The organism is Actinokineospora spheciospongiae (genome assembly GCF_000564855.1).
GTDB lineage: Bacteria > Actinomycetota > Actinomycetes > Mycobacteriales > Pseudonocardiaceae > Actinokineospora > Actinokineospora spheciospongiae.
The window spans coordinates 1-57,671 of the sequence record NZ_AYXG01000029.1 but is presented as its reverse complement, the minus strand read 5'-3'; the positions used below and the strand labels follow the sequence as shown (position 1 = coordinate 57,671).

At 74.2% G+C, this 57,671-nt stretch carries 30 protein-coding genes (1 of these 30 running past the window's edge); 25 read left to right on the top strand and 5 right to left on the bottom strand.

From position 1 onward, the window contains the following. The 6 genes from UO65_RS03965 to UO65_RS03940 all read left to right on the top strand — a co-directional run. On the top strand, positions 1–494 hold part of the coding region annotated (locus UO65_RS03965; RefSeq protein ID WP_035278807.1) for a condensation domain-containing protein (this coding region is incomplete at its 5' end). Its footprint begins 1,736 nt before the window's first position; 494 of 2,230 annotated nt are visible. Between the two features lie 18 nt (positions 495–512). Next, on the top strand, positions 513–12,836 hold the full coding sequence (locus UO65_RS03960; RefSeq protein WP_035278805.1) for a non-ribosomal peptide synthetase: 12,324 nt from the start codon (positions 513–515) through the stop codon (positions 12,834–12,836). After that, complete coding sequence (locus UO65_RS03955) at positions 12,833–14,074, top strand: MFS transporter (RefSeq protein WP_035278803.1); 1,242 nt, start codon at positions 12,833–12,835, stop codon at positions 14,072–14,074. Before UO65_RS03960 ends, UO65_RS03955 begins: the two co-directional genes overlap by 4 nt. Before the next feature lie 116 nt (positions 14,075–14,190). Further along, positions 14,191–15,309, top strand: coding sequence for an SdrD B-like domain-containing protein (locus tag UO65_RS32995; RefSeq protein ID WP_084175287.1), 1,119 nt, complete (start codon positions 14,191–14,193; stop codon positions 15,307–15,309). Between the two features lie 183 nt (positions 15,310–15,492). Further along, positions 15,493–16,668 (top strand): helix-turn-helix transcriptional regulator, encoded by a 1,176-nt coding sequence (locus UO65_RS03945; protein ID WP_035278800.1) that lies wholly within the window; start codon positions 15,493–15,495, stop codon positions 16,666–16,668. Between the two features lie 75 nt (positions 16,669–16,743). After that, the gene (locus UO65_RS03940) at positions 16,744–17,007 is read left to right on the top strand and encodes a hypothetical protein (RefSeq protein ID WP_035278799.1); all 264 of its coding nucleotides are present in this window, start codon (positions 16,744–16,746) and stop codon (positions 17,005–17,007) included. 10 nt (positions 17,008–17,017) lie between these two features. Here UO65_RS03940 and UO65_RS03935 read toward each other — a convergent pair whose 3' ends face one another. The 4 genes from UO65_RS03935 to UO65_RS03920 form a co-directional block, all read right to left on the bottom strand. Further along, the gene (locus UO65_RS03935) at positions 17,018–17,470 is read right to left on the bottom strand and encodes a hypothetical protein (protein WP_152551968.1); all 453 of its coding nucleotides are present in this window, start codon (positions 17,468–17,470) and stop codon (positions 17,018–17,020) included. Positions 17,471–17,564: 94 nt separating this feature from the next. After that, positions 17,565–18,560: a 3-oxoacyl-[acyl-carrier-protein] synthase III C-terminal domain-containing protein gene (locus tag UO65_RS03930; RefSeq protein WP_035278797.1), complete on the bottom strand. Its 996-nt coding sequence runs from the start codon at positions 18,558–18,560 to the stop codon at positions 17,565–17,567. Next, positions 18,557–23,908, bottom strand: coding sequence for a condensation domain-containing protein (locus UO65_RS03925; protein ID WP_035278796.1), 5,352 nt, complete (start codon positions 23,906–23,908; stop codon positions 18,557–18,559). Before UO65_RS03925 ends, UO65_RS03930 begins: the two co-directional genes overlap by 4 nt. A 14-nt stretch (positions 23,909–23,922) precedes the next feature. Next, positions 23,923–29,979 carry a non-ribosomal peptide synthetase gene (locus UO65_RS03920; RefSeq protein ID WP_233427432.1) on the bottom strand — a complete coding sequence of 2,019 codons (6,057 nt, stop codon included), beginning with the start codon at positions 29,977–29,979 and terminating at the stop codon, positions 23,923–23,925. Positions 29,980–30,192: 213 nt separating this feature from the next. Here UO65_RS03920 and UO65_RS03915 point away from each other — a divergent pair, with 213 nt between their 5' ends. The 6 genes from UO65_RS03915 (at position 30,193) to UO65_RS03890 (ending at position 34,920) form a co-directional block, all read left to right on the top strand. After that, positions 30,193–30,471, top strand: a complete 279-nt coding sequence (locus tag UO65_RS03915; RefSeq protein WP_035278795.1) for an acyl carrier protein — start codon at positions 30,193–30,195, stop codon at positions 30,469–30,471. Positions 30,472–30,475: 4 nt separating this feature from the next. After that, complete coding sequence (locus tag UO65_RS03910; RefSeq protein WP_035278794.1) at positions 30,476–31,570, top strand: acyl-CoA dehydrogenase family protein; 1,095 nt, start codon at positions 30,476–30,478, stop codon at positions 31,568–31,570. 216 nt (positions 31,571–31,786) lie between these two features. After that, positions 31,787–32,317, top strand: coding sequence for an EF-hand domain-containing protein (locus UO65_RS03905; protein ID WP_035278793.1), 531 nt, complete (start codon positions 31,787–31,789; stop codon positions 32,315–32,317). A 55-nt stretch (positions 32,318–32,372) separates the two neighbouring features. Continuing rightward, positions 32,373–33,449: an isocitrate/isopropylmalate family dehydrogenase gene (locus UO65_RS03900; RefSeq protein WP_035278792.1), complete on the top strand. Its 1,077-nt coding sequence runs from the start codon at positions 32,373–32,375 to the stop codon at positions 33,447–33,449. Further along, positions 33,446–34,081, top strand: coding sequence for a cysteine hydrolase family protein (locus tag UO65_RS03895; protein WP_052020645.1), 636 nt, complete (start codon positions 33,446–33,448; stop codon positions 34,079–34,081). The genes UO65_RS03900 and UO65_RS03895 overlap by 4 nt, the downstream gene beginning before the upstream one ends. Further along, positions 34,030–34,920, top strand: coding sequence for a class I SAM-dependent methyltransferase (locus tag UO65_RS03890; RefSeq protein WP_035278791.1), 891 nt, complete (start codon positions 34,030–34,032; stop codon positions 34,918–34,920). Before UO65_RS03895 ends, UO65_RS03890 begins: the two co-directional genes overlap by 52 nt. Before the next feature lie 26 nt (positions 34,921–34,946). Here the strand turns inward: UO65_RS03890 and UO65_RS03885 are convergent, their stop codons facing one another. Then, positions 34,947–35,975: a polysaccharide deacetylase family protein gene (locus tag UO65_RS03885; RefSeq protein ID WP_035278811.1), complete on the bottom strand. Its 1,029-nt coding sequence runs from the start codon at positions 35,973–35,975 to the stop codon at positions 34,947–34,949. 129 nt (positions 35,976–36,104) lie between these two features. Here UO65_RS03885 and UO65_RS03880 point away from each other — a divergent pair, with 129 nt between their 5' ends. The 13 genes from UO65_RS03880 (at position 36,105) to UO65_RS36555 (ending at position 57,577) form a co-directional block, all read left to right on the top strand. Then, positions 36,105–37,685, top strand: coding sequence for a putative glycoside hydrolase (locus tag UO65_RS03880; RefSeq protein WP_035278789.1), 1,581 nt, complete (start codon positions 36,105–36,107; stop codon positions 37,683–37,685). Positions 37,686–37,903: 218 nt separating this feature from the next. Further along, on the top strand, positions 37,904–38,644 hold the full coding sequence (gene dhbA / locus UO65_RS03875; protein WP_233427431.1) for a 2,3-dihydro-2,3-dihydroxybenzoate dehydrogenase: 741 nt from the start codon (positions 37,904–37,906) through the stop codon (positions 38,642–38,644). Between the two features lie 98 nt (positions 38,645–38,742). Next, entirely contained in the window at positions 38,743–39,939 is a 1,197-nt protein-coding gene (locus UO65_RS03870) for an isochorismate synthase (protein ID WP_035278786.1), read from the top strand. Next, a complete protein-coding gene (locus tag UO65_RS03865) occupies positions 39,936–41,570 on the top strand; it encodes a (2,3-dihydroxybenzoyl)adenylate synthase (protein ID WP_035278784.1) in 1,635 nt (544 codons plus the stop codon). Before UO65_RS03870 ends, UO65_RS03865 begins: the two co-directional genes overlap by 4 nt. 3 nt (positions 41,571–41,573) lie before the next feature. Further along, positions 41,574–42,242, top strand: a complete 669-nt coding sequence (locus UO65_RS03860) for an isochorismatase family protein (RefSeq protein WP_035278782.1) — start codon at positions 41,574–41,576, stop codon at positions 42,240–42,242. Continuing rightward, the gene (locus UO65_RS03855) at positions 42,239–42,487 is read left to right on the top strand and encodes a phosphopantetheine-binding protein (RefSeq protein WP_035278781.1); all 249 of its coding nucleotides are present in this window, start codon (positions 42,239–42,241) and stop codon (positions 42,485–42,487) included. The genes UO65_RS03860 and UO65_RS03855 overlap by 4 nt, the downstream gene beginning before the upstream one ends. Further along, positions 42,484–43,353, top strand: a complete 870-nt coding sequence (locus UO65_RS03850) for a siderophore-interacting protein (protein ID WP_035278780.1) — start codon at positions 42,484–42,486, stop codon at positions 43,351–43,353. The genes UO65_RS03855 and UO65_RS03850 overlap by 4 nt, the downstream gene beginning before the upstream one ends. A gap of 36 nt (positions 43,354–43,389) precedes the next feature. Beyond that, the gene (locus UO65_RS03845; RefSeq protein ID WP_035278778.1) at positions 43,390–44,385 is read left to right on the top strand and encodes an ABC transporter substrate-binding protein; all 996 of its coding nucleotides are present in this window, start codon (positions 43,390–43,392) and stop codon (positions 44,383–44,385) included. Positions 44,386–44,432: 47 nt separating this feature from the next. After that, positions 44,433–45,395: a FecCD family ABC transporter permease gene (locus tag UO65_RS03840; protein ID WP_035278777.1), complete on the top strand. Its 963-nt coding sequence runs from the start codon at positions 44,433–44,435 to the stop codon at positions 45,393–45,395. Next, complete coding sequence (locus UO65_RS03835; RefSeq protein WP_052020643.1) at positions 45,392–46,414, top strand: FecCD family ABC transporter permease; 1,023 nt, start codon at positions 45,392–45,394, stop codon at positions 46,412–46,414. The genes UO65_RS03840 and UO65_RS03835 overlap by 4 nt, the downstream gene beginning before the upstream one ends. Further along, positions 46,411–47,187, top strand: a complete 777-nt coding sequence (locus UO65_RS03830) for an ABC transporter ATP-binding protein (RefSeq protein WP_035278776.1) — start codon at positions 46,411–46,413, stop codon at positions 47,185–47,187. The genes UO65_RS03835 and UO65_RS03830 overlap by 4 nt, the downstream gene beginning before the upstream one ends. A 23-nt stretch (positions 47,188–47,210) precedes the next feature. After that, positions 47,211–57,407, top strand: coding sequence for a non-ribosomal peptide synthetase (locus UO65_RS03825; RefSeq protein WP_035278775.1), 10,197 nt, complete (start codon positions 47,211–47,213; stop codon positions 57,405–57,407). Beyond that, the gene (locus UO65_RS36555; RefSeq protein WP_161784426.1) at positions 57,404–57,577 is read left to right on the top strand and encodes a hypothetical protein; all 174 of its coding nucleotides are present in this window, start codon (positions 57,404–57,406) and stop codon (positions 57,575–57,577) included. The genes UO65_RS03825 and UO65_RS36555 overlap by 4 nt, the downstream gene beginning before the upstream one ends. Positions 57,578–57,671 lie beyond the last annotated feature (94 nt).

Sequence of the window (57,671 nt, the reverse complement as noted above, 5' to 3'; positions counted from 1 at the left end):
GGCTCACCTTCGCCTTCACCTACGACCCGGCCGTGTTCGACGCGGCCACCGTCGAGGAGATGGGCAGGCGCCTGGGTGTGCTGCTCGACGCCGCCGTGACCGACCCGTACCAGTCGCTGCGGACCCTGCTCGACTCCCTCGGCGAGCCGATGCGGCCCGCCACCGGCAACGGGGTGGCTGTCCTCGCGGACGAGCCGCAGGTGTCGGTGGCGCAGCACCAGGCGCCGCGGACGATCACCGAGACGCTGATCGCCGAGATCTGGGCCGAGGTGCTGGCGGTGGCGGAGGTCGGGGTCGACGACGAGTTCTTCGCCCTCGGCGGCGACTCGATCCTCAGCCTGCACGTCACCACCAAGGTGCGGGAGACCTTCGACGTCGACATCTCGCTGCGCGAGGTCATCGGCTGCCACACCGTCGCGGCCCTGGCCCGCGCGGTCGAGGAATCCATCCTGTCCGAACTCGAGTCCGCGGCCGCGGGCGACGAGCGCAACTGACCCAGGGAAGACGACGCCGTGACCACGCCCGACCCGGTGGACCGCATCGCGGCCCTGCCCGCCGCCCTGCAGGAACGCCTGCGCCGCAAGCTCAGCGGGCAGGCCCGCCGCACCACCGGGCAGATCGCCCCGGCGCCGCGGGACCGGCCGCTGCCGCTGTCCTCGGCGCAGCAGCGGCTGTGGTTCCTCGACCAGTTCACCCCCGGGTCGACCGAGTACACCAGCGCGCTCGCCCTGCGGCTGCGCGGCGAGCTGGACGTGCCCGCGCTGCGGCTCGCGCTGACCTGCCTGGTCGAGCGGCACGAGGTGCTGCGCACCACCTTCTCCGCCGAGGACGGGCGGGGCGTGCAGGTCGTGCACCCGCCCGCCGAGCCGCCGGTGTCGCTGCTGGACCTCGGCGGCGACCCGGGTGGGCTCGACGGCACGCTGCGCGCCGAGCTGGACCGGCCGTTCGACCTGCGCACCGGCCCGCTGTTCCGGGTGGTGCTGGCCCGCGTCTCCGCCGACGAGCACGTGCTGCTGCTCTGCGCGCACCACACCGTGGTCGACGGGTGGACGATGGGCGTGCTCACCGAGGAACTGGCCGTGTTCTACGCCGCGGCCCGCACCGCGCCGGACACCGCCCGCGCGGCGCTGCCCGCCCCGCAGTTGCAGTACGCCGACTTCGCGGTGTGGCAGCAGGAGCGGCTGACCGACGCGGCCGTGGCCGGGCACCTGGACTTCTGGGGCCGCGCGCTGGCGGGCCTGCGCCCGCTGGACCTGCCCACCGACCGACCCCGGCCCGCCGTGCGCGGCAGCGCCGGGGCCACCCGCGAGCGCGTGCTGCCCGCCGGGCTGGCCGCGGGCCTGCGCGCGCTGTGCGTGGGGCAGCGCGTCACGCTGTTCACCGCGCTGGTCGCCGCCACCCAGGCGCTGCTGGCCCGCTACACCCGCCAGGACGACATCGCCGTGGGCACGGTCACCGCCGGTCGCAACCAGCCCGAACTGGCCAAGCTCGCCGGGCTGTTCGTCAACACGGTCGTCCTGCGCTCCACAGTGGACTCACAGCGGTCCTTCCGGGACCTGCTCGGCGCGGTGCACGCCACGGTGCTCGACGCCTTCTCCCACGACGAGGTGCCGTTCGAACGCCTCATGGAGTACCTGAAGGTGCCCCGCGACGTCAGCCGGACCCCGCTGTTCGACGTGATGGTGGTGTTGCAGAACGCGGGCGCCGGTGCCCCCGCCCTGCCCGGGCTGGTTGCCGAACCGGTCGACCTGGCGCAGGAGAACGCGAACTTCGACCTGAGCCTGGAGTTCGAGGAGCAGGGCGACGGGCTGTGCATGCGCTTCAACCACAGCACCGACCTGTTCGACGCCGAGACCGTCGACGACATGGCCGCCCGGCTGGAACTGCTGCTGACCGCCGTCGTCACCGACCCGGACCGCCCGCTGCGCGACATCGCGCTGGTCACCGAGGCCGAGCAGGCCGCCCTGCTGACCGCGCCCCCGGCACCCGCGACGTCGGAGAGCACGCTGCCGGAGCTGTTCGCGGCCCAGGCGGCGCGCAGGCCCGATGCCACCGCCGTCGTGCTGGACGGGGAAACCACCACCTACGCCCAGCTCAACGAGCGCGCGAACCGGTTGGCGCACCTGCTGATCGAGCGCGGTGTGGGCGCGGAGCGGCTGGTCGCCCTGGCGCTGCCGCGGTCGGTCGAACTGGTCGTGGCCGTGCTGGCGGTGCTCAAGGCCGGTGGCGCGTACCTGCCCATCGACCCGGAGTACCCGGCCGAGCGGATCGCCTACCTGCTCGGCGACGCCGAACCCGCGCTCATGCTGTCCACCGGCAACCCCCTGTCCGGTGTGGACTCGGCGGTTCCCGTGGTGCGCCTCGACGACCCGGAGACCACCGACGCCCTGGGACGCTGCCCGGCCACCGACCCCGCGCCGAACCCGGCCGGACCGGACGCGGCGGCCTACGCCATCTACACCTCCGGCTCCACCGGCAAGCCCAAGGGCGTGGTGGTCCCGCACCGCAACGTCGTGCGGCTGCTGTCGGCCACCGACTCCTGGTTCGGCTTCGACGAGACCGACGTGTGGACGCTGTTCCACTCCTACGCCTTCGACTTCTCGGTCTGGGAGCTGTGGGGGCCGCTGCTCAACGGCGGCACCCTGGTCGTGGTCCCGCACGCGGTCACCCGGTCCCCGGCCGACTTCCTGCGGCTGCTGGCCACCGAGAAGGTCACCGTCCTCAACCAGACCCCGTCGGCGTTCTACCAGCTCGCCGCGGCCGACCGCGACCAGCCCGACGTCGGCGCGGACCTCGCGCTGCGGGTCGTCGTGTTCGGCGGGGAGGCGCTGGACCCGGCCCGGCTGCTGGACTGGAGCACCCGGCACCCGCTGGAGCGGACCCGGCTGGTCAACATGTACGGCATCACCGAGACCACGGTGCACACCACCTTCCACGAGCTGACCGGGGCCGACCTGGCCGCCCCGAGCGGCAGCCCGATCGGCGAGTCCATCCCCGACCTGCGGTTGCACCTGCTCGACCAGCACCTCAACCCGGTGCCGCCGGGCATGGTGGGGGAGCTGTACGTGGCCGGACCGGGCGTCGCCCGCGGGTACCTCGGCCGCCCCGGGCTGACCGCCCAGCGGTTCGTGGCCGACCCGTTCGGCCCGCCCGGGGCGCGGATGTACCGCAGCGGCGACCTCGCCCGCCGGGACCACCGCGGCGGGCTGGAGTACCGGGGCCGGGCCGACGACCAGGTCAAGGTCCGCGGCTTCCGGATCGAACTGGGCGAGATCGAGGCCGCGCTCGTCGCCCACCCCGAGGTGACCGGCGCCGCGGTCGTGGTGTCCGAGGGCGCGGGCGGGCACCAGCGGCTCGTCGGCTACGTCGTCGGCGCCCAGGCACCGGAACCGGCCGAACTGCGCACCTGGCTGCGCCGCGGCCTGCCCGAGCACATGGTGCCCGCGGTGTTCGTGGCGCTGGACCGGCTCCCGCTGACCCCGAACGGCAAGCTCGACCGCGCCGCGCTGCCCGCCGCGGAGGTCACCACCACCGCGACCGAGGACCGGGTGCCGCCACGCGGGCCGGTCGAGACCGCGCTCGTCGAGGTGTGGCGGGACGTGCTCGGCGTGGACGCGGTCGGCGTCACCGACAACTTCTTCGAGCTGGGCGGCGACTCGATCCTGAGCATCCAGGTGGTGTCCCGGGCCCGGCGCGAGGGCCTGCGGTTCACCACCCGGCAGATGTTCCTGCACCAGAGCATCGCCGAATTGGCCGCCGTGGTCGACACCGCCACCGCGCCCGCGGCCGTGGAGCGGGTGACCGGCCCGGCCCCGCTGACCCCGATCCAGCGCTGGTTCTTCAACGAGATCGGCAGCCGCGACCACTACGCCATGTCGGTCATGCTGAACCTGCGCGGCCCGGTCGACCCGGCCGCGCTGTCCGGGGCGCTCGACGCGCTCCTGGACCACCACGACACCCTCCGGCTGCGCTTCACCGAGGTGGACGGCCAGTGGTCGCAGGACGTCGTGGACGTCCCCCGGGGCACCACCCTGACCACAGTGGACCTGTCGGCCGTTCTGGAGCCGGACCGGGTGGCGGAGGTCGAGCGGCACGCCGTGGCCGCCCAGTCCGGGATGGACCCGAAGACCGGGCCGCTGCTGCGCGCGGTCCTGTTCACCGACGACACCGGCCCCGCGCGACTGCTCATCGCCGCGCACCACCTCGTGGTGGACGGCGTGTCCTGGCGCATCCTGCTCGCCGACCTGGAGACCGCCCACGGGCAGGTCGCCGCCGGAACCCCCGTGCAGCTCCCACCCACGACCACCGGGTACCGGGACTGGGCGCGGCGGCTGAGCGAGCACGTCGCCTCCGGCGGTTTCGCCGAGGAGGCCGCCTACTGGGCGACCGCCCTGGACGGCGTGCCCACCGACCTCCCGGTCGACCACGACGGCGACAACACCGTGGGCTCCACCCGCGTGGTGACCGCGCGGCTGGACCGGGCGACCACCGACGCCCTGCTGCGCCAGGCCCCGCCGGTCTACCGGACCCGCATCGACGACCTGCTGCTCAGCGCGCTGGGCCGGGTGCTGGCCGACTGGACCGGGCGCGACTCGGTGCTCATCGGCATGGAGGGCCACGGCCGCGAGGACCTGGTCGCCCCCGGCGGCGCCGACGCCCCCCAGTCCGATGTGGACCTGTCGGGCACGGTCGGCTGGTTCACCGCGAAGTACCCGCTCGTCCTGCGGCTGCCCGCCGGGCGCGGGCGGTGGGCGGAGACGATCAAGTCGGTCAAAGAGCAGATCCGTTCCGTGCCCGGCAAGGGCCTGGGCTACGAGGCGCTGCGCTACCTCGGCACCGGGGGAGCGGCGCTGGCCGCCGACCCGGTGCCGCAGGTGTGGTTCAACTACCACGGCCAGTGGGACGCGGGCTCGCCCGGCTCCGGGCTCCTCGGCACCCGCTGCGCCCCGGTCGGCAGCGACCACGCGCCCGCCGACACCCGTTCGCACCTGCTCGACGTCACCGGCATGGTCGAGGACGGCGAACTGGAGCTGAGCTGGCTCTACTCCGCCGAGGTCCACGACGAGCACACCGTGCGCGACCTCGCCGACGCGCTGGTGGCGGCGCTGCGCGAACTGGTGGCGCACTGCGCCGAGCCCGCCTCCGGTGGCGCCACTCCGTCGGACTTCCCGCTCGCCAAGCTCACGCAGGCCCAGGTCGACCTGATCGCCGCCGACGGCCGCGACGTCGAGGACGTCTACCCGGCCACCCCGATGCAGGCCGGGATGCTGTTCCACAGCCTGGTCGACACGGAGGTGGGTGCCTACTCCGACCAGGCGCGGCTGCGGCTGGCCGGGATGAGCGATCCGGCGCTGCTCGCCGAGGCGTGGCAGCGGGTCGTGGACCGCACCCCCGCCCTGCGCACCCACCTGGCCTGGGACGGGGTGGACGAACCGGTCCAGGTCGTGCGCAGGCGCGTCACCCTGCCGGTCACCCACCACGACTGGCGCGGGCGCCCCGACGTCGAGCGCGACCTGGCCGACCTGCTGGTCGCCGACCGCGGGGTGGGCTTCGACCTGGCCACCGCGCCGCTGACCCGGGTGTCGGTCGTGCGCCTGACCGACGACGAGGCCGTGCTGGTGTGGTCGTTCCACCACGTGCTGCTCGACGGCTGGAGCGTCGCGCAGGTCTTCGCCGAGGTCGCCGAGTGCTACACCGCCCTGCTGGAGGGCCGCGCGCCGGACCTGCCCACCCGCAGGCCGTTCCGCGAGTACGTCCGCTGGCTGGGCACCCTCCCGCCCGAGCAGGCGGAGAAGCACTGGGGCGCGGTGTTGGCGGGCTTCGGCAGGCCGACCCCGCTGCCCTACGACCGCACCCCGGGGCCCGCGCACCGCGGCGAGTCCTCCGCCGTCGTGCGGACCGTGGTCGACGTGGAGTGGTCGGCCCGGCTGGACGCGACCGCGCGGCGCAACGGCCTGACCGTCAACACCCTGGTCCAGGGCGCGTGGGCGCTGCTGCTCGCCCGGCACAGCGGTGAACGCGACGTGGTGTTCGGCACCACCGTCTCCGGCAGGCCCGCCGAGCTGGCGGGCGTGGAGTCGATGGTCGGCATGTTCGTCAACTCGGTGCCGACCAGGGCCGCGGTCGACGAGTCCGAGCCCGCGGTGTCCTGGCTGCGCCGGTTGCAGGCCGAGCAGACCGAGTCGCGCGCCCACGAGGCCACCTCGCTGGCCCGGCTGCGGTCGTTCACCGACCTGCCCGCCGGGGAGAACCTGTTCAACAGCATGGTCGTGTTCGAGAACTACCCGCTCAGCGACGCCGCCGAGGTCGGCGCGCTGCGGGTGGTCGACGTGCACGCGGTGGACACCACCACCTTCCCGCTGAGCCTGAGCGCGCACCTGCACGACCGGCTCAACCTGGCGCTGTCCTACGACCCGACGCTGTTCGACCACGACACCGTGCAGCGGTTGGTCGAGCAGTTGTGGTCGCTGCTCAACGGCATCGCCGTGGACCCGGAGCGCCCCCTGGGCGACCTGCCGTGGCTCTCGGCGGCGGACCGGCAGACCCTGCTCGTCGAGTGCAACGACACCGCCGCCGAGGTGCCGACCGCGCTGTTCACCGACGCCTTCGCCGCCAGGGCCGCCACCGACCCCGAGGCGACCGCGCTGGTGCACGGGGACACCCGGCTCAGCTTCGCCGAACTGGACTCCCGGGCCAACCGGCTCGCCCACCACCTCGTCTCGCTGGGCCTGCGCCAAGAGCAGGTCGTCGCCGTGGCGTTGCCGCGCGGCGCGGACGCGGTGCTGGCCCTGCTGGCGGTGCTCAAGGCGGGCGGGGTGTACCTGCCCGTCGACCCGAAGCTGCCCGCAGAACGGCTCGCGCTGATCACCGAGGACGCCACCCCGGCGCTGGTGATCACCACCGCGACCGACGCCGGTCCGCTCCCCGGCGTGCCGGAGGTGTTCGTCGACGACCCGGCCACCGCCGCGCTGCCGGAGACCGCCCCACCCGCCCCGCGCCCCGAAAACGCCGCCTACGTCATCTACACCTCCGGGTCGACCGGCCGCCCCAAGGGCGTCGTCGTCGACCACCGCGGCCTGGGCAACCTCTGCCACGACCGCGTCGCGGCCATGGCCGGGCACGGGCGGCTGCGGATGGCCATGACCTCCCCGTTCTCCTTCGACGCGTCGCTGGAGGAGGTCGTCCTGCTCGCGGGCGGCCACGAGCTGCACGTGGTCGACGAGTCGATCCGGCTCGACGCCGAAGCGCTGGTCGGCTACGTCACCGACGCCCGGCTGGACCTGCTCAACCTGACGCCGTCCTACCTGCGCCAGCTCATGCCCGCCGGGCTGCTCGACGGCCCAGGGCACCGCCCGTCCGTCCTGCTCATCGGTGGCGAGGCGTGCGGCGAGGTGCTGTGGCGCGAACTGGCCGCACTGCCCGACACCGCCTCCTACAACCTCTACGGCCCCACCGAGTGCACCGTGGACGCGCTCTCCGCGCCCGTCGCGGGGGACAAGCCCGTGCTGGGCGTGCCGCTGCGCAACGTCCGGGCGCACGTGCTCGACGCCCGGCTGCGGCCGGTGCCGGTCGGCGTCATCGGCGAGCTGTACCTGGCGGGCGACCAGCTCGCCCGCGGCTACCTGGGCAGGCCGGGCCTGACCGCGGGCCGGTTCGTCGCCGACCCGTTCGGCCCGCCCGGGAGCAGGCTCTACCGCACCGGCGACCTCGCCAGGTGGAACCCCGACCTGGTCCTGGAGTACCGGGGTCGGGCCGACGAGCAGGTCAAGGTCCGCGGGCACCGGATCGAGCCGGGCGAGGTCGAGACCGCGCTGCTGGCCCACCCCGGCATCACCGAGGTCGCCGTGGTGGCCCACGACGCGGGCGACGGTCACCGTCGGCTCGTCGCCTACCTCGTCCCCGGGGTCCCGGACGCCGCGCCCGGTGCCGCTGAGCTGACCGGCATGTTGCGGGCCACCCTGCCGGAGTACATGGTGCCGTCGGTGTTCATGCCGGTGCCCGCGCTCCCGCGCAACCGCAACGGCAAGCTCAACCGCCGGGCCCTGCCCGCCCCCGACCCCGTGGTGGCCGAGCGGGCGGGGCACCAGGAGCCGCGCACCGAGACCGAGCGGGTGATCGCGCGGATCTTCGGCGAGGTCCTGGGCGTCGACCGGGTCGGCGCCCGCGACGGGTTCTTCGACCTGGGCGGCGACTCCATCCTCAGCATCCGGGTCATCTCCCGGCTGCGCGCCGAACTCGACGTCGCCCTGTCCCCGCACGCCCTGTTCACCACCCCCGCCGTCGCCGACCTCGCCCAGGCCGTGCAGGCCCAGCGTGGCGTCGTCGCGGCCGCCCACGCGCCCATCCCGACGACGTCGGGCGAGCGCGCGCCGCTGTCCTTCGCCCAGCAGCGGCTGTGGTTCTTGCAGCAGTTCACCCCCGACAGCGTCGAGCACGTCGCCCCGGTGACGCTGCGGCTGCGCGGCGACCTGGTCGAAGACGCGCTGCGGACCGCGCTGACCGCACTGGTCGCCCGGCAATCCGCCCTGCGCACCACCTTCCCGGCCGTGGACGGCGTACCCACCCAGGTGGTGCACCCGCCCGCCCCGGTGGACCTGCCGGTGGTCGACGCCTCCGCGCACACCGACCCGCAGTCCGAAGTGGACCGGCTGCTCGCCGAGGACGCGCGCACCCGGTTCGACCTGGCCGAAGGCCCGCTGCTGCGGGCGCGGCTGCTGCGGGTGTCGGACCGGGAGCACGTGCTGAGCATCGTGCTGCACCACATCGTCACCGACGGCTGGTCCGCCGGGCTGATCGTCGACGAACTGGCCGAGGGCTACCGCGCGGCGCTGGCCGACCGGCCCGCCGACCTGCCGCCGCTGCCGGTGCACTACCCGGACTTCGCCGCGTGGCAACGCGAACGCCTGGCCGGGGAGGCGCTGCACACCGACCTGGACTACTGGCGCGGGCAACTGGCCGACTCGCTCCCGCTGGACCTGCCCACCGACCGGCCCCGGCCCGCGGTGCACACCACCAACGGCGCGCTGGTCGACTTCGAGCTGCCCGCCGAGCTGACCGGCAGGCTGCGCGGGCTCGGCCGGACCGGGGGCGGCACCCTGTTCACCACCCTCGTGGCCGCCTGCCAGGTCCTGCTGGGCCGCTGGGCGGGCCAGGACGACGTCACGGTGGGCACGGTCGTGTCCGGCCGCGACCGGGCCGACCTGACCGACCTGGTCGGCTGCTTCGTCAACACCCTCGTGCTGCGCGGCCACGTGCCCGACCAGGCGCCGTTCTCCGAGTTCGTGGCCACCACGAACAAGACCGTGCTCGCCGCGTTCGCCCACCAGGACGTGCCCTTCGAGCAACTGGTGGACCGGCTGGCGCCCGAGCGCGACCCCAGCCGCACGCCGCTGTTCCAGGCCGCCGTGGTGCTCCAGAACACGCCCCGGTCGCGGATCGCGCTGCCCGACCTCACCGTCGAGCAGGTGCCGCTGCCGGTGCGCACGGCCAGCTTCGACGTGCTGTTCCAGTTCGAGGAGGTCGGCGACCGGCTGCACGTGGCGCTGAACTACAACACCGACCTGTTCGACGAGACCACCGTGCAGCGCCTGGCCGGGCACCTGCGCACCCTGCTCGACGGCGTCGCCGCCGACCCGGGCCGCCCGGTCGCCGACCTGCCGATGGTCCCCGACGACGAACTGGCCCTGCTGACCGACCAGTGGAGCGGGCGGGGTGTTCCGGTCGTGTCCAGTGAGGACACCGTGGTGGGGGCGTTCGCCCGGATGTGCGAGAGCACGCCGAACGCGGTCGCCGTGGCCTCCGGTGCCGTGTCGCTGACCTACCGGGAACTCGACGCCAGGGCCAACCGGCTCGCGCACCGGCTGCTGGCCGAGGGCGTGCGCCGCGAGGACCGGGTGGGCATCCTGCTCGGCCGCTCCCCGGCGGTCGTGGTCGCGGTCCTCGGCGTGCTCAAGGCGGGGGCGGCGTACGTGCCGCTCGACCTGCGGGCACCCGTGGAGCGGCTGCGCGAGCTGCTGGCGGGGGTGGACGTCCGCGTGCTGGTCACCGATCAGGAGTGGGCGCCGACCGCATCGGCTGCGCACGTCGGCAACCACATCGTGGTGGACAGCGCCGTGGTGGGTGGTGCCGCGCAGGACGACCAGTGGCCGGACACCGCGCCGGACATCACCCCGCACCCCGACGACGTCGCCTACGTCATGCACACCTCCGGGTCCACCGGCAGGCCCAAGGGCGTGGCGATCAGCCACCGCGGCATCGTCGGCTTCGCCGCCGATGGCTGCTTCAGCGCCGACGGCGCGCGCCGGGTGCTCATGCACGCCACCCTGGCGTTCGACGCCTCCACCTACGAGCTGTGGGTGCCGCTGCTGCGCGGCGGGTCCGTCGTGGTCGCCCCGCCGGGGGAGCTGGACGTGGACACCCTGCGGGCGGTCATCGCCGAGCAGCGGGTCAGCGGGCTCCTGCTGACCTCCGGGCTGTTCCGCGTGGTGGCCACCGAGGCACCGGAGATCCTGACCGGCGTGTCCGAGGTGCTGGCGGGCGGTGACGTCGTCCCCGGCGGCGCCGTGCGCCGGGTGCTGGCGGCCTGCCCGGGCATCACCGTGGTCAACGCCTACGGGCCCACCGAGGTCACCGTCATGGCCAGCTCGCACCCGATGCGCGCGGCCGACGAGGTGAACGACGTCGCCCCGATCGGGCGCCCGCTGGACGCGACCAGGGTGTTCGTCCTCGACGCCCGCCTGCGCCCGGCGCCGGTCGGCGTCGCGGGGGAGCTGTACGTGGTCGGCACCGGCCTGGCCCGTGGCTACGTGGGGCAGCCCGGGGTCACCGCGGAGCGGTTCGTCGCCTGCCCGTTCGTCCCGGGTGCCCGCATGTACCGCACCGGCGACCTGGTGCGCTGGCGCGCGGACGGGCTGCTGGAGTTCGTCGGCCGCTCCGACGAGCAGGTCAAGATCCGCGGCTTCCGGGTGGAGCTGGGGGAGATCGAGTCGGCCCTGGTCGAGCACCCCGACATCGCCGAGGCCGTGGTCACCGCCCGCCGCCGCGACGGCCGCACCCGCCTGGCCGCGCACCTGCTGGCCGCCCCGGACCGCACGGTGCAGGTCGACACCCTGCCCGCGTACCTGCGCGGCACCCTGCCGGACTACATGGTTCCGTCGGCGTTCGCCGTGCTCGACCGGCTCCCGCTCAGCGCCAACGGCAAGGTCGACCGGCGCAAGCTGCCCGACCTGGAGGCGACCGAGCAGGCCGCGCCGGAACACGTGCCGCCGCGCACCCCGGTCGAGGCCGCGCTCGTCGAGGTGTGGGCGACCGTCCTGGACAACGACCGCATCGGGGTCACGGACAACTTCTTCGAGCTGGGCGGCGACTCGATCCTGAGCATCCAGGTCGCCGCCAGGGCCCGGTCCGCCGGCCTCGCGGTCACGTCCAAGGACATCTTCCTCAACCCCACCGTGGCCGCGCTCGCCGAGGTCACCGGGGCGATGGAGGAGCAGTCCGACGACCGAGCGCTGGTCGAGGGCGCGGTCGCGCTGACCCCGATCCAGCGCTGGTTCCTCGACCACCGCTCGGTCCCGCAGCACTTCGACCAGTCCGTGCTGGTGGAACTGGCCCCGGACGTGGACCGGGCCGCCCTGCGGTCGGCGCTGACCGCGCTGACCACCCAGCACGACGCGCTGCGGATGCGCTTCGAGCGGGTGGACGGCACCTGGCACCAGCACAACGCCGCCACCGAGCCCGCCGACCTCCTCACCACCCACGACCTGTCCGAACTGGACGGTGACGGGCTGCGCGCGGCGATGGCGGAGGTCGCCCAGCGGATGCAGTCCGGGGTCGACCTGGCCACCGGACCGCTGCTGCGCGCGGCCCTGTTCGACCTCGGACCGGACCGCGCCCCGCAGCTCTTCGTGGCGGTGCACCACCTGGTGGTGGACGCGGTGTCGTGGCAGACCCTGCTCGCCGACCTGGACACCGCCCACCGGCAGGCCGCCGCGGGCGAGCCGGTCGACCTCGGCCGCAAGACCACCTCGTTCCAGGCGTGGGCCGAACGCCTCACCGAGCACACCCGCGGCGGCGGCTTCGACGACGAACTGCCGCACTGGCAGGGCATCGACGGCGCCGACGCCGCCCTGCCCGAGCCGGACGCCCCGGCCGACGCCACCCCGGGCGCGGCCGTCGTCGAGTTCACCCTGGACCCCGAGGACACCGACGACCTGCTGCACCGGGTCCCCGCGGTCTACCGGACCCGGATCAACGAGGTGCTGCTCACCGCGCTGTCCTGGGCGGTGTCCCGGTGGACCGGGCGGCAGCGGGTCCTGCTCGACCTGGAGGGCCACGGCCGCGAGGAACTGTTCGACGACGTCGACCTGTCCCGCACGGTCGGCTGGTTCACCACCCTGTACCCGGTGGCGCTGGAGGTCCCGCCGGACCTGGCACCGGACTCGGTCGCCCTGGTCAAGTCGGTCCGCCGCGCCCTGCGCACGGTCCCCGGCAACGGCATCGGCCACGGCGCCCTGCGCCACCTCAGCGACGCCCCGCAGGTCGGCCCGAACACGGCGATGGTCTTCAACTACCTCGGCCAGTGGGACGGCCCCACGGCGACCGGCGGCGGCCTGTGCCGCGCCCTGCTGCCCACCTTCAACCACGACCACGACCCGAACGACCACGGCGCCCACGAACTGGAGGTCGTCGGCGGCATCCGCGACGGCAAGCTGGGCTTCTCCTGCCACTACAGAGGAGAGCGCTACCGCGAGGCCACCATCACCACCCTGATGGCCGACTTCGCAGACGCCCTGCGCCGCATCGCCGCGACCGCCGGTGGCAGGCAGGTCGCACCATGAGCACCCCCCTCCGCAAGAACCGCAACTACGGCATCCTCTGGGGCGCGCAGGTCGCCTCAGAGGTCGGCTTCAACGCCGTCACCATCGCCCTGCCGCTGCTGGTGCTCGTGGTCACCGGCTCCCCGGCGGCCTCGGGCCTGGCGGTCGGCGCCAGCGCGGCGGCCCAACTCGTCGCGGGCCTGCCCGCGGGCGCCCTGGTCGACCGCTGGGACCGCAAACGAGTCATGCTCCTGTGCGAAGCAGGCCAGATCCTCGCCGCGGCCAGCATCGCCGCCGCGCTGTGGTTCGACGTGCTCGGCCTGGCGCACATCATCGCCGCGGCGGCGCTGATGGGCCTGTGCCGGGCCTTCTTCGAACCCGCCGAGCACGCCACCCTGCCCCGGGTCGTGCCCGCCGAACAGGTGCACAGCGCGATCGCGGGCAACGCCGCCCGCGGCTACCTGGGCCAACTGTCCGGCACCGCCCTCGGCGGAGCCCTGTTCACGCTGGCCAGGGTCGTCCCGTTCGCGGTGGACATGGTCCTGCACGTGTTCTCGTTCATCGCCCTGCTGTTCCTGCGCGTCCCCGCGCAGGAACGGGCACGGGCCTCCCTGAGCAGACTGCTGCCCGAGATCGGGCACGGTCTGCGCTGGGTGTGGGGCCAGCGCTTCATCCGCGCCACGGCCGCCTGCCTGATCGGGGTGAACTTCTTCTTCACCGCGTTCTACATCGTCATCATCGTCCTGGCCCACCAACGCGGCCTCTCACCCGCCGAGATCGGCGTCATGGCGGCCATGTTCGGCATCGGCGGCCTCCTCGGCGCCCTCGCCGCCCCCACCCTGAACCGCCTGCTCACCCCGTACCTGTCCATCGTCGGCATTTTCGTCGCCCTCACCCTCCTCACCCCGGTGGCCGTGTTCATCCACAACGGCTACCTGATGGGCCTGCTGCTCGCGGGCATCGCCTTCCTCGCCCCCACGGCCAACGTCACCATCAGCACCTACCAACTCCTGCTCACCCCCGACGAGATGCGCGGCCGCTTCAGCAGCGTCATGGCCGTCCTCGGCGGCGCCTCCGCGGCGGCGGGTCCTGCGGTGGGCGGGCTGCTGGCCGGGCTGGCGGGCGGCACCCAGGTGATCCTGCTGTGCACGGCCGGGATCGCGGTGCTGACCATCCTGGCCCTGATCAGCCCCGCGCTGCGCGCCTTCCCCGACAAGAAGGACCTCCTCGAAGCCCAGAAGGAACCCGCCCACCACTGACGCCCCCGACTAACCCCAGCGGGTGGCCCGGGGAACCGGGAGGCCCCCCACACGCCTTCCTGTGTACCGGGATCACCGGGACACCGGAATTCTCAACTGGGGAGTCGAGAAATTTCATGCAGCTCAGAACATGCGGCACAGCCGTGCTCATCGCAGCCTTCATCGTCGGCACGGCAGGCACGGCCACCGCGGACCCGGCACCCACCGGCTCCATCGAGGGCAAGGTCTGGTTCGACCGCGACGCCGACGGCCGGATCAACGGGGTGGAGCCGGGGTTGTACCTCGGGTGGGTCACCCTGTCGGACCGGTACGGCAACTACATCACCGGCACGCAGACGGCCTGGGGCGGCACCTACAGCTTCCCGAACCTGGCACCGGGCGTCTACCAGGTCGACGGCAAGCAGTACAACTACGGCTTCAGCACCCCCACCACCCGCCGCGTCACCGTGACCGCGGACAAGCTGTCCACGGCGAACTTCGGCGCCCGCGGCGGCAAGATCACCGGCCGGTCGTGGAAGGACCTCAACGCCAACGGCATCAGGGAAGCCCGCGAACCGGGCTTCAGCGCGGGCATCGGTCTGACCGTGTACAACGGTGCCACCACCATGAACGCGGACGGCCGCTACACCATCGACGACGTCGCCCTGGGCGAAGCGACCCTCCAGTCGTCGGACGGCTACGAAGGCGGCCGGATGTACACCCAGTCCCCCGCCCACCAGGGCACAGACCCCACCCGGGACTCCGACTTCGAGCAGGGTACCGGCCGAGGCCCCACGTTCACCTTCCAGCTGGGCCCCAACGGTTCGGTGCGCCCCACCACCCCCGCCACCGCCGACGTCGGCTACTACGAGGCCCACAACACCGGCACCCTCACCCTCACCCCCGACCGCGACACCACCACCCTCCACGTCGGCGGCACGGTCACCTTCACCGGAACCGCCGCCTTCACCGGCAACGCCCTCGACACCCACGCCATCCACTCCACCGGCAGCCCCGCAGGCCTGATCTTCACCGAGGTCACCTCCACCCCCAGTTGGTCCCTCGAACTCTTCGGCTCCGACTACTTCAGCCTCCGCGACAGCTTCTTCCGCGTCCCCCCGCCCACCGTCACCTTCACGGTGAAGGTCGCCATCACCGCCCCGACCACCGGCAACCTCACCATCACGATCGGTGGCGGCATCTTCTTCGAGTCGGGCCCGGCAACCTCGGTCACGACCCCCATCAACGCCACCTGATCCACCGCTCCGGGGTGCCCACGGGCGCCCCGGAGCCAGGATCGCCGGCGCAACCGGGATCGCTGTGACCTCCAAGCCCACGAGCCCATCGACGCGGGGAGTTTGTGGGGTGCGGGCGCGGCGGGCGCGGGTGCTCGAACCGGCTGTTACCTTCGCTGAGGTCCAGCAGGAAGGGAGTCGGGGATGAGCCGGTCTCGGCGGTCGGGCCTGGCAGCCGCGCGCAGGGCTGCCGGGTACACGCAGGAAAGCCTCGCCGAGGCCTTGCGGGTCGACCGGACGACAGTGGCGACCTGGGAGTCCGGGGAACACGAGCCGCTGCCGCACATGCGGCCGCTGTTGGCCGACCTGCTCGGGGTCGACGCCGCCCGGCTCGACGACATGATCAACGAGGCTGAGCGGCCTTCTTCGCGTGCTGCCGGTGCGGCTGCGGACGAGCGGGTGCGCCGCAGCCAGGGCGAGTGGTTGGCGGTCCGGAGGGCGGCGGCGCGGCGGGGCCGTGAGTTGTCCGAACTCGCGGCGTGGCTGTACCCGGAGTCGGTGCGGGCCTGGGACGGCCACGTGCTGGCGGGCCCGGGCTGGTTGCTGGACACCCCGATCCCGCTGGAGGACGTCCGCTTGGAGTTCGACGTCACGCACCCCGCGGCCCCACCCCTGACCGCACCGCTCGACGGCGTCCTGCCGCTGACCGACCGGGGCGAGAGGTACCCGTCGTACAGCCGGGCGGTCCGGGACCTCGTCCTGCCCCGGCTGCTGGAGAACCGCGTCAGCTACCGCCTGCTCGACGTCCGCGCCGAGGAGGGCCTGGCGCTGCGGTTCGGCACCACGACCTTTTTCGAGGTGTTCGACGTCAAGGAGTACGTCGCCCACGAGTTCAAAGCCGCCTTCGTGCGCTCCAGGGGGTCTGTGCCACGGCTCGACGACCTGCCGATCAGGGCGGGCGTGCCGGACCCGTTCGATCCCCACCGGTGGCTGGTGTCACCCGGCATCAGCACGCTGACCATCCGCCACGACCCCGTGGCGGGGCACCGGTTCACCCTGCACCAGCGCGATCCCACGGCTGTCGCGGACGGCGGGGGCATGTGCTCGGTGGTGCCGTCCGGGGAGTTCCAATCCTCCACCACGGCGGCCACCGACGTGCGGAACGACTTCTCCCTGTGGCACAACATCATGCGCGAGTACTCCGAGGAATTCCTGGGCAACCCCGAACACGACGGTGCGGGCACGCGCGCCATCGACTACGCCCACGAGGAACCCTTCACCGCCGACGCCGTTGCCCGCCTCCAACCCCGCCTGAGTTCCGGATCGGCATCCCTGCTCCGCACGGCGTGGCGCGACCGCGATCTCTTGTTGGCCTGCTGAGGAAACAACCCCGTCACAGCAGGCGCCGATCATCTAAGCTGATTCCTCGCGCTGCTCATCGGACCAGGGGGAATGATGTCCACGAGGCGCACGGTCGTCATTCTGATCACCGCAGGTGTGCTGCTCATCGTGCTGGCAGGGTTCACCTACCGGATCAGCAAGCCTGGACCGGAAGAACTGGACCGGATGCGTTACTGCTCCCCGTTCCCGTCCGCCGGGTTCTGCGCGCTTGCGGAGATGGGCGTGGTACCCACCACCGCCGTGATCGTGATGGCGGTGCTGGGCGTCCTCGCCCTGGGGTTGGCCGTGCGCGCTTGGTTGCACGCCCGGACGTCCTGACCGACTCGGATCAGGCCGGGCGCGACCACAGCTGCACGAGCCACTTCTCCACGCCCTTGGCGAAGGTGGCCTCCTCCAACTCCGCAGCAGCGTCACGACCCCGGGTCGAGACGCGGGCCATGTACGGGCCCGACACCGGCAGGACCAGCTCTCGCCCGGAGAAGACCATGAAGATCGAGTTGAACCGGACCGCGTCTCGCAGGTCGGTCGACACCGTGGCCCCGAGGGTCCACGGCGCCGCCACCGGGTCCGGCTCCGCGTCCCAGAGTTCGAGTCGCACATCCGCCTCGTGATCGTTCGCGGCGCTGTGGAAGTAGAGCCCACCGTCGCTGCCCGCGACGAGTTCGTCGTCGCCGGGCATGTCGTCGACGCTCATCGTGCGCAGTGTCGGTACTTCCTGCATCAGGAAGTGGTTGTGGTCGACCTCCACGCTGTCGTCCAGATGGGCGAGAAGCCGTGCCATGGTGTACCCCCGATTTGCCACTGAGCCTGCTGCTGCCAGTGTGGCACATGGTGATCAGTGGGCCGTCGAGGTGTGGGAACTCGACGGACAGGCGTCACAGCAGGTGGTGCGCGTCTTCCTGGGGGCCGATTTCCACCAGTAGCGCGCTCCACGCGGCGACCGGACTGACGTTGAGCAGTACCGCGCGATCCCCCGGGTGGAGTTCACCCCGGTCCAAGGCGCTGTAGAGGTTGAGGAAGACGTCGTTCGGGCCGAGGTGGCCGTAGCGGGACAGGTTGTCCTGGCAGGACTTCGTCAGGGGGGCGCCCAGGATTTCCTCGTGGTTGCGCAGGGATGTGGCCGACAGGTTCTGGCTGATGTGGCAGGCCACATCAGCCGGGCGGAGGCCGTTGCGGTACAGCAGTCTCTCGGTGAGGGAGCGCAGGCGGTTGCGGGTTTCGACCGCCAGCTTGAACGAGTACGTCGGCAGGTCGGCGCACTCCTCCCGCCACCGCTCGAACGACCGGTCGCGGTAGTCGACCCGGAACAGGTCCGCGTAGTCGCCGTTGGTTTCCAGCAGCATGTCGCGCACGAGGACCGGGCCTTCCCTAGCGATCACCAGCGCTCCGCCGCTGTCGCCGTTCAGCGTGACCGGGTGGCGGTAGCGGCCGGGGGTGGCCGGTTTGCTGCCGTGGGCCACCAGGATCGTCCGCAGGTCCGGGTTGGCGCGCAGCAGGCCCTCGGCGGTGAGCAGGGCGGGGGTCAGTGACGCGCAGCCAAGGCCGCCCACCGAGAAGGCCATCGCACGGCGGGCACCCAGGGCGGTTTGCAGGCGGGTGGCCTCGGAGCTGACCAGGGTGTCCGGAGCGCGGGACTCGATGACGAGCAGAACATCCACGTCGTCGGGTTCGCGGTCCGCTGCCACGAGGGCGCGGCGGGCGGCTAGGGCGGCCAGGTCGGTCGGGCCCAGGGAATCGTCAACCGCGACGCTGTCGATGCCCAGGGCCGCACAGGTGGCGCGTTCGGCGGGGGACAGGTGCGCCAGTTCGGGCAGGTCGGCGACCGGGACCGGGTCGGGCAGGTGCCAGCCCGCTGCCGCCAGGGCGATCACCCGTCCGCCAGCGCGGTGAAGGCGGCGCCGATCCGCGAGGCCATGGCTTCCAGTTCGGCCTGGCTGAAGCGGTCCACGCTGGTCAGTTCCACGCACAGCCGGGATTCGCGCTCGGCCACGGCGACGATCAGCGGGAACCAGGTGGAGACCGCCTGCTTGAGGTTGACCGCCAGGTCCCACCGCATCCTGATCAGCCGCACCCCGGCGTCGAACGCGGCCATGTCGCTGGGGGCGTGCAGCAGGATGGCCTGCGGCTCGGGCAGGGCGCGGAACCGGGCGACCGCCGGGTTGTGCGGCGACAGGTGCCGCAGCATCCCGTGGCCCACGCCGTCGTTGGGCACCGAGCGGACCCGGTCGACCACGTCGGGCAGGCAGTCCCGCACTGCCGCGCCCGGTTCGATGGGCAGGACGACCGGGTGCAGGGTCGTGAACCAGCCCACCGCCGGTCCCCGGCCCGCGTGCCGGTAGGCGCTGGGGGTGGCCTCGCCCTCCACGGTCAGGTAGGCGCCCGCCGTCCCGCTCCACTGGGCCAGCCCGTGCGCCACCGCGCACAGCGCCACCTCCCGTTCGGACGCGCTGCCCGTGGTCGGGACGGTGTCGAGGAAGTACCGGGCCGTGCCGCCCCCGCCTTCTCCCGGTGGGAGGCCCAGGTCGGCGCCCGCGTGGGCGATGGCCGTCCAGTAGTCCAGTTCGGCGGCCAGGGTGTCGGAGGTGGACATGTCGCGCAGGTGTTCCGACCACCGCCGCCAGCCCGGGGCGTGTGGTTGGGGTGCCAACGCGCGACCGGCGACCAGGTCGGTGAGGGCGGCGTCCAGGTCGTCCATGAGCACGACGGTGGACATGTTGTCGAAGACGAAGTGGTGGACCAGCAGGACGAGCAGCGCGCTGCGGCCGTGGCCGCGCTGGTAGTAGCGGGCACGCACCACCGGGCCGCGCTTGAGGTCCAGGTCGGTGCGCAGGTCCCGGCAGTCGGCGGCGATGCGTTCCCGTTCGCGCTGCTCGTCCATCGGCGGCAGGACCGAGACGTCGAACGGGGTGTCGCCGGGTGGGGCGCACTCGGCGTGCAGGCTGAGGCTGTTGCCGCGGAAGCGGTAGCGCAGTGGTTCGTGCCGGGCCAGCAGGTGTTCGACGGCGGCGCGGGCGTGTTCGGCGGTGACGGCGGTGGAGGTCAGCTCGAACACCTGCACCTCCACGAAGTCCGCGTTGCCGTCGGGTACGTGCTCCAGGAAGTGGTGCATGATCGGTGTCAGCGGGATGTGCCGGTCGGGGGCCTGGGCGGGTTCCCGCTCGTGGCCGTCCACGGCGGCGACGAGGGCCAGTTCGTCGATGGTGCGGCACTGCAGGAGTTGCTGCGGGGTGACGTGCACCCCCGCCTTGGCCGCTCGGGCGGCCACCCGGACGCCCAGGACCGAGTCGCCGCCGAGGTCGAAGAAGTTGTCGCTCGGCTTGACGTCGTCGAGGGCCAGCAGGTCGGCGACCACGGCGGTGAGGACCTGTCCGGCGCGGGAGGTGCCATTGGGGGAGTGGGGCATGGGCTGGGGTTCCCTCCACTGTGGAGCGGGTGCCGGAGTGGGGATCGGGTGCGGCGGCCGGTCGGGGTCGGCGGCGACCTCGGCGACGATCTCGGGCAGCCACTTGGCCAGCCGCTCGGCCGTGGCGCGGTCGAACAGGGCGGTGGCGTACTCGATGTAACCGCTCATCGGGCCCTCGCCCTGGTCGACCACGCCCACGGTCAGGTCGAACTTGGCCGTGCCGGGGGCGATCCCGACGATGGCGCCGTCGAGGTAGCGGGAGCAGCCCAGCCCACCCAGTTCAGCGGTGTCCTGCGGCACGTTCTGGTAGGTGTAGGCCACGTCGAACAGCGGGTGCCTGCCGGGGTCGCGGCGGCCGAGCACGTCGGCGACGACCTTCTCCAGCGGCACCTCCTCGTGGTCGAGCACGTCGGCCACCGTGCGCGCGCAGCGGCGCACCAGCTCGGTGAACGGCGGGGAGCCCGCGGTGCTGGTGCGGAACGGCAGCACGTTGTTGAAGTAGCCGATGAGGTCGTGCGTGGCGGGGTTGACCCGCCCGGAGGTGGCCACCCCGATCACCACGTCGGTGTGCCCGGCCCAGCGGTGCAGCAGGGTGTCGACCACCGCGAGCATGGTCACGAAGCTGGTGACCCCCTGCTGCCTGCTGAACTCGCGGACCCGCTCCGCCTGCTCCCCGGTCACCTCGAACTCCACCATGGCGCCGGTGAAGTCGCGGGTGGTGGGTCGGGGCCGGTCCAGCGGCAGTTCGTCGGCGCGCAGGCCCGCCAGGGCGCCGCGCCAGAACCGCAGGCCCTCGGCCAGCACCCCGTCGGCGAGCCTGCGGCGCTGCCAGGCGGCGAAGTCGGCGTACTGGGCGCCCAGCACCGGCAGCTCGGGTGCCCGCCCGGCCAGCCGCGCCCGGTAGAACTCGCTGAGGTCGCGGAAGAACGCCGTGGGTGACCAGCCGTCGTAGACGATGTGGTGGTAGGTCCACAGCAGCACGTGGTCGTCGTCGCCCAGCCGCAGCAGCGCGGTGCGCACGAGCGGCCCCTCGGCCAGGTCGAAGGGCAGCAGCGCGTCCTCGTCGATCAGCCGCCGGGCTTCGCGGTGCCGTTCGTCCTCGGGCAGCGCGGACAGGTCGTGCACCGCCACGCGGTGTTCCTCCGCGCGCACCAGGGCGTGCGGCACGCCGTCGTCGTCGGCGGCGATCCGGGTGCGCAGCACCTCGTGCCTGGTGATCAGGTCCCGCACGGCCGCGGTGAGGGCGGCCTGGTCGAGCGGTCCGCGCAGGCGCAGGTCGTGGGTGATGTTGTAGAGGGCGGTGCCCGGGTTCAGCCGGTCGAGGTACCAGAGCTGTTCCTGGCCGAAGGACACCGGCAGCGGGCCGCCCCGGGGCAGGACCGGGATGTCCTGGTGGGCGCCTGCCGACCCGCCCTCGGCCCGGAGCTGCGCCACCCGGGCGGCGAGGTCGCGCACGGTCCGGTGGGCGTAGAGGTCGGCGAAGGTGAGCTGGATGCCGAACTCGTCCTCCAGGGAGCGCAGCACGCTGATCCCGGCGATGGAGGTGCCGCCCAGGGCGAAGTAGTCCGAGTCGGGCGCCAGGTCGTCGGCACCCAGCACCCGCCGCCACACCGCCATGACGCGGTCCTCCGGCGCACCCGGCATCGGGGTGGGTGACGCGGACGCGGGCCTGCTCACCGGCTGCGGCGCGGGTGCCCCGACCGGTCGGCACCAGCAGCGCACCGGGTCGAACGGGTAGGTCGGCGCCGGGACGCGGGGGATGTCCGCCCCGGCGTAGTGGGCGTCCCAGTCGAGGCGGACCCCGAGCCGGTGCAGGGCGCCGAGCTGGCGCAGCACGCTGCCGCGCCCGGGTGCGGCGAACAGTTCCACCCGGGGCAGCTCCGGCCGCAGCCGCCGCAGTTCCCGGGCGAGCACGCCGTCGGTGGCCAGGTCGACGAGCACCGCGCCGTCGCGGGTGAACCGTTCGGCGACCCCCGCCAGCCGCGCGTGGTCCAGCTCGCTGCTCAGCGCCATGCCCTCCGCCGCCCGCAGTGCGGCGTCGAGGGTCATCTCTTCCCGCGCCACCCTCACCACCAGGTTCCCCGCCCCCGACCCGACCAGGTGGTCGTGCCGAACGCCCAGCGACCGGGCCAGGGCGAGCAGCGCCACGCCCGTCGCCACCAACCGGGCGGCGGGGGCCTCTGGCAGCGGGGTGTCCGCCAGGGCCGGGAACGTCGTGCACAGCTCCCGCCAGGTCTCCTCCTCCACGACCGCGTCACCGGCCAGCAGCACCACCACCGGCCGCTCATCGGGCGCGGGTTCCCGGGGCGGCACTGCGGCGCGCAGGGCCTCGGCCAGTTCCCGGGTGGTGCGGGCGGTGAACGCGCCGCGGTAGGGGTGGTCGTCGCGGCCCCGGTTCAGCGCGTGCGCGACGGTCCGCAGGTCGTGGTCGGTGGTGGCGGCGAAGTCGGCGAGCCGGTCGCAGTAGCGGCCGAACGCCGAGGCGGACTTCGCCGAGACAGTGACCAATTCGCCGCCCAGGTCAGGAACGGCGGCGCCGGGGCGCGGCGGTGCCTGCTCCAGCACGGCGTGCACGTTGGTGCCGGTCATGCCGAAGGCGCTCACCCCCGCCCGGCGCGGCCCGTCCTTCGCCCACGGCGCGCGGGCGGGGTTGACGTGCACCGGGCCGGACAGGTCGAGCATCGGGTTGGGGGTGGTGAAGTGCGCGGTCGGGTACAGCTCGCCGCGGCGCACCGCCAGCAGCGCCTTGAGCAGCCCGGCCATCCCGGCGGCGCCGTCGAGGTGCCCGAGGTTGCCCTTGATCGACCCGATCGGGCAGCCGGGGGCGGGCACGCCCGCGTCGGCGAAGGCCTGGCGCAGGGCGTCGACCTCGATCACGTCGCCGAGCGGGGTCGCCGAGCCGTGGCACTCCACGTAGCCGACCGAGTCCGCCGCCACCCCGGCGTCGCGCCAGGCCGCGGTGATCACCTCGGTCTGCGCCTTGCGGCTCGGCGCGCCCATGCTGGCCATCCGGTGCCCGTTGTGGTTGACCGCGATGCCCTTGATCACCGCGTGCACCGGGTCGCCCGCGGCCACCGCGTCGGCCAGCCTGCGCAGCAGCACGACCGCGCCGCCCTCGCCCGCCGCGGCGCCGGTGGCGCGTTCGTCGAAGGGGCGGCACCGCCCGTCGGTGGTCTCCACCCCGCGCGCCGGGACGTGCCCCTCGGTGGGGATGAGCACCGGGCGCAGGCTGATGCCGCCCGCCAGTGCCAGGTCGGCGGCACCGCGGCGCAGTTCCGTGACCGCCTGGGCGACGGCGGCCAGGGCGCTGCTGCACGCGGTGTCGACGGTGAACGCCGGGCCGGTGAGGTCGAAGTGGTAGGCGATCCGCGCCGCCAGCGCCGCGGGCAACGACCCCAGCGTGTGCAGCGGGTCGTCTTCCCCGTACAGGGTGTCGTAGTCGGAGCGGGCGTGACCGAGGACCACCGCGGTCCGCGACCCCTGGAGCCCGCTCGGGCGCAGGCACGCGTCCTCGATGGCCGCGTGCGCCAACTGCATGAGCAGCCGGTGGTGCGGGTCCATCGCCTCCGCCTCGCGCAGCGGGATGCCGAAGAACCGGTGGTCGAACAGGTCGATCCGGTCGAGGTAGGCCATGGGCAGGTACTCGGTGCCCGGCTCGCCCCCGGTGTGGCGCACCCGCGTCGGCGTCGGCGGCGCCACCCGGTCCTCACCCGCGGCCAGCAGGTGGTGCAGCTCGTCCAGGCCGCTCGCCCCGGGCAGCAGCGCGGCCACCCCGATCACGGCGATGTCCCCGCCCGGCCCGTCCCGATCCGCCACGCCGCTCTCCCGTCTCACAGCTCGTAGTCGCGCGAGTCGACCGCCGCCGAGGAGTGCTCGACGAAGGCGGCCAGGGCGCCGACCGTGGGGTTGTCGAACAGGGCGCGCGGTGACAGCGCCACGCCGAAGGCCGCGCCCACCCGGGCGGCGACCCGCATCCCCAGCAGGGAATCCCCGCCGAGGTCGAAGAAGTCGTCCCACACCCCGACCCGCCGCACCGCCAGGACGTCGGCCCAGATGTCGGCCACGGCCCGCTCGGCGGCACCGCGCGGGGCGGTGAACTCCCGGGGCCCGGGCGGGGGCGCGACCACGGGTGCGGCGGTCGCGGGGAGGTCCACGGCCGGGACCGCGCCCCGCGTCAGGTCCGCCAGCAGCCCGGCCAGTTCGGCGCACAACCCCTCGGCGGTCGCGGCGTCGAACAGCTCCGGGTCGTAGCCCAGTTGCAGCGCCAGCGGCTCGCCCGGCCGGGAACCGCCCTGGGCGACCAGGTGCAGCGGGTAGTTGGTGTTCTCCACGGCGACGACGTCACCCAGTCGCGGCCCGCCCGCACCGGCCGGTTCGTGGTCGAGCGGGTAGTTCTCGAACACCACGACGCTGTCGAACAGGTTCCGCCCCGGGGGCACCGCGCCCAACCGCTGGACCCGGGGCAGCGGCAGGTGCTCGAACCCGCGGGCCTCCGCCTGCGCGGCCTGCAACCGCCCCAGCCACCCCGGCAGGTCGGTCGTGTCGGCCGGGTCGACCTCGACCCGCACCGGCACGGTGTTGACCAGCATCCCCACGATCGAGTCGGCGCCCGCCAACCCGACCGGGCGCCCGGAGACCACCGACCCGAAGCACACGTCGCGCCTGCCGCCGCGCCGGGCCAGCAGGAGCGCCCACCCGCCCTGCACGACCGTGTTCAGCGTCAGCCGGTTGCGCCGGGCGAAGCCGCGCACGTCGGCGGTGACCCCCTCCGGCAGGACGAGGTCGTGCGCCGACGACGAGCACGAGCGGTGCGCCCGGCCCGGCGGCCGGTCGAAGGGCAGCGGGGTGGGTTCGGCGAAACCGGCGAGCACGCCCCGCCAGTGCCGCTCGGCGGCGTCGGTGTCGCGCGCCCGCGCCCAGGCCACGTGGTCGCGGAACGGGCGGCGCGGTCGCGGCGTGCCACCCGCGACCACGGCCAGCACGTCCGACACCACCTGGAACAGGCTCCACCCGTCGAGCAGGACGTGGTGGAAGCTCCACACGACCCGGACCTCGGTCTCGCCGGTGCGCACGAACACCAGCCGCAGCAGCGCCGCCGCGCCGGGGTCGATCCCGGTGGCGCGGTCGTCGGCGAGCAGCCGCCGCAGCCGTTCCTCCCGCTGCGCCTCCGGGATGCCGCGCCAGTCGTGGTGCGCGACCGGGACCGCCACCTCGCGCCGCACCACCTGGAGGGGTTCGCGCAGTCCCTCCCACACCACCGACGTGCGCAGCACGGGCGTGGCCTCGACCACGCGCGCCCAGGCCCGTTCCAGCGCCGCCGGGTCGTCGAGGCCGGTCACGGTGAACGCGACCTGCTCCAGGTACAGGCCGGGCAGCGACAGGCCGTGGAACAGCATCCCGCTCTGCATGGGGGTCAGCGGGTAGACGTCCTCCACCGACCGGTCGTCGCCGACGACCCGGTCCAGCTCGGCCTGGTCCAGGCCCGCCAGCGGGAAGTCCGACGGGGTCGGCCCGCCCACGCCCGGTTCGGCGCAGTGCGCGGTGATCTCGCGCAGGGCGGTCAGCGTCTCCTCGGCCAGCCTGGCCACGGTCGCCTCGGTGTGGGCGCCGGGGGAGTGGGTCCACTCGAACTCCAGCTCACCCCCGGCGGTCACGCTCGCGACGACGTCGAGTTGGGCCGTGCCGGTGGTCGGGTGGGCGCGGTCGAGCCCGATGCCCTCGGGGGTCGGGGGGAACAGGTCGTCGTGGGCGGAGTCGAAGCGCCCCAGGTAGTTCAGCCTGACCACGGGTCGGTGTTCGGCCGGTTCGCGGTCGGTGAGCCAGCGCAGGGCGCCGTGGCTGAGGCTGTGCCCGTGCGCGTCGCGCAGCCCCTCCTTGGCCGACTTGAGCACCGCGCCCCAGTCCGGTGCGCCGCGCACGTCGGCATTGGAGGGGAACAGCGCGGTGAAGGGGAACAGGGTGGTGAACCACCCGACCGTGCGGGTGAGGTCGACCCCGTCGAGGACGTCCTCCCGGCCGTGGCCCTCCAGTTCCAGCGGGACGCGGTCGTGCCCGGTCCAGCGGGCGAGCACCACGCCCAGCGCCGCCACCAGCACGTCGTTGACCCTGGCGCGGTAGGCGGTGGCCGCCGCGCGCAGCAGGGCAGCGGTGTCCTCGGCCGGGAGGTGCGCGGTGACGGCGCGCTCCGGGTGCCCCGGTTCGCCCTTCACCACCGGGACGTCCACGATCGCCTGAGCCCAGTACGGCAGGTGGTGGTCGAACCCGCCGCTCCCCGCATGTTCGGCCAATAATCGCGCCCAGTCGCGGAAGGAGGTGGTCTTGGGTCGTGGCTCGATCGCCCGACCGGCCGCTGCCTGCTGGTAGCCGGTGCGCAGGTCCGCCAAGAGCACCCGCCAGGACACCCCGTCGACGACCAGGTGGTGGGCGGCGAGCACCAACCGGTCCGAGGCCACGACCCCGGCCCGGAACAGGTGGCCCGCGTCCAGATCCATCCCCGTCCGCACCAGCAGCAGGAAATCCTCCACCGTGGACTGGTCAGGAACGAGGACGTCCTCCGCACTCGGTGGCGGCACGTCCTGCACCCACTGCCCCCGCACCTGCCGGAATCGGGTGCGCAACGCGTCGTGCCGCACGGGCAGCGCCTCCACCGCCGCGCGCAGCGCCACCCGGTCCACGTCCGGGGGCAGCTCCACCGCGATCCACTGGAGGAAGTGCTCGCGAGAGGTGGTGACGGTGGCGAAGAACCAGTGCTGGATCGGCGTCAGCGGCGCCTGCCCGGTCACCGGCCCCTGCTCGGCGGTGACGGCGGGCTCGGTGTCGGCGGTCGCGGCGACCCCGGCCAGGGTCTGGCGCAGGAACACGTCCTTCGGGGTGATCCGCAACCCCAGCTCCCGCGCCCGGGACACCACTTGCAGGCTCAGGATGGAGTCCCCGCCCAGGGCGAAGAAGTTGTCGTCGGCGCTGACGCGCTCCACACCGAGCACTTCAGCCCAGACCCGCGCCAACACCTCTTCGTCGCGACCGCCGGGCGGGACGTGGGTCCGGGCCTGCCGGGTGGGCGCCGAGGGCAGGGCGGCGCGGTCGAGCTTGCCGTTGGGCAGCAGCGGCAGCGCGTCGAGCGGCACGACCACGGCGGGCACCAGGTGCGCGGGCAGGGTCGCGGCCAGGAACGCGCGCAGCTCCGCCCCATCGGCACCGGGGGCCACCACGTGGGCGACGAGCCGCTTGTGGCCGGGCACGTGCTCGCGGGCGGCCACGACCGCCTCGGTAACCGCCGGGTGCCCGCGCAGCGCGGCCTCGACCTCGCCCACCTCCACCCGGAAGCCCCGGATCTTGACCTGGTCGTCGGCCCGCCCGAGGAATTCCAGCACCCCGGCGGGCGTCCAGCGGACCACGTCCCCGGTGCGGTACAGCCGTTCACCGGGGTGGAACGGGTCGGCCACGAACCGCTGCGCGGTGAGCCCCGGGCGTCCGCAGTACCCGCGCGCCAGGCCGGTCCCGCCGACGTACAGCTCACCGGGGACACCGATGGGGACCGGCTCCAGGGTGTGGTCGAGCACGTGGCAGCGGGTGCCCGCGATCGGCCGCCCGATCGGCACCGGCGCCTCACCCGGCCCGACCACGTGCGCGGTGGCGAAGGTGGTGCCCTCGGTGGGGCCGTACCCGTCGACCAGCCGCAGGTCCGGGGCCCGCCGCAGCACCTCGGCGCAGTGCTCGGGGGCGATCACGTCACCGCCGCAGCCCAGCCAGCGCAGGCCCGCGAACACCCCCGGGTCGGCGGCGGCCACCTCGTGGAACAGGCCCGCGGTCAGCCACAGCGTGGTCACCGACTCGGCGGCGAGGAACCGGCCCAGCTCCTCGGCCGAGAGCAGGCCGCGCACGCACAGCGCCAGCCGGGCGCCGCAGAGCAGGGGCACCCAGATCTCGAACGTGGAGGCGTCGAACGCGGTCGTCGAGTACTGGGCCACCACGTCGCGCGGCCCGACCCGCAGCGGGTCCCCGGCGGCGAGGCGGGCGATCGAGCGGTGCTCCACCAGCACGCCCTTCGGCCTGCCGGTGGACCCGGAGGTGAACATGACGTAGGCGCCGCCGCGCGGGTGGACCCGCACCGGGGGCGCGTGCCCGGGGTGCCCCGCCCAGCCGCCGTCGTCCAGCGCCACCACGGGGGTCGCGGCGGGGAGCCGGTCGCGCAGGCCTGCGTGGGTGAGCACCAGCCCGGTGTCGGAGTCGGCGACCATCAGCGCCAGCCGGACGGGCGGGTAGTCGGGGTCCAGCGGCACGTACACCCCGCCCGCCTTGAGCACGGCGAGCATCGCCACGACGACGTCGACCCCGCGCGGCAGGCACAGCCCGACGCGGTCCTCAGGGCGCACACCCCGCTCCAGGAGCCCGTGCGCCAGGCGGTTGGCCTCGGTGTCCAGCTCGCGGTAGGTCAGCGCCGCGCCGTCGCAGGTGAGGGCCACCGCGTCGGGGCGGGCGGCGGCCCGCGCGGCGAACAGCTCGTGCACGCAGTGGTCGGTGGTGCGCTCGCCCTCGGCCCACTCGGCCAGCAGGCGCTGCTCAGCGGGCGGGGTCAGCGGCAGTCGCGCCACCTTGCCCGCCGGGTCGGCGGCCACCCCGTCGAGCAGCACCAGCAACTGGTCGGCCATCCGCGCCACCGTGTCCGCCTCGAACAGGTCGGTGCTGTAGACCAGCTCCAGCCGCAGGCCGTCCTCGACGGGGACGTACTCCACGGTCAGGTCGAAGGCGGACGTCCGGTGCGGCAGCGCGAACTCGGTGACCTCCAGCCCGGCCAACCGCGGGGTTCCCCCCGGGGTGTTGCGCAGCAGCACCATCACCTGCGCCAGCGGCGACCGGCCCGGGTCGCGCTCGGGTCGCAGCAGCTCCACCAGCCGGTCGAACGGGACCGCGTCGTGGTCCAGGGCGTCGAGGACGGTGCCGCGCACCCGGTCGAGCAGGTCGGCGAACGACAGCGATCCGTCCACGTCGGAGCGGACGACCACGGTGTTCACGAAGAACCCGACCAGGCCCGCCAGCTCGGTGCCGTGGCGCCCGGAGGTGGCGGTGCCCACCGCCACGTCCCGCTGGCCGCTGCGCCTGCCCAGGAACACCTGCGTCGCCGCGACCAGGGTCATGAACAGCGTGGCACCCCGCTCGCGGCCCACCCGGGTCAGTCGCGCCACCAGGTCGGCGGGCACGGCCCGGGTCAACCGCGCGCCGCCGGTGGTGCGCGCGGTGGTGTGCGGCCGATCGGTGGGCAACTCCAAGGCGTTCAGGCCGTCGAGCTGTCGTTCCCAGTACGCCAGGTGCCGGTCGAGCACCGCGCCGGTGAGCTGCTTGCGCTGCGCGCGGGCGAAGTCGACGTAGCGCAGCGGCAGGGCGGGCAGCTCCGCTCCCTCCCCGCGCACGGCGGCGGAGTACAGCACCCCCAACTCCTCCGCGAGCACGCCCATCGACCACCCGTCGGTCACGATGTGGTGAAGGCACAGGACCAGCAGGTGTTCGGTCGGGCCGAGCGCCGGCAGCGCGGCCCGCACCGGAGGCCCGTGGCGCAGGTCGAACGGCTCCCCGGTGACCTCCAGCAGCACCGCCTCCACATCGGCCTCGGCGCAGGGCGTCGGCGCGGGCCGCAGCGGGAACGGCGGACCCACCACCTGCGCGCCGCGACCATCGACGGTGTGGAAGGTGGTGCGCAGCGACTCGTGCCGCTCGACCAGGCGGTCCAGCGCGCCGTGCAGCGCGCCGGGGTCGAGGGGACCGCGCAGCCGGAAACCGACCGAGGTGTTGTACTCGGCGCCGGGGTGGAACTCGTGCAGGAACCACAGCCGCTGCTGGGCGGGCGACAGGGGCGCGGCGAGCGGTTCCGATCCTTGGCGCAGCAGAACCACCCCGCAGTGCAATTGGCCCGCACCGGACCCGGAGGTGCGATATTCGCAGTCGTTCCGACCCGGGTGACACCGCCGTCCGGCTGATAACGGAATCGGGAGTGGTAAATCACTCCCGGTGAGTGGCGGGGCGCTGTAATGCGCTGGTCCGTTCGGCGCTGTCCCGGCCTCGGCGGGGTGTGTTACGTTCGCTGGGGAGCCCACCCGGGAGGCCATGTGAGCAGTCAGTTCTCGCCGCAGGAGGTCGACGGTGACGTTTTGCGGCAGGTGCGCGCGTTCTTCGACACCGCGCTCCCGGGGAATGCCATCGGAGCCGATGACGACTATTTCGCACTCGGTGTGGTGAACTCGCTGATGGCCCTGGAAATGGTGACCCACGTGGAACGGGCCTTCGGTCTCCGGGTGGAAACAGAAGACCTCGAACTGGACAATTTCCGCACGATGAACAACATGGCGAGGTTCGTCGAGCGCAAGCTCGCCGCGGCGCGGGGCTGAGGGCGTGGACCACGCGGCGTTCGCCGAGTCCGCGCGCGCCGGGGCCGCCGCGTGGGACGCGGGCGCGGGCCTGCCCGCCGAAGTGGTGCGGTCGGTCGCCGACGCCGGGTTCCTCGCCGCGGACCTCCCCGTCGAGCACGGCGGGCGCGGCTGGTCGGCGACGGAGGTCGGCGAGCTGTGCGCGAGCCTGGGCGGGGTGTGCAGCGCCCTGCGCGCCCTGGTCACCGTGCAGGGCATGGTGGCCGCCGCCGTCCTGCGCTGGGGCGACCGGGGGCAGCGCGCCGCCTGGCTGCCCGCCCTGGCCGGTGGCGACCGGCTGGCCGCCTTCGCCGCCACCGAGACGGGCGCGGGCACCGACCTGTCCGCTGTGGACACCGAGATTTCGGCCACCCCGGGCGGGTTGCGGGTGCGGGGGCGCAAGGTGTGGGTCACCTTCGGGCAGAGCGCCGACGTGTTCCTGGTCCTGGCCCGGTCCGGGGGAGGGTTGCGGACCGCCCTGGTGGAGGCCGACCGCCCCGGCGTGACGGTGGAACCGGTCACCGGGCAGCTCGGGATGCGCGCCGCGCGGATCGCCAACGTGCGCTTCGACGACGTGACCATCCCGGCGGCCAACGCGATCGCCCCACCCGGCTACGGCCTCTCGCACGTGGCCGGGACGGCGCTGGACCACGGGCGCTTCACCGTGGCCTGGGGCTGCGTCGGCATCGCCGAGTCCTGCCTCGACCACACCGCCACCCACGTCGGCACCCGGACCCAGGGCGGGGCGCGGCTGGCCGACCACGACGCCGTGCGCGCCCTGCTCGGCCGCTGCCTGGCCGAGGCTCGGGCGGCCCGCGCGGTCTGCGCCCACGCCGCCGCCCTGCGCGAGCGCGGCGAACCCGCCGCCATCGCCGAGACCGTGCTGGCCAAGTACACCGCCTCCCGGGCGGCCACCGCCGTGAGCGAACACGCCGTGCGCCTGCACGGCTCGGCCGGGATCGCCCCGGACAGCACCGTCGGCCGCCTGCACCGCGACGCGGTGGTCATGCGGATCATCGAGGGCCCGGACGAGGTCGCCGAGCGCCACCTCGGCGACCACGCCCTGCGGCGCCGCCGCTGACCCGGCGTCCCCGCCGGGACCTGCCCGTGGCGCACACCGCCGAACGGGTGTCGTTCACGCCCGCCGATCGGTGGACCCGAACGGAGTTCCTGGTGCGCAGCGGTAGCGCCGTTCACCCTTTCTGATGGTCTTTGATTGGGTTCCCTGAGCGGTGCCCGGGGTCTGGCATAGTTCCCAAGCGGCATCGTAAGGCAGCCGCGACAATGGGGAGCAAATATGCGCAGTGAGGCGTTGGACCGGGTCGAGCTCATCTTCACGCTCTTCGATTCGAATGGCAACGGGTACATTGAGGCCGACGATTTCGAACTGACGGCGGAACGTGTCGTCGAGGCCGCGCCCCGGGCGAGCGGAGCGGCGAAGAACGCGATGGTCGCCGCCTACCGGAAGCACTGGTCGATCCTGGAAGCGGAATTGGACGCCGACCGGGACGGCCGGGTCAGCATGGAGGAGTACTGCTCCTGCGTCCTGTCCCCGGAGCGCTTCGACGACACGCTCACCGACTTCGCCGAGTCGCTCGCCGCGCTCGCCGACCCCGACGAGGACGGGCTCATCCACCGCCCGGACTTCGTGGCGCTGATGACGGCGATCGGCTTCGAGTTCGACAACATCAACACCCTCTTCGACGCCCTGGAGCCCACCGAGGACGACCAGGTCCGCGTGCTCGCCTGGGTGGAGAGCATCAAGGACTACTACAGCCCGGACAAGGCCGGGATCGTGGGCGACCACCTGGTCCCCACCCCCGCCTGACCGCCCCTCCGGGGCGCGCGCGGCGCGCCCCGGCCGTTCGGTGCGAAGGAGCACGGTGGAATCGACTGTCGGACTCGCTGTCGGCCGGGGGACCGGGCCGGAACTCGCGCGGGTGTTCGAACGGACCCTGACCGCCCTCGGCGAGTTGTTCTCGACCAGTTTCACCATCACCCGTTCCCCCCGGCTCTACCATTCCTACAACTCGTTGAAAACCCTCGACGCCGATCAGATCCGGTCGATCACGCGGGACGACGCCCGGCACTACGAGGAATTCTGCCGGGCCCAAGCGGAACTCGGGGTTTCCGCCGTATTCCGCACGGCGATCAACGCGCAATCCCTCTACCTCGTCCGCGAGCACCTGCGGGCGGTGAAGGTCGACGTCATCGAATCACCCGGTGCGACGCTGCTGCTGGTCCGCGACGAGGCCCAAGGCTTCTACACCGGGGAGAACACCCATTCCCCCGGTGCGGTGACCCGGACGATGGCCTTCACCGAGGACGTCACCGACGAGGTGATCGCCTTCGCGGTGCGGCGGGCCCGGCAGCAGTGGCCGGACACCGGGGCCGACCAGGTCGTCATGGCCTACAAGTTCCACCTGCTCGACGGCGCGCTCGGCGAGTGGGTCGCGCGCAGCGCCGCCCGCCACGGGGTGCGGATCGCGCTGGGCCAGCCGGACACGGTCAACCGCAACCTCATCGAACACGGCCTCTCGCCGCGGATGATGATCATCGGCGGCAACGAGTGGGCGGACGTGATGCACCCGTTCCTGCTCGACCGGTTCGGCTCCGAGCGCCAGGAGAACCGCTTCACCGAGAACATCCACCTGTGCCCCGAGGTGCGCGGGCTGGTCGAGTACCAGACGGTGCACGGCTCCGCCGACGACATCGAGGGCCGCGACGTGGTCAACCCGGTGGCGACGGTGCGGGCCGCGGCGGCGATCGCGGAACGGCACGGCTCCTGCGCGGGCGCGGTCGCCGCGGTGGAGCGCGCCCTCGACTCCGTGCTGACCCGGGGCACCCGCACCCCGGACCTCGGCGGCACGCACTCGACCACATCGGTGGTCGACGCCCTGCTCGCCGAGTTGGGCACGCCCACCCGAGCCGGGGAACCCGTGCTGGCGGCGGAATCGTGACCGGTCGGGAACGCGCGGCGCTCCTGGTGATCGACCTGCAACACGACTTCTGCACCGGTCCGGTCGTCGCGGCGCGGTTCGGCGGCGACACCGCGAAGCTGGACGCCGTCACCGCGAACGCGGCCCGCGCAGTCGACGTGGCCAGGGCGCACGGGGTGGAGGTCGTGTTCGTCCGGTTCCTCGGCGACCTCGAACACCAGGGGCCGAGCTGGCGGCGGCGCGACCAGGCGCTGGGCAAGCAGCCGAAGTGCCTCGACGGTTCCCGGGGCGCGGAGTTCCACCGGGTCTCGCCCGCGCCCGGCGAACGCGTCTTCACCAAGCGGGCCTGCTTCGACGCGTTCCTCAGCGACGGCTTCGCCGGGTACCTCGACCACCGGGGCTTCGACCGCCTGGTGTTCGCGGGCGTCTACGCCGACGTGTGCGTCGACTCGACCGCGCGGACGGCCTTCCAGAAGGGGTTCCACATCACCGTGCTGGCGGATTGCACCACCAGCCTGCACGGGTCCGATGAGGAGGTCCTGCGCTTCATGGGCGCGCTGTACGGCGCCCGCGTGACAACCCTTGCCGAGGAGGAGAACGCGTGGTCGACGTCCAGCCAGGAGCGGCCGGAGTGGAACGCGGCGTCGGCCTGACCGCGCTGCTGGTCGCCGCGGCCCGCGCCATCGAGACCCACCGGCACGACTCCCTGGTCCAGGACCACTACGCCGAGCACTTCGTGCGCGCGGCACCGGTGTCCGCCGGGTGGCCGACGCGGATCGAGGACGCGCCCGACGGCGACGCCAGCCCGCTGTGGGGTCGGCTGGCGCGCTACTTCGGCCTGCGCACCAGGGTTTTCGACGACCACCTGCTCCGGTCCGCCCGCGCGGGCGCCCACCAGGTCGTGCTGCTCGGCGCCGGGCTCGACTCCCGGGCCTTCCGCCTGGACTGGCCCCCGGGCTGCGTCGTCTACGAGGTCGACCGGGACGAGGTGCTGGCCTTCAAGCACCGGGTGCTCGACGGCGTGGGCGCCACGCCCCCGGTCACCCGCAGGCCGATCGCCGCCGACCTCCGGGACGAGTGGGCGGGCGCCCTGCTCGACGCCGGTTACGACCCCACCGCCCGCAGCACCTGGTTGGCCGAGGGCCTGCTGCTCTACCTCCCGGCGGGGGCGGAGAAGCGGCTCGTCGACACTGTGGACAGCCTGGTCACCCCGGGCAGCGACCTGGCCTACGAGGTCAAGGTCGGTGTGGAACCGGAGAAGGTGCGGGACAACCCGGTCTACGCCACCACGCGGCAGCAGATCGGCATCGACCTGCTCGGGCTGTTCGACGGCGAACCCCGCCCCGACTCGGCGGCCGACCTCGGCGCCCGGGGGTGGTCGACCACCACCCGCACCCCCTTCCACTCCACCCGCCTGCTCGGCCGCGGCCCCGAACCGGAGCCGGACGACGCGCTGGCGGCGAACCGGTGGGTGTTCGCCACCAAGCCGTGAACGCGCCCCGACCAGTGGGGCCGGGCTCAGTACGGCTGGGCCTGGGCGCGGAAGGTCTCCGCCACCGCGCCCGCGTCCTGCGGGAAGGACACCCGGTCGGCCACGCCGTCGGAGGTGTAGCGCTGGGCGGGGGCGGCGGCGAGCTTGTCCAGCCACACCGTGGAGGCGAACTCGGCCTCCTTGCCGGTGGCGGCCTGGGACCGGATGCGCGGGATGCGCACCGGGTCGAAGTCGCCGGAGTAGGGCGACGGGGCGGGGTTGGCGCCCACCAGCAACGCCCCCCGGTAGTGGTACTCGGCGCCGTCGGAGTGCCCGTTGACGGCCAGGCCCGCCTCGCGGGGGTGGATGCCGAAGGGCAGCGCGATGACCTCCGGCGCCCCGCCCGCCGCGCGGATGGCCTGGTCGCCGCGGGCGATGTCCTGCTGGGCGGCCAGCGGGCCCGCGGTGCGCAGGTTCGAGTGGGTCAGGGTGTGGTTGCCGACCTCCATGCCGTGCGCGCGCAGCCACGGGATCGTGCGCAGGCCGCCGGGGTCGGCGAAGGGGTCGGCGTTGACGAAGAAGCTGCCCACCGCGCGGAAGGCGGGGTGGGCGGCGGCCACCTCCCGCATGATCGCCACCGCGGTGCCCGGCACCGGATTGCCCTCCGGGGTCAGGGCGAACTGGGAGGGGTCGCCGTCGTCGAAGGTGAGCACGACCGGGTGGGTGCCCGCGGGGATGTCGATCTCGCCCTTGGCGTACTGCGCGGCCGTGACGGTCACGTAGCCCTCGCCCGCCAGGCGTTCCAGTTCGGCGCGGAAGTCCTCGGGGGAGCGGTCGTAGACGCTGTTCGGGTTGGCGATCACGCGGTGGTACATGAGGACCGGCACCTGGCCCAATTCGTTCGCCGAGACCTCCCGCGGCGTGGGCGGCGGCGGGCTCGCGGACGTCGGGGCCACCGGTGCCGCCGAGATGACCGGTGCGCTCGGGGCGGTGGCTTCGGGACTCGCGCAGGCCGCGGCCAGGGCGAGCACGGCCGTGGCGGCGGTCACCCGTCCGGCGGCAGCGAGGTCAGTCATGATCACCTCTCCACGGTCGACCGGTCGCCCGCTCGGCGCAACGCGGGCCACACGAAAGTATGACCTGGGATTACGGCACCGCCGAACGGGGAAAGCCGGGGCGAAACCCGTCAGCGGAGGGATTCTCACGTGGCAACTCAGGCTAGCCGCAGGCGGCGCGTCATACCGCTGCTCATCGGGGCGCTGGTCGTGCTGGCGATCGTGGCGCCGCTGAGCGTCCGGGCGCTGACGGCGTCCGACCCGGTGGTGTCCGGTGTGGACGAGGGCGCCACCGTCACCACCGACGCGGTGCGCCTGCTCAGCGTCAGCGCTCCGGAGGGCCAGGACCTGGCCGACGTCCAGGTGTTCCTCGACGGCGCCCCCGCGCAGACCCGCCGCGACGGCGACCGGCTGCTGCTCGCCGACCCGGCGCTGCCCGACGGTGCGCACAGCGTCTCCGCCCGCGTGCCCGCCAGGATGATGCCCGACCGCGAGGCCACCCGGAGCTTCACCGTCGACGGCACCGCGCCCGTGCTGGAGGTCGACCCGGTGGCGGTCAGCGACCCCCGCAAGCCCTTCACCCTCAAGGGCAAGGCGACCGGCGCCACGGCCGTGACCGCCGACGACAAGACCGTCCCGATCGGCGACGACGGCGCGTTCGCGGTCCAGTTCGACAAGGCCCCCGCCAAGGTGCTGCTGTCCGCCAGGGACGGTGCGGGCAACAGCGCCAAGCAGGACTTCACCGTGCCGGTGCGCCACCCCGGCATGAAGGCGGTCCACATGACCGCGATGGCGTGGACGTCGGACGCCCTGCGCGAACCGGTGCTCCAGTTGGCGCGCGAGGGCCGGATCAACACCATCCAGCTCGACATCAAGGACGAGAGCGGCGAGGTCGGCTACCAGTCGCAGGTGCCGCTGGCCCGCGAGATCGGCGCCACCCGCAGCCACTACGACGCCAAGGCCGTCGTCGACCAACTGCACCAGGCGGGGGTGCGGGTCGTCGGCAGGCTCGTCGCGTTCCGCGACCCGATCCTGGCCAGGGCGTCGTGGACCTCGGGCAAGACCGACCGGGTCGTGCAGACCCACGACGGCAGGCCGTGGTCGGGCGGCTACGGCGACTACGCCTTCACCAACTTCGCCAACCCCGAGGTCGTGGGTTACAACCTGGACCTGGCCACCGAGGCGGCGACCATCGGCTTCGACGACGTCCTCTACGACTACATCCGCCGCCCCGAGGGCGCGCTGGGCCAGATGAAGCTGCCCGGCCTGCAGGGCACCCCGGAGCAGGCCATCGCCGACTTCCTCGCCAAGAGCCGCGACGCCGTGCGCGACCGGGGTGCCTTCCTCGGCGCCTCGGTCTTCGGCATCGCCGCGTCCCGGCCGGGCCCGGTGGCCCAGGACATCCCGCTGATGTCGAAGCACGTCGACTACATCGCCCCGATGGTCTACCCCTCGCACTGGGGTCCCGGTGAGTACGGGGTGGCGCAGCCGGAGTCGCAGCCCTACGACATCACCGCCCGCTCGGTGGCCGAGTTCGTCGCCAAGGCCAAGGCCAAGGACAGCGGCACGCAGGTGATCCCCTGGTTGCAGGCGTTCAGCCTGCGCAAGTCCTACGGCCCGGCCGAGGTCCAGGCGCAGATCAAGGCGGCCCAGGACAGCGGCGCCAGTTCGTTCCTGCTGTGGAACGCGTCCTGCCGCTACGACACCGCGGGCCTGCAACCCGCCACCTGACATACGCGGCGGCATTCGCGAGGGGCGGTGGGCCAAGTGCCCGCCGCCCCTCGCCATGTCCGGGCACGGCTGGGACCACCCCCTGACATGCGCGAATCCAGATGTGTTCTGGGTCATAGGCACCTTGTCTTGCGGAGACGACGTCGTGAATTGGTAACTTAGGCAAGGCTTAGTTAACAACGCGCAAAGGGGGTGCTCGGGTGGGTGGGGAAACTGGGTTGACCGGGAAGGTCGCGGTGGTGACCGGTGCCGCTCGGGGGATCGGCGCCGCCATCGCGGGCGCCCTGGCCCGAGAGGGTGCCACCGTGGCTGCGGTCGACATCGAGGCCGGGGTCGCGGGCGGGGCGGTCGTGCCGTTCGCGGCCGACGTGGCCGACCCGGCGGCGATCGCCCGGGTGGTCGACGAGGTCGAGCGCGACCTGGGGCCGATCGACATCGGGGTCTGCGCGGCCGGGGTGCTGCGACCGGCGTCGGTGTGCGACACCCGGGACGAGGACTGGGCGGCGACGTTCGCGGTCAACGCCACCGGTGTGCTCACCGTGCTGCGCGAGGTGTCCCGGCGCATGGTGCCGCGCGGGCGCGGGGCGCTGGTCACCGTCGGGTCCAACGCCGTCGGCGTGCCGCGCGCCGGGATGGCCGCCTACGCCGCGTCCAAGGCGGCGGCGACGATGCTCACCCGGTGCCTGGGGTTGGAGCTGGCCGGGTCCGGGGTGCGCTGCAACGTCGTCTCGCCGGGGTCGACCGACACCGAGATGCAGCGCGCGCTCTGGACCGGGGGGAACGGTCCCGAGCGGGTCATCGCCGGGGACGCGGAGCGGTTCCGCGTGGGCATCCCGCTCGGCCGCATCGCCGATCCCGACGACATCGCCGACGCCGTGGTGTTCCTGGTGTCCGATCGGGCCCGGCACATCACCATGCAGAACCTGTACGTCGACGGCGGGGCGACCCTGTGCGCCTGATCCTCCGCGGTTCGTAAGTTTCCTCCTCCAGTCCTGCCTCGCCCGGGTGCGCCGGGTGGGAACGTCCGAAGTGGTTTGTTCGCGAAAGGGAATTCCGCGTGTCCGCTGCCGCCCTGGTGCGTCCCCGTCCGGTCCACCGGGCTGCCGACCTGCTGTCCGCCTACCTGCCCGGGTCGTTCTACTACTCCTCGGCCCGCGGCTCGCTGCTCGCCGACGGGGTGCACGCCCCGGTCGACGCCCCGCACGGCACCCGGGCCGCCGCCGCGGCGGCGGCGTTGACGGCGGCGGCCGTGGCCGGGGTCGAGGAACCGGTGGTGGTCGGCGCGATCGGGTTCCGCCCGGACGGTCCGAGCAGCCTGGTCGTCCCCGCGCTCGTCCGCCGGGCCGGTGCCCCCGGGGGCGACGGCCCCACCGGAGCGGCCCGCGTGCCCGCCTGGACGATCACGCCCCGGCCCGAACCGGCGGCCTACACCGCCGCCGTGCGCCGCGCCCTGGACCTGATCGACGACGGCGACCTGGACAAGGTCGTCCTGGGCCGGTGCCTCGACCTGCTCGCCGACACCCCGGTCGCGGTGCCCGCGCTGCTGGCCCGGCTGGTGCGCGCCGACCCCGCCGCGCACGCCTTCGCCGTGGACGTCAGCGCGCCGGGCGACCCGGCCCCGCGCACCCTGCTCGGGGCGAGCCCGGAGCTGCTGGTGTCGCGGCACGGCACCGAGGTGGTGGCCAACCCGCTGGCCGGTTCGCTGCCCAGGGTGGCCGACGAGGACGAGAACCGCAGGCGCCGGGCGGCGCTGCTGGCCTCGGCCAAGGACCGCGCCGAGCACGCGCACGTCGCCGCCGGGGTGGCCGAGGTGCTGGGCCGGTCCTGCGTCGACCTGGACGTGCCCGCCGAGCCGTCGGTGATCGGCACGCCGACGATGTGGCACCTGTCGACCCGCATCACCGGCCGGGTCGCCGACCCGGCCGACCCCGGCTCCTCGGCGCTGGCGCTGGCCGAGGCGCTGCACCCGACGCCCGCCGTGTGCGGGGTGCCGGTGGTCCGCGCCCGGGAGGCCATCGCCGACCTGGAACCGCTGGACCGCGGCCACTTCACCGGGCTGGTGGGCTGGACCGACCTCAACGGCGACGGCGAGTGGGTGGTCACCATCCGCTGCGCCGAGGTGTGCGACCGGTCGGTGCGCCTGTTCGCCGGGGCCGGGGTCGTCGCCGGGTCGGACCCGGCGGCGGAACTGGCCGAGACCGGCGCGAAGTTCCGCACGCTGCTGCGCGCGCTCGGCGCCGAGGACCCGCGATGACCCTCGACCACACCCCGTGGCCCGCGTCGGTCGCCGCGCGCTACCGCGCCGCGGGGCACTGGCGCGGCCAGACCTTCGGCGCGCTGCTGACCGCGCTGGCCGAGGCGCACGGCCCCCGCGTCGCAGTGGTGGGCGAGCGGGACGGGACCACCAGCCGCTGGACCTACGCCGAGTTCGACGACCGCGCGCACCGCATCGCCGCGGGCCTGGTCGACTCCGGCATCCGCCCGGGTGAGCGGGTCGTGGTGCAGTTGCCGAACGTGCCCGAGTTCGCCCCGGTCCTGTTCGGACTGTGGCGGGCCGGTGCCTGGCCGGTGTTCGCGCTGCCCGCCCACCGCCACAGCGAACTGCGCCACTTCGCCGAGCAGAGCGAGGCCGCCGCGATCATCACCGTGGGCGTGCACGAGCGGCACGACCACGCCGCCACCGCGCGCGCCGTGGCCGCCGACGTGGCCTCGGTGCGCCACGTGCACGTGGTCGGCTCCGCCGACTTCGACGACCTGTCCGCCACCGCCCCGCGCGAGCTGCCCGACCCCGACCCGTCGGGGGTGGCGTTCCTGCAACTGTCCGGGGGCAGCACCGGGCTGCCGAAGCTGATCCCGCGCACCCACGACGACTACCTCTACAGCGTCCGCGAAAGCGCCCGCATCTGCGCGCTGACCCCCGACAGCGTCTACTTGGCCGCCCTGCCCGCCGCGCACAACTACCCGCTCAGCTCACCCGGTGTGCTGGGCGCCTGGCACGCGGGGGCGAAGGTCGTGTTCTCGCCGCGCCCGGACGCCGACACCGCGTTCCGGCTCATCGAGCGCGAGGGTGTGACCATCACCGGGGTCGTGCCGCCGCTGGCCGCGGCCTGGGTGCAGACCGCCGCGCGCACCGGGCACGACCTGTCCACGTTGGACGTGCTGCTCGTCGGTGGGGCCAAGTGCGGCCGGGAACTGGCCGAGCGCGTCGGACCCGCCCTGGGGGTGCGGTTGCAGCAGGTGTTCGGCATGGCCGAGGGCCTGGTCTGCTACACCCGCCTGGACGACCCGGCCGAGGTGGTCCTAGGCACCCAGGGCCGCCCGATCTCCCCCGACGACGAGGTCCGCGTGGTCGACCCGGACAACCCGCTGGCGGGCTCGGACGACCTGGTGGCACCGGGGGAGCCCGGGGCGCTGCTGACCCGCGGCCCGTACACGATCCGCGGCTACTACCGCGCGCCGGAGCACAACGCGCTGGCGTTCACCCCGGACGGCTTCTACCGCACCGGGGACCTGGTGCGGCAGACGGAGTCCGGGCACCTGGAGGTCGTCGGCCGGGCCAAGGAGCAGATCAACCGGGGCGGGGAGAAGGTCGCCGCCGAGGAGGTCGAGGACCACCTCATGGCCCACCCCGACGTGCTCGACGCCGCCGTGGTCGCGGTGCCCGACGACTACCTGGGCGAACGCACCTGCGCCTACGTCGTGCCGGTCGCCGGGGCCGCGCCCACCGCGCCCGCGCTGCGCCGGTTCATCCGCGGGCGCGGGGTGGCCGCGTTCAAGGTGCCCGACCTGGTGCAGGTGGTCGAGGCGTTCCCGGTGACCGGGGTCGGCAAGACCAGCAAACGCGAACTGCGGGTGGCCCTGGCCGCCCTCGTGAAGGAGGCGTGACCCGTGTCCCTGCCCGAGATCGGTTCCTACCGGCTGCCCGAGGCGTCCGAACTGCCCGCCGGTCGGGTCGACTGGCGGCCCGACCCGGCGCGCGCGGCGCTGCTGGTGCACGACGCGCAGCGCTACTTCCTCGCCCCGTACCAGGGGGCGCCGCTGCCGGAGGTGGTCGCCAACACCGCCGCCCTGCTGGAGGTGGCCCGCCGCGTCGGGGTCCCGGTGTTCTACACCGCCCAGCCGGGCCGCCAGGCCGACGAGGACCGCGGCCTGCTGCTGGAGTTCTGGGGCGCGGGCATCGGCGCGGTCATCGACGACGACCCGCGCGCCGCGGACATCGTCGACGAACTCGCCCCCCGACCCGGCGACACCGTGCTGGACAAGTGGCGCTACAGCGCGTTCCAGCGCAGCCCGTTCACCGAGCAGCTGGCCGACCTCGGCCGCGACCAGCTCCTGATCACCGGCGTCTACGCGCACATCGGCTGCCAGACCACCGCGGTGGAGGCGTTCATGCGCGACGTGCGCCCGTTCCTGGTCAGCGACGCGGTTGCCGACTTCTCCCGCGAGCACCACGACCGGGCCTGCGAGTACGTCGCGCAGCGCTGCGGCGCCGTCACCACCACCGCCGCCGCGCTCGCCGCGCTGTCGGCGCCGATCCCCGCCGGAGCGCAGCGATGAGCACCCCCGAGACCGCCCTGACCGCCGAGCGGCTGCGCGCCGACGTCGCCGACGTGCTGGGCTGCGACCCGGCCGAGGTGACCCCGGACGTCGACCTGTTCGACCTGGGCCTGGACTCCATGCGCACGATGGCGCTGGTCGAGCGCTGGCGCGCGGCCGGGGCGCCCGCCGTCGAGTTCGCCGACCTGGCCGAGGAACCCCGGTTGGAGCGCTGGACCAGCCTGGTGACCGGGGCGGGCACGTGAGCCGGGTCGACCACCGCCACCGCCACCGCGAGCGCATCGCCGAGGTCCGCGCGGGCACCGCGGCGGAGAAGGTCGGCTACCCGATCCGGGTGCGCACCGCCGAGGTGGTGCGCACCGCCATGGTCGGCACCGGTCTGCTGCGGGTCACCCTGGGCGGCCCGGGGACCGAGGGGTTCGAGGCGCACTCGCCCGACGAGCACGTGAAGGTGCTGTTCCCGGAGCCGGACGGCACCCTGCGCCTGCCCGAGCCCGACGGCGACCTGCTGCGCTGGCCCAAGCCGTCGCCCACCTCCCGCGAGTACACCGTGCGCCGCTACGACCCGGCCACCGGTGAACTGGACCTGGACGTGGCCCTGCACGCCGGGGGACTGGGCGCCGACTGGGCGCGCACCGCCGAACCCGGCGCCGAGGTGCACGTCGCGGGCCCGCCCGGTGGGCTGATCGTCCCGCACACCTACGACCGCTACCTGCTCGCGGGCGACCTCACCGCGCTGCCCGCCATCGCCCGCTGGCTGGAGGAACTGCCCCGCACCGCCCGCGGCTGGGCGTTCGTCGAGGTCGCCGACGCGGGCGAGCGGATCGACCTGCGCGCCCCCGAGGGGTTCGAGGTGCACTGGCTGCACCGCGACGGCGCCGCGCCCGGCACCACCGACCTGCTGGAGCGGGCGGTGCGCGGGATCGACGTGCCCCGGGGCGAACGGATCTACGCCTGGATCGCGGGGGAGGCGGGCTCGATCAAGCCGCTGCGCCGCTGGGTCCGCGACGAACTGGGCCTGGGCAGGGCCGACCACGACATCACCGGCTACTGGAAGCGCGGCGTCGCCGACTTCGACGACGAGGACGACCACCCGCACGACCACCACTGATACCCCCGAAGTACGAGCGAAACCCCGAGGAACCCCATGCCCATCCCCAGAATCACCGGCATCGCCAGCGCGCTGGTGCTCACCATCGGCCTGGCCGCCGGTTGCGGCTCCGGCGACGCCGAGCCCGGCGCGGGCGCGGGCGACACCCGCGTCTTCGCCGCCGACAACGGCCAGATCACCATCCCGGTCGCCCCGAAGCGGGTCGTGGCCACCGGGTACGCCGTCCCGGCCCTGCTGGAGGCCGACGCACCGCTGGTGGGCATCTCCTCCTGGCAGCGGGGGCTGCCGATGATGACCGCCGAGGACCGCGCGAAGTACGACGAGCTGAACAAGGTGGCGGGGGAATCCGCCGCGGAGACCAACTACGAGGCGATCGCCCAGGCCGAACCGGACCTGATCGTCATCGGCGTGCCCAAGCCGGTGCTCGCCGACATCGACCTCAAGCGGCTGGAGGCGGTGGCCCCGGTCGTGGCCATCGGCCCCTCGCTGCCCTCGGCGTGGCGGGACCTCTCGCGCAAGCAGGCCGACGCGGCGGGCGCGCTGGCCACCTTCGACGCCAACCGCGACGCCTACCAGGCCAAGACGAAGGAACTGGCCACCAAGTACGCCTCGGTGCTGCCCGGCCTCAAGCTCGCCCACCTCGGCGCCTACGGCGAGGTCGCCAACGGCAACTTCCAGCGCGAGTTCAATGGCTCCTGGGGCACCAACATCGCCCAGGACCTCGGGGCGAACTACTACGGCCAGGTCAAGGTCAAGGGCGGCGGCTCCAAGGACGTCAGCGAGTACCCGTCGATCGAGGAGCTGCCCGCGGCCTTCGCCGAGGCCGACGCCATCACCTACTCCGTCGCCGCCGACGGTTCGGTACCCAAGCCCGTGCAGTACGTCCTGGACTCCCCGCTGTGGAAAGAGTTGCCCGCGGTGAAGGCGGGCAAGGTCTTCGCGCTGCGCTACACCGAGGCCGCGACCTACCGCTCGGCCATGACCACCGCGGACGCGATCGACCGGGCGTTCGCACCGCTGCTGGCCCCGTGACCGCTGTCCAGGCCGCACCCGCGCGCTCCCGGTCGGGGGCGCGCGGGGTGTGGCTGCTCCTCGCGCTGGCCGTGCTCGCCGCGGTGGCGGTGCTCAGCCTCGCCGTCGGCGCGCACACCATCGCCCCCGCCGGGGTGCTGCGGGCAGTGTTCGAGCCCACCGGCTCCAGCGACGACCTGGTGGTGCGCGACATCCGCGCGCCCCGGGCGCTGCTGGCCGCCGCCGCGGGCGCGGCGCTGGGCGTGGCCGGGGTGCTGGTGCAGGTGCTCTCGCGCAACCCGCTGGCGGAACCGGGAATCCTCGGGGTGAGCACCGGCGCCGGGTTCGCCATCACCATCGGCTCCGCGCTGGGCGCCACCACCGCCGCGACCGGGCAACTGGTGCTGGCCGTGGTCGGGTCGGTGCTGGCGATGGCGCTGGTGTACGCGGTGGGCCACCGCTCGCCGCTGCGGCTGGTGCTCGCCGGGGTCGCGCTGAGCTCGGTGCTGTCCGGGGTGTCGCTCGGGCTGCGGCTGCTGCTGCCCGAGGTGTTCGACGAGTACCGGTTCTGGGTGGTCGGGTCGCTGGCCGGGCGGGAGCAGGCGCCGACGCTGCTGCCCCTGCTGGCCATCGCCGCCGCCCTGCTCGGCGCGCTGCTGCTGAGCAGGCAGCTCAACGCCGTGGCGCTCGGCGAGGCGGTCGCGCACACCCTGGGGGTGAACGTGGCCGGGGTGCGCGCCGGGGCGCTGGTGCTGATCACCGTGCTGGCCGGGGCGGCGACCGCCGTGGCCGGGCCGATCCTGTTCGTCGGGCTGATCGTGCCGCACCTGGCCCGGCGGGTGGCGGGCGGTTCGGTGCCCTGGCTGGTCGCCTTCGCCGCCGTCCTCGGCCCGGTCCTGCTGCTGGTGTCCGACATGGGGGCGCGGGTGCTGCTGCCGGTCGGGGAGGTGCCGGTCGCGATCGTGACCGCGTTCCTCGGCGGGCCGGTGCTCATCTGGGCGGTCCGCCGCTACGGGGCGGCGCCGCTGTGAGCGCCGTCGTCCTGCGTCGCGGCCCGGTGTCCTTCCGGGTCGAGCGCCGCACCCTCGTCTTCACCGCCGCGGCGGTCCTCGTCATCCTGGGGCTGGGGCTGCTCGGCCTCTGCTACGGCGCGGTCTGGGCCAGTCCGGCCAAGGTCTTCGCCGCGCTCTCGGGCTCCAGCGGCGGTTCCAGCGTCGTCATCCGCGACTGGCGGCTGCCCAGGGTGCTCTCCGGGGTGGTCTTCGGGGCCGCGCTCGGCGTGGCCGGGGCGATCTTCCAGGGCATCACCCGAAACCCGCTGGGCAGCCCGGACGTGATCGGGCTGGACTCGGGCGCCTACACCGGGGCGCTGATCGCGCTCACCGTCGCGTCCGGGACCTCCGCGCAGCTCACCACCGGATCGGTTCTGGGCGGCGTGGCGACCGCGACGGCGGTGTACCTGCTCTCGCGCAAGGGCGGGCTGTCCGGGCTGCGGCTGGTCGTGATCGGCATCGCGGTCAACGCCATGCTGACCGCGGTCAACTCCTGGATCGTGCTGCGCGCCGAACTGGAGGTCGCCATCGCCGCGGGCTCCTGGAGCGCGGGCTCGCTCAACGGCGTCGGCTGGGACGACCTGGCGATCCCGTTCGCCGTGCTGGCCGTACTGCTGGTGCTGCTGGCGCTGCGGTCGCAGGCCACCCACCAGTCCGGCCTGGGCGGCGAGGTCGCCGTCACCACCGGCGTCGGCCTGGAGCGGCTGCGGCTGCACCTGGTGCTGATCGGCGTCGGCTGCACCGCCACCGTCACCGCCGTGGCCGGTCCGATCGCGTTCGTGGCGCTGGCCGCCCCGCAGATCGGCAGGCGGCTGGCCGGTGCCCCCGGTGTGCCGCTGCTGCCCGCCGCGCTGACCGGCGCGGCCCTGCTCCAGGGCGGTGACCTGCTCGCGCAGGCGCTGCTCGCCCCCGTCGCCCTGCCGGTCGGCGTGGTCAGCACCGCCATCGGCGGCTGCTACCTGATCTGGCTGCTCACCAAGGAGGTGCGGCGGACGTGACCGCCCGCTTGACCGCGCGGGACCTGACCCTGCGCTACGGCGACCGGGTGGTCTCCACCCGGCTGACGCTGGACGTGCCCGACGGCGCGTTCACCGCCGTCGTCGGCCCCAACGCCTGCGGCAAGTCCACGCTGCTGCGCGCGTTCGTGCGGCTGCTGCGCCCCACCGGGGGCGCCGCCCTGTTCGACGGGCGCGCGGTGGGGGAGTACCCGGGCAAGGAACTGGCGCGGGCACTGGGTTTCCTGCCGCAGGAGCCCGTCGCCCCGGAGGACGTCCGGGTGCGCCAGCTCGTCGCCCGGGGCCGCTTCCCGCACCAGAGCCTACTGTCCACCTGGTCGGTCGCCGACGAGGAGGCCGTCACCGAAGCGATGGAGGCCGCCGGGGTCACCGACCTGGCCGACCGGCCGGTGCACGAGCTGTCGGGCGGTCAGCGGCAACGGGTGTGGGTGGCGCTGGTGCTGGCGCAGCGCACCCCGTACCTGCTGCTCGACGAACCGACGTCGTTCCTCGACATCACCCACCAGTACCAGTTGCTGGAGCTGCTGTCCCGGCTGCGCGACGCGGGCCGCACCGTGATCGCGGTGCTGCACGACATCAACCAGGCCTGCCGCTACGCCGACCACCTCGTCGCCCTGCGCGACGGGCGGGTGGTCGCCGAGGGGCCGCCGTCGCGGGTCGTCGACGCCGCGCTGGTCGACAAGGTCTTCGACCTGCCGTGCGTCGTCGTGCCCGACCCGGTGACCGGCACCCCGATGGTCGTCCCCTCCTTCTGACCTCCCGATCCCAGGAGCACGCGTTGAGCACAGCCCACGCCGACACCACGTCCACGGTGGACCCCGACCTGCCCGGGGCCGCCCTGGAGCTGACCGGCGCCCAGCGGGGCATCTGGGACGCGCAGCGGCTGGAGCCGGACTCGCCGTACTACGTCGTCGGCGACGTGCTGGAGATCAGCGGGGCCGAGCCGGTGGACGTGGCGGCGCTGCGCGCGGCGATCCGCGCCACCACCGAGGAGGCCGACAGCCTGCGGCTGCGCGTGTCCGACACCCCGGACGGCCCGCGCCAGGTGGTCTCCGCCGACCCGGTGCCGCTGCCGGAGGTCATCGACCTGCGCGCCGAGGCCGACCCGGTGGCCGCCGCGCACGCCCTGGTCGCCGCCGAGCGCGACCGGGTGGCCAAGGCGTGCCGGGGGATGGTGGACCGCCCGCTGTTCTCCCACACCGTGCTGCGCCTGACCGACCGGGAGGTGTGGTTCACCCAGCTCGGGCACCACCTGGTGTTCGACGGCTACACCGCGGCGATGCTGGCCCGCCGCGCCGCCGCGCACTACACCGCCCTGGTGCGCGGCGAGCAGCCGCCGCCCCCGACCTTCGGCCGGTTCGCCGACGTGGTCGCCGCCGACCTGGCCTACCGGGGCAGTGCCCGCGCCGAGCGGGACCGGGCCTACTGGCGGGAGCGGTTCACCCCGCTGCCCGACCTCGACGACGGCACCGGGGCGACCGGCCTGCCCGAGCGCACCGTCACCGCCCGCGCGGTGCTGGACGCGGCGGACCTGGCCCGGTTGAAGGCGGTCGCGGAGGGGGTCGGCGCGACCTGGGGGGAGGCGCTGATCGCCTGCTACGCGGCGTTCCTGCACCGGGTGCTGGGGCAGGCCGACGTGGTGTTCGCGCTGCCGCTGATGTGCCGGGTCGGGTCGGCGCTGCGCACCCCGGCCATGGCGGTCAACGTGCTGCCGCTGCGGGTCGCGGTGTCCGGCGGCGACGGGCTGCCCGAGCTGACCGCGCGGGTGGCGGCGGCGATGCGGGAGATGCGCGCGCACCAGCGCTACCGGGGCGAGGACCTGCCCAGGGACCTGGCCGTCGCCGGGGCGGGGGCGCTGCTGCACGGGCGCGGGGTGAACCTCAAGGCGTTCGACCTCGCCCTGGACTTCGCCGGGGCCACCGGGGTCATGCGCAACGTCGCGGGCGGCCCGCCGGAGGACATGGGGCTGAGCGTGCTGCCGACCGGGGACGGCGGGCTGCTGCTCGGCTTCGAGGTCGACGCCCGCACCCACGACCAGGCCGGGGTCGACCGCAGGCTCGACGCCCTGCGCGCGCTGATCACCGCGCTGACCGACCCGGCAGCCCCCGCCGTCGGCCGGGTGGACCTGGTCGCCCCCGAGGACCGCGCGCACCTGCTGGCGGAGTGGCGCACCGCGCCCGCGCCCGGTACCCCGCTCGACGTGCCCGCCCTGCTGGCCGGTCTGACCGACCGGGGCGGGGAGACCGCGCTGGTGTGCGGGGCGGAGCGGCTGGCTACGGCCGAACTCGTAGCCCGGGTGCACCGCCTGGCGCGGCTGCTGCGGACGCGTGGCGTCGGCGCCGACGACGTGGTGGCGCTGCCGCTGACCCGCTCGGTCGACCTGGTCGTGGCGCTGCTGGCGGTCCTCGACGCGGGGGCCGCCTTCCTGCCGCTGGACGCCGAGCACCCCGCCGAGCGGCTGCGCGCCACGACCACCGAGGCCGGGGCGGTGCTCGCGCTCGCCGAGGCGGCCACCGCCGACGCCGTGCCCGCCGGGGTGCCGCACCTGCTGCTGGACGCACCGGAGGTCCGCGCGGAACTGGCGGGCTTGCCCGACTCCCCACTGTCCACTGAGGAACTGTCGGCGCCCCGGCACCCCGACCACCTCGCGTACGTCATCTTCACCTCCGGGTCCACCGGAACTCCCAAGGGCGTGCTGGGGCGCGTCGGCGGCCTCGCGTCGCTGGTGCACCACCACCGCTCGACCACCGTCGCGGAGGCCGAGCGCAGCGCGGGAAGGCGGCTGCGGGCCGCGCACACCTACTCCTTCGCCTTCGACTCCGCGCTCGACCAACTGCTGTGGCTGCTGTGCGGGCACGAACTGAACCTCTACCCGGCCGACCTCGCCCGCGACGCGGAAGCCCTGCTGACCGCGTTCACCCGCGACCGCATCGATGTCGTCGACACCACCCCGTCGATGGCCGCGCCCCTGGTCGAGGCGGGCCTGCTCGACGGCGCGCACCGCCCGACCCTGCTCATCCTCGGCGGCGAGGCCGCCCCGCCCGCGCTCTGGCGCCGGGTGGCCGAATCCGGGGTTCCCGCCCGCAACCTCTACGGCCCCACCGAGGCCACTGTGGACAGCGTGGGCGCCCGGATCGACGGCGGTGCCCCCACGATCGGCTTCCCGGTCCCCGGAACGCGCGCCTACCTGCTGGACAACGCGCTGCGCCCGGTCCAGCCCGACAGCCCCGGTGAGCTGTACCTGGCGGGACCGCACCTGGCCCGTGGCTACCTCGGCCGACCGGGGGCCACCGCGGAGCGGTTCCTCGCCGACCCGTTCGGCGACCCCGGCGACCGGATGTACCGCACCGGCGACCTGGCCCGCTGGGTGCCCGGTCGGGGGCTGGAATACCTGGGCCGCCGTGACGGGCAGGTCAAGGTCCGCGGCCACCGGGTGGAACTCGGCGAGGTCGAGGCCGCCCTGGGCGCGCTGCCCGGGGTCGGCGCCGCTGCCGCCGCCGTCCGCACCGACACCGGCACCGCCCGGCTCGTCGGTTACGTCGTGCCCGCCGCGGGTGCCACCCCCAGCCCGGACGGGGTGCGCGCGGCGCTGGCCGACCGCGTCCCCGACCACCTGGTGCCCTCGGCGGTCGTGGTGCTGGACGCGCTGCCGGTGACCACCAACGGCAAGCTCGACCGCGCCGCCCTGCCCGCGCCCCGGACCTCGGGCGCGGGCCGCGCCCCGGGCACCGAGCGGGAGCGGCTGCTGTGCGCGACCGTCGCCGAGGTGATGGGGGTCGACCGGGTCGGCCCGGACGACGACTTCTTCGCCCTCGGCGGCGACAGCATCACCGCCATCAGCGTCAGCAGTCGGTTGCGCGCCCACGGCCTGGACCTGCGCCCCCGCGACCTGCTCGCCCGTGGCAGCTTCGCCGCCCTGGCCGCCGCCGGGCGCGACCTGCGCGCTGCCGAGCCTGCGGACCCCGCCGAGGCCGACGACCCGACCGGGTCGGTGCCCGCGCCGCCCATCGTGCGCGCCCTGCTCGACGGGAACCCCGACCTGACCGCCATCGCCGGGTACGCCCAGTGGACGGTGGTCGACCTCGACGGCCCCCTGCCCCTGGACCGCCTCGTCCACGGTGTCGGCGTGCTCCTCGACCACCACGACGCCCTGCGCCTGCGGGTGTCGCCCGAGGGTGAGCTGGTCGTGGCGCCGCGCGGGTCGGTGCTCGCCGACCGCGTTGTCAGCGAGTCCACCGTGGACAGTGCAGCCGAGGTTGCTCGCGCGGCAGCCGCGTCCCTCGACCCGGTCTCCGGTGACCTGGTGCGGGTCGTCCTGCTGCGCGACCCGGACCGGCTGGTGGTCGTCGTCCACCACCTCGCCGTGGACGGCGTGTCCTGGCGCGTGCTGCTGCCCGACCTGCGTGCCGCGTGCACCGGCGGGTCCCCGGCCCCGGTCGGCACCTCGTGGCGCCGCCACGCCCACCGGCTCGCCGAGCAGGGCGCCACCGGCGCCCGCCGCACCGAGGTCGAACACTGGCGGCCCGCCCGCGACGACTTCCGCCTGGGCGCCCGCCCGCTGGACCAGGCCCTCGACACCACCGCCACCGCCCACCGCAGCACCACGCTCGCCTCACCCGAGGCCAGCACCGCCGTGCTCACCTCCCTGCCCACGGCCTACCGCGCGGGCGCCGATGAGGTGCTGCTGGCCGCGCTGGTCCTGGCCCTGCGGCTCTGGCGCGACGAGCAGCGCGACGCGGTCACCGTCACCGTGGAGGGCCACGGCCGCGACCAGGCCGGGCTCGACCTGTCCCGCACCGTCGGCTGGTTCACCGCCGAACACCCCCTGCGCCTCCCCGCCGACGCCGTCCGCGCCGACGCCGACCTGGCCGACGCGCTCGCGGGCGGCGACGCCACCGGCCGGTTGGTGCGCGCGGTCAAGGAGGCCAAGCGCGCCGTCCCAGACAGCGGCACCGGGTACGGCGTGCTGCGCCACCTCGACCCGGAGACCCGCGCCGGGTTCGCCACCCCGCCGCCGGACGTCCTGCTCAACTACCTGGGCCGCTTCGCCCCGCTGCCCGGGTGGCGGCTGCCCGAGGACGACCCGTTCGCCGTCGTCGAACCCCCGGCGAAGGCGCTGGAACAGGTCCTCGCGCTCAACTGCTTCGTCCGCGAGGACACCACCCCCCGCATCGCCGTCGAGTGGACCGCCGCCGGGTTGGTGCTCACCCCGGCGGAACTGGCTGGGTTGCGGCGGGCGTGGGATACCGCGCTGGCCGCCCTCGCCGCGCACGCCGACCGCATCGGACCCGACGGCGGCGGCCTCACCCCGTCCGACCTGCCGCTGGTCGACCTCGACCAGGACACCATCGACGCCCTGGAGCGGCGCGGTCGGGTGCTCGACGTCCTGCCCGCCACCCCGTTGCAGGTGGGCCTGTCATTCCACACCCTCCTGCGCGCGGACCAGGACACCGACGTCTACGTGGTGCAGGCGATGACCCTGCTGCGCGGTGCCCTCGACCCCGACCGGATGCGCGCGGCAACCGGGGAACTGCTGCGCAGGCACCCCGCGCTGCGCGTCCACCTGCACACCACCGCCACCGGCGAGGTCGTCCAGGTCATCCCGGCCGGGACCACCCTCGACTGGCGCCACGCCGACCTGTCCGGGCACACCGCAGACGACCGCGACCGCCTGCTGGCCGAGCACTGCCGCGCCGACCTGGACCGCCCCTTCGACCCCGCGACCCCGCCGCTGGTGCGCTTCCTGCTGTGCACCCTCGGCCCCGACGAGCACCGCTTGGTCATCACCAACCACCACGCGCTGCTCGACGGCTGGTCCATGCCCCTGGTCGGGCGCACCCTGCTGGCCACCTACGCCGAACTCGGCGGCGGCCCACCCGCGCCGACCGCCCCCGCCCTGACCGACCACCACCGCCTGCTGGCGGGCCGCGACCACGCCGCCGGGCTCGACGCCTGGCGCACCGCCCTGGCCGGGCTCGACGGCGGAACCCACCTGGCCCCCGCCGCCGCGGTGTCCACAGTGGCCCGACCGGAACGCGTGACGGTCAACCTGGGCCGCGACTTCAGCGACCGGCTCCGCGGCTTCGCCCGTGGTCGCGGCGTCACCGCCACCACAGTTTTCCAAGCCGCGTGGGGGGTGTTGCTCGGCAGGCTCACCGGCCGCCGCGACGTGGTGTTCGGCTGCCCGGTCTCCGGCAGGCCCGCCGAACTCGACGGCGTCGAACGGGTCATCGGCCAACTGGGCAACACCATTCCCGTACGGGTCCGCACCGATCTCGCCGAAACCGCCGCCGCCCTGCTCGACCGGGTGCACACCGACAGCGTTGCCCTCGCCGAGCACCACCACGTCGGGCTGCCGGACGTGCAGCGCGCCGCCGGTCTCGGCGAGCTGTTCGACACCATGCTGGTGATGGAGAACTTCCCGCTCTCCAGCCGCGACCGCACCACCCTGGCCCCCGGCCTGGACCTGGTCGGCGTGGACATCACCGACGCCACGCACTACCCGCTGACCGTCATCGTCATCCCCGGCGAAGAGATCGTGGTGGGCTTGGGCTATCAACCGCAGGCCTTCGACGAGGACACCGTGCGGGGCTACGGCCGCTGGCTGCGCACCCTGCTGGAGGAGATCGTCACCGACCCGGACCGCCCGGTGGCCCGGCTGCGCGCCCTCGACCCGGCCGAGCACCACGCGCTGCTGGCGCTGGGCGAGGGCGCCGAGCCGAGCAGGCCCGTGGGCGGCTGCCTGGAGGAGTTCGGCCGGTGGGTGCGCGAAACCCCGGACGCCGACGCCGTGGTCTGCCGCGACCGCACCCTGTCCTACGCCGAACTCGACCGCCGGGCCAACCGCCTCGCCCACGCCCTGCGCGAGCGCGGGGTGCGCCCGCAGGACCCGGTGGCCGTCCTGCTCGGCCGGGACGTGGAGCTGGTCGTGGCCCTGTTCGGCGTGTTCAAGGCCGGGGCGGTGCACGTCCCGATGGACCCGACCTACCCGGCCGACCGGCTGGCCTACATGCTCGCCGACATCGCGCCCGCCGCCGTGGTGGCCACCCCGGACTCCCTCGCCTTGGCCGTCGATATCCCGGTCCTCGACCCCACCGCCGTGGCTGGACCATCCACTTGGGACGAAGACCCGATCGAGGCGCGGCAGGGGATCAGCGACGACTCGATCGCCTACGTCATCTACACCTCCGGCACCACCGGCAGGCCCAAGGGCGTCGCCGTGGCGCACCGGGGCCTGCCCAGCCTGGTCACCCTCCAGGAGGACGTGGTCGGCATCGGCGAGCGCGAGCGCTACCTGCACTTCGCCTCGATCGGCTTCGACGTGGCGTTCTGGCAGTTCATGCTGCCGCTGCTCTCCGGCGGCGCCTCGGTCATCGCCCCGGAGGAGGTGCGCGTGCCCGGCGACGAGCTGCTGGACTACATCACCGAACACCGAGTGACCGGGGTGAACCTGCTGCCGTCGTTCCTGGCCGCCATGCCGGACGACCGCGAGGTGGACCGCGACCTGTTCTTCGTCGTCGGCGCCGAACGCCTCGACCCCGAGCTGGCCCGCCGCTGGGGTGACCGCCGGGCGCTGTTCAACGCCTACGGCCCCACCGAGGTGACCATCAACTCCGTTACCTGGACCTACCGGCCCGACGACCCCGGCCCGCTGCCCATCGGCCGCCCCGACCCGCACGTGCGCGCCCACGTCCTGGACGCGGGCCTGCTCCCGGTGGGCGTCGGGGTGACCGGTGAGCTGTACCTGGCGGGACCCAAGCTCGCCCAGGGGTACGTCAACCGCGCCGCGCTCACCGCAGAGCGGTTCGTCGCCGACCCTTACGGCCCGCCGGGGGAGCGGATGTACCGCACCGGCGACCTGGTGCGCTGGCGCCCCGACGGGCAACTGGTGTTCCTCGGCCGCGCCGACCACCAGGTCAAGCTGCGCGGGTTCCGCATCGAGCTGTCCGAGGTCGAGACCGTCCTGAGCCGCCACCCCGGGGTGCGCGCCTGCGCCGTGCTGGTGCGCGGGGACCGGCTCGTCGGGTACGTCGTGCCCACCGACGGCGCCGACCCCGATCCGGCGTCGCTGCGCGCGCACCTGGGCGCCGACCTGCCCGACCACATGGTGCCCACCGCTTTTGTCCTCCTGGACCGGCTGCCGCTCGGCCCCACCGGCAAGCTCGACCGCGACGCCCTGCCCGCCCCCGCCGCGCACACCGCCGCCGAGGACCGGGCGCCGACCACCCCGACCGAGGCCGCGCTGCTGGCGGTGTTCCGCGAGGTGCTGGGCGACGTGCGCCTGGACGACTCGTTCCTCGACGTCGGCGGCGACAGCATCGTCTCGCTGCGGGTGGTGTCCCGAGCCCGCCGCGCCGGGCTCACCCTGACCGCCCGCGACGTGTTCGAGGGCGGCACCATCGCCGGGATCGCCGCCCGCTGCGGAACCGATGAGTCCACAGAGGACGTACCGGCGGTGGGTGACGCGCCGCTGACACCCGTCATGCGGGACCTGGTGAGCCGTGGCCGGGCGGACTCCTTCTGCCAGTGGGTGCAGGTGTGCGTCCCCCCGGGCGACGAAACCACCTGGCGCGCGGTGCTCGACGCGGTCCTGGCCCGCCACGACGCGCTGCGCGGCCACCTCGCCGACACCGACGACGGCCCGGTGCTGCGCATCCCCGAGGCGGGCGCGGTGACCGCCGCCGACGTCCTCGCCGCCGTCCCCGCCGCCGCAGATCCGGGCGCGCAGGCGGAGACGCACATCACCCGCCTGCGCGCCGCCATGGACCCGCGCACCGGGCCGCTGCTGCGCGCGGTGTGGATCGACGCCGGTCCCGCCCTGGGCAGGCTCGTCCTGGTGGCGCACCACCTGGTGGTCGACGCCGTGTCCTGGCGGGTGCTGCTCGACGACCTCGCCCACGCCCACTCCGGCGCCGACCTGCCCCGCTCCGGCCTGCCCCTGCTGGCCTGGGCGGAGGCCCTGCGCGCCGCCGCACCGGCCCGGGAGGTCGAGCGGGAGCACTGGCGCCGCGTCGCAGCCGCCCCGCCCGCCCCGCTCTCGGGAACCGTGCTCGACCCGGTCCGCGACACCGCCGCCACCGCCGTGCACCACCAGGTCCGCATCGACCCCGACACCACCCGTGCCGCGACCGCCACCCTGCCCGCCGCCTACCGCACCACCCCGGACGCGGTGCTGCTCACCGCGCTGGCCAGGGCTGTCGCCGTCTGGCGCGGCACCACCCCGGACCTGCTGGTCGCCCTGGAGGGCCACGGCCGCCCCGCGCACCGCCCCGACTTCTCCGGCCCCGTCGACCTGGCGCAGACCGTCGGCTGGTTCACCGCCGTGCACCCCGCCCGCATCACCCCGCCCCCGGGCACCGCGCCCGCCCTGCGCGCGGTGCGCGACCACCTGCGCGCCGCGGGCGACGGCCTCGGGTACGGCATCCTCGGCGGCGACCTGGTCCGCCACCCCGACGTGAGCTGGAACCACCTGGGCCGCTTCCCCGCCGCACCGACGGGGGAAACCGCCTGGCAGCCCCCGCCGGGCGCCGACCCGCTCGGCTCCGGCGGCGACGAACTCCCGCTCCCGTACCCGCTCATGGTCAACGCCCTGATCCGCGACGACGGCGACGGCGAAGCGCTTGGTGTCCGCTTCACCTGGCCCGCCGCCCTGTTCACCCCGGCCGAGATCACCGACCTGGGCGAACACTTCACCCGCGAACTGACCCACCTCACCGCCGGGTTCCCCGACGGCCAGGTCCTCCCGCTGACGCCGATGCAGGAACTGATGCTCGACCAGGCCCGCTCCCCGCACGGCGACCCCTACACCGCGCAGGCCGCATTCACCCTGCGCGGCGACCTGGACCTGACCGCCCTGCGGGCCGCGGGCGCGGAACTGCTCGCCAGGCACCCCAACCTGGGCGCGGTGTTCCCACCCGCCCACGCGGTGCAGGTTCTACCCACCCGCCCCGAACCCGGGTTCCGAGTCCGCGACGTCACCGACGCCGACGTGGACGCGGCGCTGGCCGAGGACCTGGCCGAACCGTTCGACCTCGCCGCCGGGCCGCCCCTGCGGCTCACCGTGCTGCGCCGTGGGGACAGCCGCGCCGACCTGGTGCTGACCAGCCACCACGTCCTCTCCGACGGCTGGTCCGCCCCGCGCATCCTCACCGAGCTGTTCGCCCACTACAGCGGCACCGCCCTCCCGGAGCCGGTCCCGTTCTCCCGGCACACCCGGTGGCTGGCCGCCCGCGACCACGCGGTGGACCTGCGCGCCTGGCAGGTCGAACTGGCCGACCTGCCCGAGGGCGACCACCTCCTGCGCGGCAGACCCGCCCCCGTCGCCCCGGCCGACCCGGTCCTGTTCGACGTCCCCGCACCGGTCGTCGGCGCGCTGTCCACCGCCGCCACCGGCCGCGGGCTCACCGCCAACACCCTGCTGCAAGGGGCGTGGGCGGCGGTCCTCGCCACCCGCTCGGGCCGCCGCGACGTCAGCTTCGGCACCATGGTCGCCTGCCGACCGGCCGAGGTGGACGGGGTGGAGGACATCATCGGCCTGCTCGCCAACACCGTCCCGGTGCGCGCCCACCTCACCGGCACCACCGCGGCGGCACTGGCCGACCTCCAGGCCCGGCAGCAGGCGCTGGTGGAGCACCAGCACCTCGGCCTCGCCGAACTGACCGCCCTCACCGGCCGCGCCCGCCTCTTCGACAGCCTGGTGGTCTTCGAGAACTACCCGGTCGACCCGGCGCGGCTGCGCGAACCGGCCCCCGGGCTGCTCGTCACCGGCACCCGGTTCCGCGAGCGCACCCACCACCCGCTCACCCTCACCGTCGTCCCCACCGGCGCCGGGTGGACCGGGGTCCTCGCCCCGCAGGCAGGCATCTTCGACCCCGGCGAGGTCGACGCCCTCGCCGCCGACCTGCTCCGAGCCCTGCGCGCACTGCCCGCCCTGCTCGACGCGGACGTGGAGCGCCTGCTGGGGGAGATCTCGTGAGCGGGCGCACGGCGTCTGCCGCACCGGCCGTGGAGGCGCCCCGGTGGCGGGCCGCCTTCGTGGTGGTGCCGGGCACCTCCCTGGCCGCCATCGCCGTCTCGGTCGTCCTGGACGTGCTGTCCGACCTGCTCGGCAGGGACATCGATCGAATGCTGGGGGAGTTGTCATGAGTGAGCGCACGGCACCGGCTGCGCCGGTGGTGGACGCGGCGCTGTGGCGGACCGCTTTTGTGGTGGTGTCGGGCATCTTTGAGGCTGCCACCGC

Coding starts and splice junctions, on each gene's coding strand:
- UO65_RS03905 (WP_035278793.1), top strand. CDS start 31,787: ATGCGCAGTGAGGCGTTGGACCGGGTCGAGCTCATCTTCACGCTCTTC.
- UO65_RS03940 (WP_035278799.1), top strand. CDS start 16,744: ATGTCCACGAGGCGCACGGTCGTCATTCTGATCACCGCAGGTGTGCTG.
- UO65_RS03865 (WP_035278784.1), top strand. CDS start 39,936: ATGACCCTCGACCACACCCCGTGGCCCGCGTCGGTCGCCGCGCGCTAC.
- UO65_RS03845 (WP_035278778.1), top strand. CDS start 43,390: ATGCCCATCCCCAGAATCACCGGCATCGCCAGCGCGCTGGTGCTCACC.
- UO65_RS03855 (WP_035278781.1), top strand. CDS start 42,239: ATGAGCACCCCCGAGACCGCCCTGACCGCCGAGCGGCTGCGCGCCGAC.
- UO65_RS32995 (WP_084175287.1), top strand. CDS start 14,191: ATGCAGCTCAGAACATGCGGCACAGCCGTGCTCATCGCAGCCTTCATC.
- UO65_RS03945 (WP_035278800.1), top strand. CDS start 15,493: ATGAGCCGGTCTCGGCGGTCGGGCCTGGCAGCCGCGCGCAGGGCTGCC.
- UO65_RS03935 (WP_152551968.1), bottom strand. CDS start 17,470: ATGGCACGGCTTCTCGCCCATCTGGACGACAGCGTGGAGGTCGACCAC.
- UO65_RS03885 (WP_035278811.1), bottom strand. CDS start 35,975: ATGACTGACCTCGCTGCCGCCGGACGGGTGACCGCCGCCACGGCCGTG.
- UO65_RS03955 (WP_035278803.1), top strand. CDS start 12,833: ATGAGCACCCCCCTCCGCAAGAACCGCAACTACGGCATCCTCTGGGGC.